The sequence below is a fragment of the Nocardioides sp. Soil774 genome, from assembly GCF_001428125.1.
Classification (GTDB): Bacteria; Actinomycetota; Actinomycetes; order Propionibacteriales; family Nocardioidaceae; genus Nocardioides.
In genome coordinates, this window is the sequence record NZ_LMSM01000006.1 from 671,239 (window position 1) to 726,987 (window position 55,749).

Below are 55,749 nucleotides of genomic sequence, written 5' to 3' on the forward strand. Positions count from 1 at the left end.
CGGGAGCCCCGACCTGCTCGTGCTCGACGAGCCGACGGTCGGGCTCGACCCGGTGCTGCGCCGCGACCTGTGGGCGCTGTTCCACCGGATCGCCGACGGGGGTGCCGCGGTGCTCGTCTCCAGCCACGTCATGGACGAGGCCGAGCGCTGCGACCGGCTGCTGCTGATGCGCGAGGGCCGGATCATCGCCGACGGGGCGCCCGAGGAGATCCGGCGCAGCACCGGGGCGCGCGACGTCGAGGAGGCGTTCCTGCGCCTCGTCGAGGGGCCGGGTGACGCGGCATGAGCGCCCGAATGAGCGCCCGGGTGACCCTCGCCGTCGCGGGACGGGTCCTGCGCCAGGTGCGGCGCGACCACCGCACGCTCGCGATGCTGCTGGTCGTGCCGTGCGTGCTGATGAGCCTGCTCTGGTGGATGTTCGACGGTCTGCCCGGAGCGATGTTCGACCGCTTCGGCCCTGCCCTGCTGGCGATGTTCCCCTTCATCGTGATGTTCCTCGTCACCAGCGTCACGACCCTGCGCGAGCGGTCGTCGGGCACCCTGGAGCGGCTGCTCGCGATGCCGATGGGCAAGCTCGACTTCCTCCTCGGCTACGCGCTCGCCTTCGGCCTGCTCGCGGCGCTCCAGTCGGCGCTGGCGGTGGCGGTGAGCGTCGGCCTGCTCGGCCTCGACGTCAACGGCCCGGTCTGGCTGCTCGGGGTGGTCGCGGTCGTCGACGCCGTCCTCGGCACCGCGCTCGGGCTGCTGGTGAGCGCCTTCGCGACGACCGAGTTCCAGGCGGTGCAGTTCATGCCGGCCTTCGTCCTGCCGCAGATCCTGCTGTGCGGGCTCTTCGTGCCCCGCGACGCGATGCCCGACGTGCTGGGCGCCGTCAGCGACCTGCTGCCCCTGTCCTACGCGGTCGACGCGATGCAGGAGCTGGTGGGTCGCGCCGATCAGGGCGAGGTGTGGCGCTCGGTCGGCGTCGTCGCCGGGTTCGCGGTGGTCTCGCTGGCGTTGGGCGCGGCCACCCTGAGGCGTCGTACGCCCTGAGCGGGCGTAGCCTTCGGGCCATGTCGTTGCTCCGCCAGCCGATCCTCCTGCTCGCCCGCAGCCAGGGGGTCAAGAAGCTCGTCTCGACGATGCCCGTCTCGAGCGGCATCGTCACCAGCTACGTCCCCGGTGAGGCGACCTCCGACGCCGTGCGGGCCACCGCGGAGCTGGTCGGCGACGGCCTCCGGGTCACCCTGGACTACCTCGGCGAGGACACCACCGACGCGGCCCGGGCCCACGCCACGGTCGTGGCCTACAAGGAGCTGCTCGCCGACCTCACCGTGAAGGGTCTCGCGCCGCACGCCGAGGTGTCGGTCAAGCTCAGCGCCATCGGGCAGTTCCTGCCCGGCGACGGCCACACGGTCGCGCTGGAGAACGCCCGCGACATCTGCCGTGCCGCCCGCAACGCCGGCACCACGGTGACCCTCGACATGGAGGACCACACCACCACCGACTCGACGCTGTCGGTCCTGCGCGAGCTGCGCAAGGACTTCCCCGAGACCGGCGCCGTGCTCCAGGCGATGCTGCACCGCACCGAGGCCGACTGCCGCGCGCTGGCCTATGAGGGCTCGCGCGTGCGGCTGTGCAAGGGCGCCTACATGGAGCCCGCCGACGTGGCCTTCCAGGACAAGGTCGAGATCGACAAGTCCTACGTGCGCTGCCTCAAGGTGCTGCTCGCCGGCCAGGGCTACCCGATGGTCGCCACCCACGACCCGCGGATGGTGCAGATCGCCTCCTCGCTCGCCAGCCGCTTCGGCCGGCGCCCGGGGACCTACGAGTTCCAGATGCTCTACGGCATCCGCCCCGAGGAGCAGAAGCGCCTCGCCGCCGCCGGCGAGACCGTGCGCGTCTACATCCCCTACGGCACCGAGTGGTACGGCTACCTCATGCGCCGCCTCGCCGAGAAGCCGCAGAACCTCGCCTTCTTCGCGCGCTCGCTGATCTCCAAGAAGTAGGTTTCCCCCATGAGCACAGCGATCATCGGCGCCGGCGTGATGGGGGAGACCCTGCTGTCCGGTCTCGTGCGCGCGGGGCGCCGCGTCGACCAGCTGATGGTCGGCGAGAAGCGCGCCGAGCGGGCCCGCGAGCTCGAGGAGCGCTACGGCGTGGCGGTGGTCTCCAACCGCGAGGCGGCCGCCCGCGCCGACACCGTGGCGCTCGTGGTCAAGCCGCAGGACATGGGCGACGTGCTCGACGAGATCTCCCCCGAGCTGCGCGCCGGGCAGCTGGTCGTCTCGCTCGCCGCCGGCATCACCACCGCCTTCATCGAGGCCCGGGTGCCCGAGGGCGTCGCCGTGGTGCGGGTCATGCCCAACACGCCCGCGCTGGTCGACGAGGGCATGGCCGCCATCTCGCCCGGCTCCCACTGCGACGAGGCGCACCTCGCCGAGGTCGAGTCGCTGATGGCGTCCACCGGCAAGGTGCTGCGCATCCCCGAGAAGCAGATGGACGCGGTCACCGCGATCTCCGGCTCCGGCCCGGCCTACATCTTCTTCGTGGTCGAGTCGATGATCGAGGCGGGCGTGCACCTCGGCCTGCCGCGGGCCACCTCGACCGAGCTGGTCGTGCAGACGCTTGTCGGGTCGGCCGCGATGCTGCGCGAGACCGGCACCCACCCCGTCGTCCTGCGCGAGCAGGTCACCTCGCCGAGCGGCACCACGGCCTCGGCGCTGCGCGAGCTGGAGATCCACCGCGTCCGGGCGGCCTTCCTCGCCGCCATGGAGGCCGCCCGCGACCGCTCGCGCGAGCTGGCCGAGGAGGCCTGAGGCTCCTCAGGAGGAGCCGCGCAGGGAGCGCACCAGGCCGAGGCCGTCGTCGACCAGGCCGCGCACCAACGGCAACCGGGTGAGGCGGACCGACCGGTCGACCAGCGGCACGAGGCCAGCCACCAGCGCGCGCGTACGTCGCTGCCCCGGGCTGTCGTCGTGCACCCAGAAGAGCACGACCCCCATGTGCAGCAGCCACAGCAGCTCGGGGAGCTCCTCGCGCAGGGCCGGCGCCACCTTGAGGTCGGAGTCGGCCACGGCGCGGCGGAAGAGGTCGGTGCTGGCCTCGCGGGCCGGTGCCGACTGGGCCGAGAACGGCGACAGGGGCGAGCGCGGGTCGGCGGCGTTGCGGAAGAACTGCCCGCCGAAGTCGTGGAACGGCTCCGCCACGTCGAGGAAGGACTCCATCACCCGGCGCAGGCGGTCGGCGAAGACGGGGGAGTCGTACGCCGCCTCCGCAGCGGCCGCGTGCTCGACCTGGACCTGGTCGTAGAACGCCTGGATCAGCTCCTCCTTGCCGGAGAAGTAGTAGTAGGCGCTTCCGAGGGAGACTCCGGCCTCGTCGGCGATGGCTCGCATCGTCGCCGCGTCGTAACCGCCGGAGCGGAAGAGCCGCATCGCGGCGTCGACGATGCCTGCTCGGGTCCGCTCGGCGCGGGGTGTTCGCTGCGACGGCACGGTCGCCACCCTAGGAGACCGGCGGTCGGGGCGGCTGCCACCCGGCGAGCCACCGGGCCAGCGGGCCCCCGGACAGCGAGCCCGAGGCGAGGAGCAGGAGCGTGCCGACGTCCGGGCCGTCGAACGAGACGTCGCCGCCGCTCCACACGACGACCGCCACCACCATCGTCACCGGCGGCAGCACGAAGCCCCAGCGGTACGCCCGCCGGCGTGCGACCTCACGAGGCAGGTGGGCCCCGACGAGGAACATCAGCTCGACACCCACGAAGAGCCCGACGACCAGACCGGCGATCCCGCCGAACCAGACACCGATGACGACCAGCGCCGCGATCGCGCCCACCAGGGCCAGGACCGGCCCGTCACGGTCGGTGGCGCTCACGTCGTCCGCGAGCGGCGCCACCACCATCAGCACGGCGCCTGTGGCTGCACCGGCCATCGCGCCCAGCAGCCCGCCCATCGGGAGCCAGAGCACCTGGGGACGCCAGTGGGTGGTCGTGTTCATCAGCAGCTCCTCGACGGGTCGGGACACCAGCATCGCAGCAGAATTGAACATGTTCAACTATGGGCGTGCGCGGGACGCCGCACGACGCGGGAGTAACGTCCGCCACATGGAGTGCTCCGGGCCCACGTCTGTCGTCTTCGACCCGACGCTGACCGACTACAACTTCGGCCCCACGCACCCGATGTCGCCGGTCCGTGTCGACCTGACGATGCGCCTGGCCGAGGAGCTCGGCGTGCTGGAGGGCGTCAAGCTGGTCGACGCCCCGGTCGCGACCGACGAGCAGATCGCGACCGTCCACGACGTCGGTCTCATCGAGGCGGTCACCCGTGCCGGCACGACGCCAGGCTGGGAGGACGCGTCCCGCGGGCTGGGCACCGAGGATGACCCGGTCTTCGCCGACATGCACCTGGCCAGCGCCCACGTCGTCGGCGCCACCCTCGAGGCCGTGCGCCAGGTCTGGAGCGGGGAGTCGCTGCACTCGGTCAACATCGCCGGCGGCCTGCACCACGCGATGCCCGACCGCGCCAGCGGCTTCTGCATCTACAACGACGTCGCGGTCGGCATCAAGCAGCTCCTCGCCGACGGCGCCGAGCGCGTGGCCTACGTCGACATCGACGTGCACCACGGCGACGGTGTCGAGAAGATCTTCTGGGACGACCCCCGGGTGCTGACCATCTCCTTGCACGAGACCGGGCAGATGCTCTTCCCCGGCACCGGCTTCCCCACCGACACCGGTGGCCCGGGTGCCGAGGGCTCGGCGGTCAACGTGGCGCTGCCCCCCGGCACCTCCGACGCGGGCTGGCTGCGGGCCTTCCATGCCGTGGTGCCCCCGCTGCTGCGCGAGTTCGCGCCCGACGTGCTGGTCACGCAGCACGGCTGTGACTCCCACATGGACGATCCCCTGGCCCACATGATGCTCAGCGTCGACGGGCAGCGCGCGGCGTACCTCGCGCTCCACGACCTGGCCCACGAGGTCGCGGGCGGGCGCTGGGTCGTCACCGGCGGCGGTGGCTACTCCGTCGTCGACGTGGTGCCCCGCGCGTGGACGCACCTCCTCGCGATCGCCTCCGGCCGCCCGCTCGAGCCCACCCTGGCCACGCCGCCGGGCTGGCGGGCCCATGTCGAGCAGGTGCTGGGGGCCACCGCGCCGCACCGCATGGGCGACGGGCGTACGCCTGCCTACCGGGACTGGTCGGCCGGGTACGACCCCGAGGCGTGGCTGGACCGCGCGATCCACGCCACGCGCATGGAGGTCTTCCCGCTCCACGGGCTCGACCCGCTGCCGTAGCGACGTCAACTGCGGGACCGCGCGGGGTAAAGATTCAACCCGACACGCCGCGAGTCCCATATGTTTCTCTGGCATTCCTCTTCCCCACGCGTCACGCGAGCCCTATCCTCACCAACAGCGGCACGCCTGTGACGCCGGCGCGGAAGCCGGCGCCGTCGCCGCGCAGAAGGATCGGTGGACACCATGGCTGAGAACACCCCTGGCGACATGTCCGAGGCGCAGTTCCTCACCATCGCCGAGGTCGCGGCCAAGATGCGCGTCTCGAAGATGACGGTCTACCGGCTCGTCCACGGGGGCGAGCTTCCCGCGGTGCGCGTCGGCCGGTCGTTCCGGGTCACCGAGGACGACGTCAACGACTACCTGCGCAAGAGCTTCTACAACGCCGGCTGACCCTCGTCGGACGCGATTCCTCCCTCCGCGCACCGTGCAAGTAGGGTGTGCGGGTCCGGCCGACGAACGTCGGCCGAGAGGAAAGGTCTGATCAACGTGGGTTCTGTCATCAAGAAGCGGCGCAAGCGCATGGCCAAGAAGAAGCACCGCAAGCTGCTCAAGAAGACGCGCGTGCAGCGCCGCAAGCTCGGCAAGTAACACCCTCGACCATGGGGCGGGTCGTGCTGGTCACCGGGATCTCCCGGGACATCGGTCGACGATTCGCGCGCGCCGCGGCCGGCGACCCGTCCATCGAGCGAGTGATCGGCGTGGACGTGGTCCCGCCGCGGGGCGACATCGGTGACGTCTCGTTCGTCCGCGCCGACATCCGCAACCCGGTCATCGCGAAGGTCATCGCGAAGGAGGACGTCGACACCGTCGTCCACATGAGCGTGATCGCCACGCCCGGCTCCGCCGGTGGTCGCGGGACGATGAAGGAGCTCAACGTCATCGGCTCCATGCAGCTGCTCGCTGCGTGCCAGAAGTCGCGGACCGTCGAGCGCATCGTGGTGAAGTCGACGACCACGGTCTACGGCTCGGGTCCGCGCGACCCCGCGATGTTCACCGAGGACATGGGCCCCAAGCGCATGCCCTCGGCCGGCTACGCCAAGGACGTCTACGAGATCGAGGGCTACGTCCGCGGCTTCGCCCGCCGGCGGCCCGACGTCGACGTGACGATGATCCGCGCCGCCAACGTCATCGGCCCCCATGTCTCGAGCCCGCTGACCAACTACTTCCGCCTGCCGGTCATCCCGCGGGTGCTGGGCTTCGACCCGCGCCTGCAGTTCCTCCACGAGGACGACCTGATGGGCGTGCTGCGCCACGCCGCGACCAACGGCGTGCCCGGCACGTTCAACGTCGCGGGCGACGGGTTGCTGACCCTGAGCCAGGCCGTACGCCGCCTCGGCACCCCGTCCGTGGCGATGCCGCGCTTCGCGGTCGGTCGTCTCGGGGCGACCATGCGGCAGGCCCGCCTGTCGGACTTCTCGCCCGAGCAGCTGGGGTTCCTGACCTACGGTCGAGGCGTGGACACGACCCGGATGCGCACCGTCCTCGGCTTCGAGCCGACCTACAGCACCGCCGAGGCGTACGCCGACTTCTGCCGCTCCCTGACCGCCGCGCCGCTGCAGGGGGCCGGTCGTGGCTGACGACGCACGCACCGAGCCCGCGCGCGACGCCGTGGTGATCCCCATCGGCACCGGTGGCCGACCCGGCCGCGGCACCGGCCGGGCCCGTCCGTCGTCGGCCGCGCGCGACCTCGCGCCGTCGTCCGCCCGTCCGCCGGCGGCGAAGAAGCCGGCCGCACGCAAGCCGGCCGCACGCAAGCCGGCCGCGAAGAAGGCGGCCGCGAAGAAGGCGACCGCACGGAAGCCGCCCGCCGAGGAGGCGTCCGCGTCGCAGCAGCCCGTCGAGCAGCCGGTCGCTGCCGACAGGGAGGCGACCACCACCCAGCCGCGGGCCGACTCCGGCATCCCGATCGGCGACTGGATCGCAGCCTGCCAGGGCGCCGCCCGTGAGGTCTTCGGCGACGACTGGGAGCGCCGCCTCGCCGAGCTGCTCGCCTTCGTGCGCCGCCGGCTCGAGGGCGGCTACGAGGTCGACGACTACGGCTTCGACCGCGAGCTGACCGAGCGCTTCTTCATGACCGCGCTGCGCCCCATCGCCGAGAAGTGGTTCCGTCTCGAGGTGCGTGGGCTGGAGAACATCCCCGCCGACGGTGGCGCGCTGGTGGTCTCCAACCACTCCGGCACGGTCCCGCTCGACGGGCTGATGACCATGCTGGCCGTGCACGACCACGCGCACCGCTTCCTGCGCCCGCTGGGCGCCGACCTGGTCTTCAAGCTCCCGATCGTCAGCTCACTGGCCCGCAAGGGCGGCGCCACGCTGGCCTGCGTCGAGGACGCCGAGCGGATGCTGTCGGGCGGCGAGCTGGTGGGGGTCTGGCCCGAGGGGTTCAAGGGCATCGGCAAGCCGTTCAGCGAGCGCTACAAGCTGCAGCGCTTCGGCCGCGGCGGCTTCGTGTCGGCAGCGCTGCGGACCGGTGTGCCGATCATCCCGCTCTCCGTGGTCGGCGCCGAGGAGATCTACCCCCTCGTCGGCAACGTGCCGTCGCTGGCGCGGCTGCTGGGCGTGCCCTACATCCCGATCACGCCGTTCTTCCCGTGGCTCGGCCCGCTGGGCATGGTGCCGCTGCCGTCGAAGTGGATCCTGGAGTTCGGCGAGCCGATCCGCACCGACGCCTACGACGCCGCGGAGGCCGAGGACCCCATGCTGGTCTTCAACGTGACCGACCAGGTGCGCGAGACGATCCAGCACACGCTCTTCGACCTGCTGCGCGACCGCAACGGGGTCTTCGGCTAGGAGCCGGGCTCAGGGCAGCAGGCCGCCGGTCGCGTCGTCGAGGGTGCCGCCGCTGAGGTCGTCGAGGGTCCCGGTGACCTCGCTGATCAGGCCGCCCGTGGCGTCGTCGACCCCGCTCGTGAGGCCGCCCAGCGCGCCACCGGTGGCACCGTCGAGCTGACCGGCGAGGTCACCCGTGGTGTCGGTGACCGTGTCGGTGAGGTCCTTGGCCGGCTTGCCGGGGTCGGCCTTGGTGGGACCGGCCTTCGTCGGGTCGGGCACGGCCGTGGTGGTCGTGGGGAGCCCGGAGGTCGGCGTCGCGAGCGGCTGCTGGAGCTCCTCGGGCACCGTGATGCCGGTGAGGTCCTGGCCCGAGACCGGCGCGGCCTCGAGGGTCTGCTCGTCGGTATCGAGCCCCTCGACCAGGTCGAGCGGCGCGCTGGTGAGGAGGAAGTCAGGGGTCGTGGTGACCGCGCCGGAGCAGACCGGGCAGGCGCTGCTGACCTCGAGGCCGAGGTCGGTCAGCGTGCGACCGGCGGCGACCAGCTCGTCGCGCGCGCTGGGCGGCAGCTGCTCCGCGAGCGCGTCGAGGCGCTCGAGGCTCGACGCCGTGAAGTCGCGGGCGCGCTGGGCGTCGCCCTCCACACCGCTGTCGTAGGACGACAGCAGGCTGCGCACGCCGTCGCCGGACTGGTCGGTGAAGGTGTCGAGCGTGTCGGGGATGAGCTCCTCGCGCCCGCCGTCGCCCGCGGCCAGCTGCTCGAGCTCGGTGAGGCGCGTGTCGGCCTGCGCGAGCAGGGTGCGCCCACGCTGCGACTCGTCGTCGGCCAGGCGCATCTGGGCGGACTCGATGCCGCGCTTGACGCCGTAGAGCGACTCCCCCGGCAGCGCGGTCTGGGCGGCGACGGCCATCGTGGCGGTGGCGCCGACGAGCGCCGCGCTCCCGAGCGCCGCGGCGAGCCGGCGCTGGCGCGGACGGGTCGTGGTCGGCATGGCCAGGCGCGGCGGGGCGGCAGGACGGCGTACGAGCACGGTGTCGGCCTCGGCCATCAGGCGCTCGCGCAGCGCCGCCGAGAACTCCGGGCGCGGCTCCGCCTCGGGCAGCGCCCGCAGGTCGCCGACCACGTCGAGGAGGTGGGCGAACTGCGCCGCCTCGCGCTCGCTGAGGGGCGTGCCGGGGCCTCGGGAGAGGAGTGCCTCGAACTCGTCGGCACGTCGTCGTGCCGGGAAGGCTGTCATCGCGCGGGTCCTGTCTGGCTGCTCGTCGGTGCTCCCACCCAGTCGAACGAGCGTGAGGAGGCTGGGGTTACGGGTCGGCTCACGAGTCCCTCAACCCCTCCGGCAACAGCTTGGCCAGGTTGCGCACCCCGCGCAGCTGGAGCTGCTTCACCGCGCCGTCCGAGCGGCCGAGCGCGAGTGCGGTCTCCGCGATCGACAGGCCCTGCAGGAAGCGCATGATCAGGCACTCGCGCTGCTCGGTGGGCAGCTCGGTGAGCGCCTTGAGCAGGGCCTCGTTGGTGAGGCCGGCGATGACGGCGTTCTCCGGGCCCTCGGTGGCGTCGTCGTGCGGCGTCATGTCCTCGGTGGTCATCTCCAGGCGGGTGCGGCCCGACTTGAAGTGATCGGTGGTGAGGTTGCGCGCGATCGTCATCAGCCAGGCGCCGAAGTCCTTGCCCTGCCAGCGGAAGCTGTCCATGCTGCGCAGCGCGCGGAAGAAGGTCTCCGAGGTCAGGTCCTCGGCGAGGGTCTGCGAGCGCGTGCGGTAGAAGAGGAAGCGGTGGACCGAGGCGTGGTAGTGGTCGTAGAGCAGGCCGAAGGCCTCCTTGTCGCCGGCCCGGGCCAGCTCGACGAGGGCGATCAGCCGCTCGCGCTCGGCGCCGTCGACCTCCGAGGACGCGGCCTGGTCCTCGTCGCCGACCGGGCTCGAGCCGGGGGCGCCGCCGTCGCGGCCGACCGGGCGGGCGGGGGAGCCGGGCGCAGCGGTCTCGGCGAGCAGGACGCCGCCGACCAGCTGGGGGGCGAGCTGCGGGGACAGGACAGCCCAGACCGCGCGCCGGAGCGCGTCCATGCCCTCATCGAAGGCATGCCCAAGGTCGTCTGGTGACCGCATGCGGTGTCCCTCCCGGTTGCAGCCCCCCCACAATAGGTGGCGCGCCGGGAGTTGTGAACCGTTCGTAACTATCAGTTACACATCACGCGGGACGGCCGCGACCGCGCACGCTGACCCCCGCGGCCACGGCTCCCGACACGGCGCCCGCGACGGCGGCGGCCGCGAGCCCGGCGCGGGCCGCCTTGCGCCCGGTGCGGTAGTCGTGGACGCGCCAGCCGTGGGCGCGCGCGTGGGCGCGCAGGCGGGCGTCAGGGTTGATGGCGCACGGGTCGCCGACCAGCGAGAGCATCGGCAGGTCGTTGCTGGAGTCGGAGTAGGCCGAGCAGCGCGCCAGGTCGAGGCCCTCGCGCGCGGCGAGGGCCTTGATCGCCTCCGCCTTGGCCGGTCCGTGGAGCAGGTCGCCGACGAGCTGGCCGGTGTAGACCCCGTCGACGTGCTCGGCGACGGTGCCCATCGCACCGGTCAGCCCCAGGCGACGGGCGATGATGCTGGCGATCTCGATGGGGGCCGCGGTGACCAGCCAGACGCGCTGGCCCTCGTCGAGGTGGAGCTGGGCCAGGGCGCGGGTGCCGGGCCAGATCCGGTGGGCCATCGCCTCGTCGAAGATCTCCTCGCCGAGCTCCTCGAGCTCGGTGGTGGTGTGCCCGGCGATGAAGGACAGCGCCGAGTTGCGGGCGTCGGTGACGTGCTCGGGGTCCTCGACGCCCATGATGCGGAAGTAGGCCTGCTTCCACGCCGCCGAGGCGATCTCGCGGGTGGTGAAGAACTGGCGACGGTGCAGCCCGCGAGCGAAGTGGAAGATGCTCGCGCCCTGCATGACGGTGTTGTCGACGTCGAAGAAGGCCGCCGCGGTCGGGTCGTTGGGGGTGGTGAGCGCGCTCTCGACCTCTGCCGACGCCGCCGCGGCCTCGCCCGCCAGCGTCGAGCGCTGCTTGAGGTTGAGCCGACGGGGCCGCTCGGACGGGGTCACCCCCCGAGCCTAGCTGTGGAAGGATCGGCGCATGCCGCGCAACGACATCTCCGCGTTCGTGGCCGAGGCTGCCGATGACGTGCCCGGGCGACAGGCCCTCGTGGAGAGCGGCGGCAGGTCGCTGACCTGGGCGCAGCTCGAGGACGAGGTCGCCCGGATCGCGACCGGGCTGGGTGCCCACGGCATCCGCGCCGGTCAGCGCGTGATGGTCGTGGTGGGCAACCGCATCGAGTTCGTCACGACCTACCTCGGCGTGCTCCGGGCCCAGGTCGTGGCCGTCCCGGTCAACCCGCGCTCGGCCCCCGGCGAGGTCGCCCGGATGGTCGCCGACTCCGGGACGCGCCTGGTCGTGGTCGACGAGACCGCGCTGGACGTCGTACGAGCCGGGTTGCGCGAGCTGCCGGACGACGTGGCCGCCCCGACCGTGGTGGTGACGGGTGCCGAGCCGGGGCCGGGCGAGCTGTCGTTCGCCGAGCTGCGCGCGGACGTCGTACGCCCCGTGCCGCCGCTTCCGGACCCCGAGAAGCTCGCCGCCCTGCTCTACACCAGCGGCACGTCCGGCCGACCGCGCGCCGCGATGCTGACCCACCGCGCGCTGCTGGCCAACATCGAGCAGGTCGCGGCCGTCGAGCCGCCGATGATGCACGGTGACGACGTCGTGCTGGGCGTGCTGCCGCTGTTCCACGTCTACGGCCTCAACGCCGTGCTCGGCGGCGTGCTGCGCCACCGCGCCCGGCTGCTCCTGGTGGAGCGCTTCGACCCGCAGGCGGTGCTCGACCTCATCGACGACGAGGCGTGCAGCGTGGTGCCGATCGCGCCCCCGGCCTTCGCGCACTGGCTGCCCGACGGGCACCTGCGCGAGCGCCTGGGCCCCGTGCGGCTGGTGCTGTCGGGGTCGGCGCCGCTCGAGCCGCGGGTCGTCGAGGAGTTCACCGCCATCACCGGCATCCCGGTGCACCAGGGCTACGGCCTCACCGAGGCCTCGCCCGTCGTCACCAGCACGCTGTGCAGCGCCGATCCCCAGCCCGGCTCGGTGGGCGCCGCCCTGCCCGGCATCGAGCTGCGCCTGGTCGACGAGACCTACGGCCAGGTCGAGGGGGAGGACCCCGGCCAGATCCAGGTGCGCGGCGACAACCTCTTCTCCGGCTACTGGCCCGACGGGGCCGACGGTCCGGACGCCGACGGCTGGTACGCCACGGGCGACGTCGGCTTCCTCGACGCCAGCGGCGACCTGTTCCTGGTCGACCGGGTCAAGGAGCTGGTCATCGTCAGCGGCTTCAACGTCTACCCGACCGAGGTCGAGGACGTGGTCCGCGAGGTCGACGGTGTCGTGGACGCTGCCGTCATCGGCGTGCCCGACGAGCTCACCGGTGAGGCGGTCGTGGCCTACGCCGTCGCGGCTGACGCCGACGCGGACGCGCCCGCGCTCGCCGACGCCGTACGAGCCCACTGCGCGGAGCGGCTGGCCCGCTTCAAGCAGCCCAGCCGCGTCGAGGTGGTCGACGAGCTGCCGCTCACGGTCACCGGCAAGGTGCAGAAGGGCCTGCTGCGCGGGATCGAGCGGCGCCGGGCGATGGAGCTCCTGGAGTGAGCACTCCCCGCGTCACCCTCTACTCCCGTGCCGGGTGCCACCTGTGCGACGACGCCCGGCTGGTCGTCGCGCGCGTGTGCGACGAGCTGGGGGAGAGCTTCGCGGAGGTCGACATCGATGCCGACACCGACCTGCAGGACCGCTTCGGCGACGAGGTGCCGGTGACCTTCGTCGACGGCCGCCAGCACGACTTCTGGCGCGTGGACGAGGGACGGCTGCGGGCGGCGCTGGGCGGGTGAGCGACGGGGGCGTCTTCATCTCGGGGTCGTTCCTGCGCTACTGGCGTGCGACCGCGGTCTCGGGGCTGGGCACGTACGTCACCGTCTTCGCGCTGCAGGCCCTGGTCGTGCTGACCCTCGACGGGACGGCCGCGGACGTGGGGTGGCTCAACGCGGCGCGCTGGCTGCCCTACCTCACCTTCGGCCTGGTCGTGGGCGCGCTGGTCGACGGCCGGCGCCGACTGCCCCTGATGGTGCGCACCGACCTCGTGCAGGGTGCGCTGCTCCTCCTCGTCCCGCTGCTGTGGTGGCTCGACGCGCTGTCGCTGCCTGCGCTCCTGGCCGTGGTCTTCGCCTACGGCACCGCCGCGGTGGTCAACATGGCGGCGACGATGTCGTTCCTCCCGCGGCTGGTGCAGCGCGACCAGCTCCAGCCCGCGCACGCCCGGGTGGACGGCGCCGACGCGGTGTCGTCGACCGCCGGTCCCGCCCTCGGCGGCGTGCTGGTCAGCCTGATGGGTGCACCCCTCGCCGTGGTCCTGGACTCGGCGACGTACGTCTACTCGGCGCTCACCCTGCGCAGGATCGAGATCGACGAGCCGCCCCCGCGCACGGGCGTCACCGCGCGAGGGTTGATCGGCGAGGTGGTGGAGGGCGTTCGCTGGGCCTACGGTGCCTCGGGCCTGAGGACGCTTGCGATCGCCACCCATGGCTGGTTCGTGGGCAACGCCGTCGTCGGCGTCGTGCTGGCGCCGTACGCCTTCCTCGTGCTCGACCTGAGCGCCGCGGAGTTCGGCCTCGTCGGTGCTGCCGGCGGGGTGGGCGCGGTGCTGGGGGCGGGCGTGACGACCCGGGTGGGACGGCGCCTCGGCGCCGGCCGGACGATCATCCTGTGCCACCTGCTCACCACGACGGCCGTCGCGACGATGGCGCTGGCCGGGCAGTCGCCGTACGCCGCCGGGGTGCTGGCGCTGGGCCAGGCCGGCATGGGCATGGCGATGGGGATGAGCAACTCGCACGAGATGAGCTATCGCCAGCTGGTCACGCCAGACGAGCTCCAGGCGCGCACCAACACGACGCTGCGCTCGCTCAACCGGGCCGTGGTGGTCGTCGTCGCGCCCGTCGCCGGCCTGCTGGCCGACGCGGTCGGCATGCAGACGATGCTGGTCGTGGCCGCGGTGATCTTCGGCGCCGTGGCGCTGGGGCTGGCGTCGACGACGTTCAGGACGGCGCGGGCGCCTGTCTGAGCGGGGGTCAGTGGGTCCGGCGGCGCGGCTCGGGAGGGCGTGGACCGTTGCTGTCGGTGTGCGCCCATCGCGGCATGTGCAGACGTCTGAGAAACGCTACGCGGCGTCGTCCGAGGGAGCGCGCCGCTGCTGGAACTCAGCGCGGAGCCCACGCGCGAGATGCCACGATCCGATGACGAGGAAGGCCACCGCCACGAAGCTCGCCGCGGGGTCGACGTCCCACGGGACCCCGCCGAGCGCGAAGGCCAGGAGGAGCAGCGCCAGCCCGGTCAGGATCGAGTACCAGCCCTTGCTCAGCAGTCCCGTCTGCATGAGACGCGAGCCGGCGGCACGTAGAGGCTTCACGCTCCGCAGGCTAGTCGTGGGGGCACGGCCGCAACAGCCGTCGCCTCCGGCACCGGACGCGCCTGTGGCCCCGCCGGCTGATGGCTGGCGGGGTGCGGGGCGGGGTCATGGTCGGCGCTGGCGCGGGATGCGCGGCGGATCCGGTTCGGGTGGGTCGAGTGCGGTGGTGCCGTGCCGGTCGCGGCGGTAGCGGTGGCCGTGGGGACTGGTCCACTCGAAGATGCCTGGTGCTGTCGTCTCGTAGTGCCAGGCGGAATGGGTCTTGAGGCGGTGGTGGGTGCGGCAGAGCGCGACGAGGTTGGAGGTCGCCGTCGGGCCGGGCTGTTCGCGCCCCTCTGCGTCGGCCTGGTGGTCGAACTCGACCACGTGGTCGACGTCGCAGGCCCGCGCGTTGCGGCCGCACCACGGGAACACGCACGTGCGATCGCGGAGGATGATCTGCTCGCGGATCCGGTCGGGGACTTCGTACGCCGGCGTCGAGAGGCGGGTGTTGAGGTCGATGACCGGCTTGATCGTCACCTTCGTGCGGGAGTCGCCGCACCAGGAGCTGAGCTGGTCGAGCAGGAGGAGACGCTGGCGCTCCTCGAGACGACCGGTGGGACCGAACACGGTCTGCCCGTCCCGGACGCTCGCGTCGAAGTGGGCGTGGAGCACGACCTCCCGCGCGGCGGGAAGTCCGTCCCCGTCGCTGCTCGGGTCGGCGGTGCCCTGGCTGAACAGGTCGAGCGCGGTCTGGGTCCGCGCAAGGTCACCGAGGGCGGCAGCCCGGCGTGCATCCAGCGAGGCCTGCGATCCGAGGGCCTTCTGCGTCGCGGCGCCGTGCGCGAGCGCGTTCTCGAGGTCGAGGGCGTCGGCGAGGCCGAGCTCAGCCTCGAGGCGGACGGTGCCGGCGAAGTGCACGTCCTCGTCGTGGATGGTCACGTGCCGCGGGTCAACGGACAGGTAGCCGTCCTCCGGGTCCTTCGCGGGATCCGCCTCGGCGAGGTCGAACCGCTTGATCGTCTCCGCGACGAGGCGGTCGAGCTGCGCGGTGCCGATCTTCCCGGCCACGGCGGCGACCTGCGCGTCGACGAAGCGAGCGGCATCCCAAGGCAATGCCGGGGACGAGTGGATGGTGGTCTCGGCGACCAGCCGGGCCCGCCAGGCCGGCACTCGCCCCGACTGGACCTGCGCCCACAACCGCGGCAGGCGGTGCCGCAGTTCGAGCGCGTGCCCGATGAGCTTCTTCGCCGAGGTGGTCGAGATGCCGAGCACGGTGCCGAGCTCCGCGATGCAGAACTCCGCCACCAGCGGGCACCCCTCGCCCGCGATCGGCTCCTCCTGCTCCGACCCAGCCACGGTGAACGCGGCCGCGGAGTGGATCGACTCGGGCGGGTGCAGATCGGCCCATTGGGCGGCGATCTCCAGGAGGTCGGCCGCGGCTCGGTCCTCGGCGGCCTTGCGGGACCGCGCGAGCGCTAGCAGGTCGGCGGGGCTGAGGACGTCTGCCTCAGCCTCTCCGGATCCTACCAGCGTGTCGATCATGCTATCGATTCTAGTTGCCGGCCCCGACAATGGCCATGCCGCGAGCGGAGGTGTGGAAACGCCCGAAGCCGCCACCGCATGGTGTCGCCGCGCTCGCGCCCGGCCCCACGCGGTACGCCCTGATGCCCCTCGGACGCAAGTCGGAGTGACCCCGCGTCAGGTGGGTCTTCTCACATGTGCTAGCCGACCCTGTTGCCGTTTTGTTCTCCCGTTCACAAACTCCTACAGTGGCCGGGTCCTCGCGAGGTTCGCGGGACTAGGAAGAAGCGCGCTGTGACCGCACGGACACCCGACTCCGCCCGGGACATCCCCGAGGCGACCGTCGCCAGGCTTCCCGTGTACCTGCGTGCCCTGACCTCCCTCGCCGAGGACGGCACCACCACCTGCTCCAGCGAGGAGCTCGCCGCTTCTGCCGGCGTCAACAGCGCCAAGCTGCGCAAGGACCTCTCCTACCTCGGCAGCTACGGCACCCGCGGCGTCGGCTACGACGTGGAGTACCTCCGCTACCAGATCGCCCGCGAGATCGGCGTGACGCAGGACTGGCCCGTGGTCATCGTCGGCATCGGCAACCTCGGCCACGCGCTCGCCAACTACTCCGGCTTCCGCAGCCGTGGCTTCCGTGTCGTCGCGCTGCTCGACGCCGACCCGCGCCGCCACGAGGAGGTCGTGGCCGGTCTCGACGTCCGCTCCTTCGACGACCTCGAGTCGATCGTGGCCGAGCACGACGTCTCGATCGGCGTGATCGCCACGCCCGCCGTCGCGGCGCAGGACGTGGCCGACCGGATGGTCGCCACCGGCATCACCAGCATCCTCAACTTCGCCCCGACCGTGCTGTCGGTGCCCGACGGCGTCGACGTGCGCAAGGTCGACCTCTCCATCGAGCTGCAGATCCTCGCCTACCACGAGCAGCGCAAGTCGGGTCTTCCCACTGCGGAGGTGCTGTCGTGAGCGTCCTGGTCGTGGGGATCTCCCACAAGTCCGCCCCCGTCGAGGTGCTCGAGAAGCTCGCGCTCGACAGCGACGGCGCGATCAAGCTCATCAGTGACGTGATGGGCGGCGAGCACGTCTCCGAGGCGACCGCGATCGTCACCTGCAACCGCCTCGAGGTCTACGCCGAGGTCGACCGCTTCCACGGCAGCGTCGAGGACCTCTCCGGCCTCCTCGTGGCGCGCGCCGGGCAGTCCACCGAGGCACTGCTCCCGCACCTCTACGTCCACTACGACGAGGGCGCCGTCTCCCACCTCTTCCAGGTCGCCGCCGGCCTCGACTCCATGGTCGTCGGCGAGGGCCAGATCCTGGGCCAGACCCGGGCCGCACTGCGGATCGGCCAGGAGCACGGCACCGTCGGCCCTGCGCTCAACACGCTCTTCCAGCAGGCGCTGCGCGTCGGCAAGCGCGCGCACGCCGAGACCGACATCGACCGTGCCGCCCCGTCGCTGGTCAGCGTCGCGCTCGAGCGCAGCGCAGTGCCCGTCGAGGGTGCCCGCGCGGTCGTGCTGGGTGCCGGTGCGATGGCGTCGCTGGCGGTGGCCCACCTGGCTCGCGGTGGTGCCGCGAGCATCGCCGTGCTCAACCGCACCGCTGCCAACGCCGAGCGCCTCGCCGCGGAGTACGCCGCCACGTCGGTGCCGCTGTCCGAGCTCTCCGACCAGCTCGCCACGGCGGACATCGTCGTCTCGTGCACCGGCTCGCCCGAGCCGCTGGTCCGCCTCGCCGACGTGGTCACCGCCCGCGGCAGCAGCGACCGCCCGCTGACCGTGGTCGACCTCGCGCTGCCCCACGACGTCGACCCGTCCGTGGCCGACCTCCCGGGCGTCGAGCTGATCAGCCTCGCCGGCCTCGCCGAGGAGCTGCGGGGCCTCGAGGCGAGCGTCGGCGTCGACGACGTACGCACCATCGTGGGGCAGGAGATCGCCGCCTTCCTCGCCGTACGCCGTCAGGCGAGCGTCACGCCCACCGTCGTCGCGCTTCGCTCGATGGCCACCTCGGTGGTCGACGCCGAGATGGCGCGCCTGGCCACCCGGCTGCCCGACCTCGACGAGACGACCCGCGCCGAGGTGCTGCACACGGTGCGGCGCGTCGCCGACAAGCTGCTCCACGAGCCGACCGTGCGGGTCAAGGAGCTGGCCGACGCCGAGCCGGCCGTGTCCTACACCGCCGCGCTCGCCGAGCTGTTCCGCCTCGACCCCGAGGCCGTGGACCGGATGACCCGGGCGGAGGGCAAGTCATGAACAGTCGCCCGATCCGCCTCGGCACCCGAGCCTCCGCGCTGGCCACGACCCAGTCCGGCCACGTCGCCGACCTCGTCCGCGAGCGCCTGGGACGCGAGGTCGAGCTCGTCGAGGTCTCGACCGAGGGCGACGTCAACCGGGCGCCGCTGGCGCAGATGGGCGGCACCGGCGTCTTCGTCAGCGCGCTGCGCGACGCGCTGATCGACGGCCGCGTCGACATGGCCGTCCACTCGCTCAAGGACCTCCCCACGACCCCCGCCGAGGGCATCGCGCTCGCCGCGATCCCGCTGCGCGAGGACCCCCGCGACGTCGTCGTCGCCCGCGACGGGCTCACGCTCGGCGAGCTGCCGGTGGGCAGCCGTCTGGGCACCGGCTCGCCGCGCCGCGTCAGCCAGCTCGCCGCGCTCGGCCTCGGCCTCGACCTCCAGGGCATCCGCGGCAACGTCGACACCCGCATCCGCAAGGTGCGCGACGGCGAGGTCGACGCGGTCGTCCTGGCCCGCGCCGGCCTGGCCCGCCTGGGCCGCCTCGACGAGGTGACCGAGGTCCTCGACCCGCTGCAGATGCTGCCCGCACCCGGACAGGGGGCGCTCGCGGTCGAGTGCCGCTCCGCCGACACCGACCTGGTCGCCGCGCTCGCCGCGCTGGACGACCCCGCCACCCGTGCCGCGGTCACCGCCGAGCGCGCCGTCCTGTCCACCCTCGAGGCCGGCTGCTCCGCCCCGCTGGGCGCGCTGGCCGACGTCGTCGAGGGCGAGGACGGCGAGGAGCTGTGGCTGCGCGCCGTGGCGCTGTCGGAGGACGGCGGCCTCACCGTGCGGATGAGCGCCACCGGCCCCGTCGCGGAGGCCGCAGAGCTGGGAACACGCCTCGCGAGCGAGATGCTCGCCGAGGGAGCAGCAGACCTGATGACGGCAACACTTTCGCAGGGACCACCAGTGAGGAACAAGCACGCATGACGCGAAACCAGACCCCGCAGGCCAGCAGCCCGGACAAGGGGGCGAACCCCGGGTGGGTGTCGTTCGTCGGCAGTGGACCCGGTGACCCGGGCCTGCTGACGGTGCGTGCCGTGGAGCTCATCCGGAGCGCCGAGGTCGTCGTGACCGAGGCCCCCGAGCACCTCGACATGGTCCGCCAGGTGCTCGGCCTGGTCGAGGGCGCCGAGGGCGGCCCGGAGATCGTCGACGGCGGCTTCGGCGAGGACGGCCAGCCCCTGACCCACGCGGCCCGCGCCAAGGTCGTCGTACGCCACGGCAAGAAGCAGCGCGTGGTGCGCCTGATGACCGGCGACCCGTTCCTCTACGCCTCCGGGCCCGAGGAGGCGCAGGCGTGCGTCAAGGCCGGCGTCGGCTTCGACGTCGTCCCCGGCGTCTCGTCGGTGAGCGCGGTCCCGGCCTACGCCGGCATCCCGCTGACCACCAAGCGCCACAAGGAGATGTGCGTCGTCACCTGCGGCGACAAGGTCGACTGGAGCGCGTACGCCGACGACCGCACGCTCGTGCTGCTCTCGGGCGTGGGCAGCATCGGCGAGACCGCCGCCGCGCTCGTCGAGGCCGGTCGCTCGCCGCAGACGCCGGTCGCGATGACCCGCGTCGGCACCACGACCGAGCAGCAGACGCTGATCAGCACCCTCGCCGACATCGCCGCCGACGTCCGCGCGGCGCGCATCGCGCCGCCGGCCATCACGGTCATCGGCGAGGTCGTCGACCTGCGCCAGACCCTGTCGTGGTTCGAGACCAAGCCGCTCTTCGGCTGGCGTGCGCTGGTGCCCCGCACCAAGGAGCAGGCCGGCTCGCTCTCGCGCCGCCTGCGCGACTACGGCGCGGTGCCCGAGGAGGTGCCGACCATCTCGGTCGAGCCCCCGCGCAACCCGCTCCAGATGGACAAGGCCGTGCGCGGCCTGGTCGAGGGCCGCTACGAGTGGATCGCCTTCACCTCGGTCAACGCCGTGAAGGCGGTGCGTGAGAAGTTCGAGGAGTACGGCCTCGACGCCCGCGCCTTCTCCGGCCTCAAGATCGCCGCCGTCGGTGACAAGACCGCCGAGGCCATCGCTGCCTGGGGCCTGCGCGCCGACCTGGTGCCGGCGGGCGAGCAGTCGGCTGCCGGCCTGCTGGCCGAGTGGCCGCCCTACGACGAGCTGCTCGACCCGATCAACCGGGTCTTCCTGCCCCGCGCCGACATCGCCACGGAGAACCTCGTCGCCGGCCTGGTCGACCTCGGCTGGGAGTGCGACGACGTCACCGCCTACCGCACGGTGCGCGCCACCCCGCCGCCGGCGCCGGTGCGCGACGCGATCAAGACCGGCAAGTTCGACGCCGTCGTCTTCACCTCGTCGTCGACCGTGCGCAACCTCGTCGGCATCGCCGGCAAGCCGCACCCCTCGACGATCATCGCGGTCATCGGCCCGCAGACGGCCAAGACCGCCGAGGAGCACGGCCTGCGGGTCGACGTGCTGGCCCCGACGCCCGACGTCGAGGTCCTCGTCGACGCCCTCGCCGACTTCGGCGCCGCGCGTCGCCTGTCGATGCTGGAGAACGGCGAGCCGGTCACCCGACCGAGCGAGCGCACCGCCTCGGGTCGCCGGAAGGCCCGGGCCAAGTGAGCGAGGAGCACCGCGAGCTGGAGACGCCGCTCGTGCGACCGCGTCGCCTGCGACGTACGCCGGCACTGCGCCGGATGGTCGCCGAGACCCACGTCGTGCCCAGCTCGCTGGTGCTCCCCGTCTTCGTCCGTGAGGGGCTCGACGAGCCCCGGCCGATCTCCTCGATGCCGGGCGTCGTGCAGCACTCGCGCGACTCGCTCAAGCGGGCGGCCGCCGAGGCCGCCGAGCTCGGCCTGGGCGGCGTGATGCTCTTCGGCGTCCCCGAGCACAAGGACGCCACCGGCTCCGGCGCGATCGACCCCGGCGGCGTGCTCAACCTCGCGATCACCGACGTCGTGGCCGAGGTGGGCGACCAGCTCACCGTCATGTCCGACCTGTGCCTCGACGAGTTCACCGACCACGGCCACTGCGGCCTGCTGACGCCCGACGGCGAGGTCGACAACGACCAGACCCTGGCGGCGTACGCCGACATGGCGCTCGCGCAGGCCGCGGCCGGCGTCGACATGGTCGGCCCCAGCGGCATGATGGACGGCCAGGTCGCCGTCGTGCGGCAGGCGCTCGACGCCGCCGAGCACACCGCCGTCTCGATCATCGCCTACTCCGCGAAGTACGCCTCGGCCTTCTTCGGCCCCTTCCGCGAGGCCGTCGACTCCTCCCTCGTCGGCGACCGCCGCACCTACCAGCAGGACCCCGCCAACGCCGTCGAGGGCGTGCGCGAGGCGCTCCTCGACGTGGAGCAGGGCGCCGACATCGTGATGGTGAAGCCCGCGCTTGCCTACCTCGACGTCGTACGCCGTGTGCGTGACGCCGTCGACGTGCCGGTCGCGGCCTACAACATCTCCGGCGAGTACTCCATGGTCGAGGCCGCCGCCGCCCACGGGTGGATCGACCGCGAGGCCGCGATCCTGGAGACCCTCACCTCGATCCGCCGCGCCGGCGCGGACGTCATCCTCACCTACTGGGCATCCGAGGCAGCGCGCCTGCTCCGCTCCTGAGGCCCCGCCCTACCACCGCCCGCGGAGGTCGCGCGCCATCGCTGGTCGAGGAGGTCGCGCAGCGACCGTCACGAGACCCCGCCCTCATCGCGCCCGTGCCGCTGACGCAGTGACGCCCAGCTCCGACTCGACAGCTCCGGCAGCAGGTCCGTGCGCCCGTCGATGAGGGCCTGACGCTTCGCCCGTGACCACCCTTGGATGCGCTTCTCCATCGCGTAGGCCTCGTCGATGCGTTCGTAGTCGGCATTCCAGACGAGCTCGACCGGGCGGCGTCGCCGGGTGTACGCCGCTCCGAGGCCGAGGTTGTGCTCGCTGACCCGTCGCTCGAGCTCCCACGTGCTGCCCACGTAGAAGCTGTCATCGGAGCAGCGGAGGATGTAGACCGAAGGCATGGGACCCAGCGTGGCGGCCGTCGGGGCTGTTCGGCAGCTCCCGACGTCGGCCTGTGGATGAGCGGGGTCTCGTGACAGGCGCCGGGGCGCCTTCCTCGACCAGCAGGGGGCGCCGGGGCGCCTTCCTCGACCAGCAGGGGGCGCCGGGGCGCCTTCCTCGACCAGCAGGGGGCTACGGGTTCAGCAGCGCGTTGGCGCAGTCCAGCAGCTCGTTGGTGCCCGTGAGCGGGTTGTCGATCACGCCGCTCTGCGTGCACTGCGCGATCGCCTGGGTCAGCGTCAGTGTCTGGGGGATCGGGTCGGTCGGCAGCGGCAGCGTCGGGGTCGCCGTCGGGACGAGCGTGGGCAGCGACGTCGGGTCGAGCGTCGGCAGCTTGGTCGGGTCCTTGGTGGGCGTCTGCGTCGGCGTGGGGGTGGGCGTCGGGGTGGGAGTCGGGGTGGGCTTGGTCGTGGTGCTGGTCGGCGACGGCTTCCCGGTCGGGGTCGTGCCCTTGCCGCCCTTGCCACCCTTCGTGCCCTTGCCACCCTTGGCACCCTTGCCGCCCTTCGTTCCCGAGGGGCTGGCGGTCGTGTCGGGCATGATCACGCCGGAGGTGAGCGTCGAGGTCGGCACGGCGCTGAAGTCGCCGTCCATGTAGGCCCGCATGATCTGCAGGACCAGGTCGACGTAGGCGTTGGAGTGGTTGTAGCGGTAGACCGAGGCGCGCTGGCCCTTCTCCGCGGACAGGTCGTCGTCGCCGGAGCAGAGGTAGACGGCCGTCGCGAGCGCGGCGTCGTCGACGTCCTGCGGGTTGCGGGTGCCGTCGCTGTCGCCGTCGACCCCCACGACCGACCAGGTCGAGGGGATGAACTGCATCGGGCCGACCGCGCGGTCCCAGCGGGCGTCGTCGTCGTACTGGCCGCCGTCGGTGTCGGCGATGGCCTGGGTGGCGTTCTTGCCGTTGAGCGCGACGCCGTAGATGCCCGGGCGCGCCACGCCCTGGGCGTCGAGGGAGTTGCCGCCCGCGCGGCCGTGGTCGGACTCGACGCGACCGATCGCGGCGATCAGCTCCCACGGCAGGCTGCAGCCGGGGTCGGCCTTGTTGATGACGGCCTCGGCGCGCTGGTAGGCCGAGAGGGCCGCCTGCGGGATGTCGCTCGCGGAGCCGGGCGTCAGGTTGGCCGCACGGGTGACCGGGTCACCCACGCTCGCGGGGGCCTCGATGGCCGCGGCCGGCAGCACGGTGCCGTCGGGGAGCGTCTGCGACCCCTCGGGGTCGGCGCTCGCGGACCCGACGCCCACGCCTGCGAGGCTGGCCGTCCACGCTGCAGAGAGCACGGCCAGCGGCACGATGGTGATCGCTCGGTGGATCCGGCCGAAGCGCGCCATGTGTTCATCTCCCCTAGGTCGTCCGGGTGTCATGATGCCCCCTCCGGGCCCACCCACACCTGGTCAACGACGAATTCCTGCTCCACGTTACGCACGAGTCACGTGTGGGCCAAGGCACACGGGCACACCGCTGCCCAGCGCCGGTTGGGTGTCGCTTGTCCACCTGCGTGACAATGACCCGGTGACCTCCGCGACCACCCCCTCCTCGACCGCGGCCAGCGAGGCCCTCTTCGAGCGTGCTCGAGCCGTGACGCCCGGCGGCGTGAACTCGCCGGTGCGCGCGTTCACCGCGGTGGGCGGCACGCCCCGTTTCATCACGTCCGCGTCGGGGGCCTGGCTCACCGACGCCGACGGCAACGACTACGTCGACCTGATCTGCTCGTGGGGCCCGATGCTGCTCGGCCACGCGCACCCCGACGTGCAGGCGGCCGTGGCCGGCGCGGTGGCCCGCGGCACGTCGTACGGCACTCCCACCGAGCCCGAGGTCGAGCTGGCCGAGGAGATCGTGGGCCGTGCGCCCGTCGAGCGGGTGCGCTTCGTGTCCTCGGGCACCGAGGCGACCATGTCGGCGATCCGGCTCGCGCGTGGGGCGACCGGCCGCGACCTCGTGGTGAAGTTCGCCGGCTGCTACCACGGTCACGTCGACGCGCTGCTGGCCGAGGCCGGCTCGGGGATCGCGACCCTGGCGGTGCCCGGCACCAGCGGCGTGCCCGCGAGCTCGGCGGCCGAGACGCTCGTGCTGCCCTACAACGACCGCGACGCCGTGCTCGCCGCCTTCGAGGCCCACGGCCCGCGCATCGCCTGCCTCATCACGGAGGCCTCGCCCGGCAACATGGGCGTCGTCCCGCCCGCGCCGGGCTTCAACGCCTTCCTCGCCGAGACGTGCCGCGCCCACGGAGCGCTCTTCATCAGCGACGAGGTGATGACCGGCTTCCGCGCGACCCACCAGGGCGGGTGGGGCCTCGACGGCGCGATCGAGGGCTGGGTCCCCGACCTGATGACGTTCGGCAAGGTGATGGGCGGCGGCTTCCCGGCCGCTGCCTTCGGTGGTCGCGCGGACCTGATGGCGCACCTCGCGCCCGAGGGGTCGGTCTACCAGGCCGGCACCCTGTCGGGGAACCCGGTGGCGACCACGGCCGGCCTCGCCACGCTGCGCCTCGCGACCCCGGAGGTCTACACACAGCTCGACGCCACCGCCCAGACGATCCGCGCCGCGGTCTCCGAGCACCTCACCGCGGCCGGGGTGCCGCACGTCGTGCAGAGCGCCGGCACCATGTTCTCGGTCTTCTTCCGCGACGCCGCGGTGCGCGACTTCGCCGAGGCGAGCACGCAGGACACCGCCGCCTACGCCGCCTTCTTCCACTCGATGCTCGACCAGGGCGTCTACCTGCCCCCGTCGGCCTACGAGGCGTGGTTCGTCTCCGCGGCCCACGACGACCGGGCGATCTCGACGATCGTCGACGCCCTGCCCGCCGCGGCCCTCGCGGCCGCCACCACGGGAGGTCACTGAGATGGCTGAGCAGACCACCGTCCACCTGCTGCGCCACGGCGAGGTCCACAACCCCCGGGGCGTGCTCTACGGCCGCCGCGACGGGTTCCACCTCTCCGACCTCGGCAACAAGATGGCCGAGCGCATCGCCGAGACCATCGGTGACCGCGACATCGTGCACATGCGTACGTCGCCGCTCGAGCGCGCGCGGGAGACCGGAGCGCCGCTCGCCGCCGTGCGCGGCCTGACGCCGGTCATCGACCCGCGGGTGATCGAGTCCAGCAACAAGTTCGAGGGCGTCAACTTCAGCGACGGCGCGATGACGTTCGTCAAGCGACCCTCCCTGCTGCGCCACATGTACAACCCCCTCAAGCCGTCGTGGGGCGAGCCCTACGACGAGATCGCCGGGCGGATGGTCGCCGCGATCCACGACGCGCGCGACGCCGCCCGCGGCCACGAGGCCGTCGTCGTGTCGCACCAGCTGCCGATCTGGACCACCCGGCTGTTCCTGGAGAAGCGCAGCTACCTCCACCACCCCAAGACCCGTCAGTGCACGCTGTGCTCGCTGACGAGCGTGGTCTTCGACGGCGACCGGATGGTGCAGGTGCTCTACTCCGAGCCTGCCGGCGACCTCATCCCGGTCGGCGACCGGTCCGCGCCGTTCTCCGCCGGGGGCGCCCCGCAGGAGGAGCGGCCCTGACACCCGTACGCCGCCCCCGCGCCGTCCTGGTCGCGCTCGCCTGCCTGCTCGCGCTGGCGGGCTGCTCGAGCCTGTCCGGCACCGGCGACAAGGGCTACATCTCGGGTGAGGGCGTCCCGGTCGAGGTCAAGGCCGTCGACCGTGGCGAGCCGGTCGAGCTCGCCGGCAGCGACCTGGAGGGCGACCCCGTGGACCTCGCCGACCTCCGCGGCAGGCCGGTCGTGGTCAACGTCTGGGCCTCGTGGTGCCCGCCGTGCCGCGTGGAGCAGCCCGACCTCAACGAGGCGCAGGCCGAGCTGGGCGACAAGGTCGACTTCGTCGGCCTCAACATCCGCGACGCCTCGCGCGACAACGCCCTGGCCTACGTCCGCAACTACGACGTGCCCTACCCCTCGCTCTACTCCGCCGACGGCTCCGCGCTGCTGCCCTTCTCCGGCACCCTGACCCCGAAGTCGATCCCGAGCACCGTCATCCTCGACGCCGACGGTCGCATCGCTGCCTCGGTCAACGGCCGGGTGCCCACCACCCAGACGCTCATCTCGCTGGTGGAGAAGGTGCTCGATGAGTGAGTGGTTCCAGGAGACGGCCCTGTCCGGGTCGCTCGTCCTCGCGCTGCCGGTCGCTCTCGTCGCCGGGCTGATCTCCTTCTTCAGCCCGTGCGTGATCCCGCTGCTGCCGGGCTACCTCTCCTACGCCACGGGTCTCTCCGGCGCCGACCTCGAGGACGCCCGTCGCAGCCGCCTCGTCACCGGCGCGGTGCTCTTCGTGCTCGGCTTCTCGGTGGTCTTCGTGCTGCTGGGCAGCCTGACCGGTGCGGCCGGCGCGTGGCTGTTCACCCACACGCGCCAGCTCAACGTCGTGCTGGGGATCATCACCATCATCCTGGGCATCGCCTTCATGGGCGGCATCGGCTTCCTCCAGCGCGACTGGCGCATCCACAAGGTGCCGGCCGTCGGGCTCGCCGCCGCGCCGCTGCTCGGCTTCCTCTTCGGAGTCGGCTGGACCCCCTGCGTGGGACCGACGCTCGCGGCGATCAACGTGCTGTCGGTCAACGAGGCCACCGCCGGGCGCGGAGCGGTGCTCTCCGGCGTCTTCGCGCTGGGCCTCGGGCTGCCCTTCATCGCCGCGGCTGTCGCCTACCGCCGCATGACGCGCGCCTTCAAGGTCGTACGCCGCCACCAGGTGCTGGTGATGCGGATCGGCGGCGCGCTGATGGTCGTCGTCGGGATCCTGCTCGTGACCGGGTGGTGGGACCGGATCGTGCAGTGGCTCCAGCTGCAGGTCGTCCAGGGATTCACGGTGCCGCTGTGACCGACCTCCAGCCCGACCTGCGCCAGCGGCCGTCCGACGACCGCCAGGCCACCCCGCTGCCAATGGACCTCACGGCGCGAGAGCTCGCCCGGTGGTCGTGGCGCCAGCTCACCTCCATGCGCACCGCCCTGGTGCTGCTGCTCCTGCTCGCGCTGGCGGCGATCCCGGGCTCGGTCATCCCGCAGGAGGACATCGACTCGCTCAAGGTCTCGCAGTGGCGCGACGACCACCCGCGACTCGCGCCGATCTGGGACCGGCTCGACCTGTTCTCGGTCTACGGCTCGGTGTGGTTCTCCGCGATCTACATCCTGCTGATGATCTCGCTGGTCGGGTGCATCGTGCCCCGGCTCCTCGTCTACGCCCGCGCCCTGCGCGCCAAGCCGCCGAAGGCGCCCCGGAACCTCTCGCGCCTGCCCGAGTCGACGTCGTACGAGACCGACGAGGCGCCCGAGGTCGTGCTGGCCCGCGCCGCCGCAGTGATCCGCAAGCGGCGCTTCCGCGTCGACTGGACGGCCGGGGCCTCGGACTCCGTCGCCGCCGAGCGCGGCCACCTGCGCGAGGCCGGCAACCTGCTCTTCCACCTGGCCGTGATCGTGGTGCTGGTCGGCGTGGCCGTCGGCAGCCTGTTCGGCTACAAGGGCGGCGTCATCATGTTCGTCGGCAAGGACTACGGCTTCTCCAACAACCTCACCCAGTACGACGACTTCGCGCCGGGCAGCCTGTTCGACGAGTCGGTCATGGAGCCGTTCTCCTTCACGATCGACAGCTTCGACGTCGACTGGATCACCGACCCCGACAGCCGTCGTGTCGGCATGGCTCGCAAGTTCGTCTCCCACCTCGACTACCGCACCGAGCCCGGCGCAGCGGACCAGCAGTACGACCTCAAGGTCAACCACCCGCTGTCGATCGGCGGCACCGACGTCTTCCTCATCGGCCACGGCTACGCCCCGGTCATCACGATCCGCGACGGCGACGGCAACGTCGCGCAGTCGGGCCCAACCGTCTTCCTGCCGACCAACGCCCAGACCTTCGAGTCCTTCGGCGTGGTCAAGGCGCCCGACGCCCAGCCGACCCAGATCGGCCTCGAGGGCACGTTCTACCCGACGTTCGCCATGGGCCGTGACGCCGACGGCAGGCTTACGATGCCGAGCTCGGCCTTCGGCAACGCCCTCGACCCGCTCGTGTCGCTGTTCGCCTACACCGGCGACGTCGGCCTCGACGACGGCAGCAGCGCCTCGGTCTACGTCCTCGACAAGGCCAAGACGACCCAGGTGATGAAGTCCGACGGGCAGCCGTTCCGGATGGACCTGCGCCCCGGCGACACCGTCACGCTGCCCGACGGCCTGGGCAGCGTGACGTTCGAGGGCCTGCAGCGGTGGAACAAGATCCAGATCAGCCGCACCCCCGGCAAGCTCGTCGCGCTCGCCGGCGTGGTGCTCGCGCTGCTCGGCCTGCTGGGCTCGCTGTTCGTGCGCCCCCGCCGGGTGTGGGTGCGTGCACGGCGTCAGGACGATGGCAGCACACTGGTGGAGGTGGCGCGGCTCGACCGCTCGTCGGGGGGCGACCCGGAGACCGGGCGTGACGAGCTGGCCGACATCGTGGCAGCACTCCAGCAGCACCCGCGAGAGGACCGAGAGGCAAGAGCGTGAACGACGCACAGTGGGAGACCCTGAGCAACCAGGGCGTGGCGGCCGCGGGCGTGGTCTACTTCCTCGCCCTGCTGGCCTACGCCGTGCAGTGGGCGGCGCTCCGCGACGCCCCGGTCCGGCAGGCGGTGCCCGTCGGTGCCGGCGTCGGCGCGGGCGCCGGGGCACCCGCGGAGGCGCCCGCGGAGGACGTCTCGCACCGCACGGAGATGGCCGGGCGCCTCGGCGTGCTGCTGACCGCTGTCGGCGCGCTCGCGCACTTCGTCGCGCTCCTGGGCCGTGGCATGGCGGCCGACCCCAACCGGGTGCCGTGGGGCAACATGTACGAGTTCACCCTCAGCGGCACGTTCGTCGTGGTGGCCCTCTTCCTGGCCACCACCCGGCGCTGGAGGCTGTCGTGGCTCGGCCCGATCGTCGTCGGCTTCGTGCTCTGCGTGCTGCTCGCCGACGTGCTGTGGCTCTACGAGCCCGTCGCCCCGCTGACGGAGGCACTGGAGTCCTACTGGCTGGTGATCCACGTGGTCGCCGCGATCATCGCCACCGGCGCGTTCACCCTCGGTGCGATCACCTCGGTGCTCTACCTGCTCAAGGCGCGTTCCTCGAAGGACACCGGCTACCTCGCCCGCCTGCCCGAGCCCGCCGTGCTCGACCGCGTCTCCTACCGCATGCACGCCTTCGGTTTCCCGATCTGGACGTTCGGGGTGCTGATCACCGGGCCCATCTGGGCCCACCAGGCGTGGTCGTCCTACTGGAACTGGGACCCCAAGGAGGTGTGGGCCTTCATCACGTGGGTGGTCTACGCCGCCTACCTCCACGCCCGCGCCACCGCAGGCTGGCGCGGACGCAACGCGGCCTACCTCGCGCTGGTCGGAGCTGCTGCGCTGTGGTTCAACTTCATCGGCATCAACTTCTTCAGCACCACCAGCCAGCACTCGTACGCCAACGGGGCCGAGGTGGAGCGCTCAGTCGTCCTCCGGGTCGCGCCGACGGCGGTCGAGCCCGCGCAGGAAGTCCGGGTCGTCGTCGGGGCCGACCACCCGCGGCGGTGACCCCCCGCCGCCGTCGAGGCGGCGCAGCGCCAGCCTGACCACGAACCACACCACGACCGCGATCACGGCCACGATGAGCAGGACCTTCAGCATTCCTCCAATGTAGACGCCCCCGCCTAGGCTGGATCCCGTGAAGGAGTTCGTGGTCTACACCGCCCTGCGGATCGTGCTGTTCCTGGCCTCGTTCGGGGTCGTCGTGGGGGTGATGGCGCTCGTCCTCGACGGTCGCTACCACCTGTTCTGGGCCGTCGTGCTGGCCTTCCTGATCTCCGGTGTCGGGTCCTACTTCATCCTCGACCGCCAGCGCGAGGCCTTCGCCCGCCGCGTGGAGGAGCGCGCGGCCCGGGCCGCCGCGGCCTTCGAGGAGCGCAAGGCGCGCGAGGACAGCGAGTAGGTCCCTGGTGGCGCCGGTGCGGGTGACCCGGCAGCAGGCGCTGTCGTGGCGCCTGCGACGCCAGCACCTGCTCAGCGGTGCGGCGAGCGCTCCGGAGGTCGTGCGGACCCTGGCCGCCGTCTCGATGAACGGCAGCGACCCCGACCTCGCCGTACGCCGGCGACTGGCTGCCTCGGGCGCACCGGGGGAGGTGCGGCGCTGCCTGGCCGCCGGGCGCCTCCTGCGCACCTTCTCCTTCCGCGGGTCGGTGCAGCTGATGGCGCCGGAGACCGCCGGCCACTACCTCGCGCTCCGCGCGGCGGGACGTCAGTGGGAGCTGCGGAGCTGGGTGGAGCACTACCGCCTGCCCGCGGAGGCGTGGCCCGAGCTGCGCGCGATCGTGCGCGAGGTGGTGCAGGCCGGGCCCGTGCCTCCCCAGGCGGTGGCCGACGCCCTCTCGGGGAACCGGCGGCTGGGGCACCTGGCACCCGAGCTCGCCCAGCCCAACATCACGCTGATCAAGCCGCTGGCGTGGCAGGGCGACATCGTGCTCGGTCCCGACCTCGACGGTCCCCTGACCATCCAGAGCCCCGCGCAGGCGCCTTCCTGGGCCGGCATCCCCGAGCTCGACGAGGCCGGTCACCTGGCGGTGCTCGACCACGCGGGCGCCTACGGGCCGACGACGCCCGCCCACGTGCACTACTGGCTCGGGGAGGGGCTCAGCGCCGGCCGGGCCCGCATCGACCGCTGGCTCGCGGAGGTGGCCGACCGGCTCGTCGAGGTGGACGTGGAGGGGGAGCCTCGCTGGGTCCTGGCCGACGACCTCGACGAGCTGGCCGCCACCCGTCCCGAGTCCTCGGTCGTGCTGCTGCCGGCCAAGGACGCCTGGGTCATGGGTCCGGGCACCAAGGACACGTGGGTCGTGCCTGTCGAGCACCGCACGTCGATGACCCGAGGTGCCCATCCCGTCGTGGTCGACGGGGTCGTGCGCGGCACCTGGCGCCTGCGGGACGGGGGCGTGCAGCTCGACTGCGCCGACGCCCCCGCCGCCGAGGCAGCCGCCGAGGCGGAGCGACTGGAGGGACTGCTCAGAAGCCCGTCAGGCAGTACGGCGGGTCGCTGAGGTCGGCCATCGCCGCCCAACGGCGTACGACGTCGTCGGTGCCGGCCAGGCGCCCGGCGCGGTGCAGCTGCTGCACCCCGACGCCGCCGAGGTAGAGCGAGCCCAGCGTCTCGGCGGTGAGGGTGACGTCGGGCGCGGCCTCGGTGCGTGCCACGCGTGCGACCCCGCCGTCGGTGACGATCTCGAAGCGCCCGGCCGCGTGCCCCTGCGCGTCGTCGACCTCGAGCACGAGCCTGTCGTCGGCGGCCCACGGCCGGGCGGCGAGCGCGCGCGGCACGTCCAGGACGCGGAGCCACAGGAACTCCTCGACCGTCGTGACCTTGACCCGGTTGAGGTCGGTCAACGCCCACTGGAGGGGGTCGTGGGGGTGGGCCAGCGCGTGGGTGAGCTTGACGACCTTGTCCATCTCCGCGAGGAAGGACCACAGGCCGAGCTGTGCGGCCGGGTCGAGGGCGACCATCTCGGAGACGTCGACGGAGTAGTCGCTGCCGGGCTTGTAGAGGCAGAAGCCGTCGACTGCGCCGGTGGCGTCGAGGTGCAACGCGCAGCGCACCTTGCGGTCCGGGCCGCCGCTGTTGAAGTCGTAGCGACCGGTGTGGATGGCGGTGTAGGTGGCGGGCCACTCCACCGAGCCGCGCTGTCGGGCGTGGAAGCGGTCGAAGACGCCGCGCACGTGCGGCCACGCCTCCGCAGGCTCGAGCAGCTCCACCCGCCCGGGGTCGGTGAACGACCGCATCCGGAAGCCGGGGCGGACGTCCACCTCGATGCCCTGGCGGAAGGTGGCCGGACCGAAGCCCCACCGTCCGTAGATGGTCGCCTCCGAGGCCGTCAGCGCAGCCAGCGGCACGCCGCGCGAGACGGCGTCGGTCAGGTCGTCCTCGATGAGGCGCCGCAGCAGGCCGCGACGCCGGTGGGCGGGGCTGGTCGTCACGTCGATGACCATGCGCAGCGCGAGCAGCTCGCGGCCGGCGTTGATGGTCTTGTCGAAGCTGCCGTAGGTCGCGACCGGCATCGGCCCCGCCCCGAGCACACCCTCGGGGAGCCACGCGCCGCGGAGGGTCGTGCGGTCGGTGCGGGCGACCTCCAGCCACTGCTCGACCAGGTCGTCGTCGGGACGGTCGTCGCGGAACCCGCGGCGGACGGCGCCGAGCCAGCCGGTCCGACGGGCGACGGACTCCTCGGAGTCGTCGGTGAGGTCGAGGATCGCGAAGTCGTAGTCCACGTCCAGCACGGTAGTCAGGCGCCGCGGGCAGCGGCCACCGGTTATCCGAGCAGGAGCAGCGGCGCGGCCACGAGCACCGACCAGAGCAGCTCGGAGGCTCCGGTGCCCGCCAGGACCGGGACGAGGGCGGGGCCGGTGGCGCCGCCGAGCACGACGCGGGTGGGGGGCAGCGCCCGCGCGAGGAAGCCGAGGCCGACCAGCACCCACCAGGTGGTCGCCGCCGCCACGGCCACCACCGCGGCGGCGGCGACGAGGACGAGGAAGGCGTAGAGGTAGCGGGTGCGCTCGTCACCGAGCCGTACGGCGAGCGTGCGCTTGCCCGCGGGGATGTCGGTGGGGATGTCGCGCAGGTTGTTGGCGACGAGGATCGCGCACGCGAGCGCGCCGATGCCGACACCGGCGTAGAGCGCCGGCCACTCCCACTGCTGCGTCTGCACGAACGTCGTGCCGACGACGGCCACGAGGCCGAAGAACACGAAGACCATCACCTCGCCGAGGCCGAGGTAGCCGTAGGGCTTGTCGCCGCCGGTGTAGGTCCAGGCCGCGACGACGCACACGGCGCCGACGGCCACCAACCACCACGCCGTGGTCGCCGCGAGGACCAGGCCCGCCACGGCAGCGACGCCGAACGCGGCGAACGCGGCCGACTTCACCGCCCGTGGCGTGGCGGCGCCCGAGCCGACGAGCCGCATCGGGCCGACCCGGTCGGCGTCGGTGCCGCGGATGCCGTCGGAGTAGTCGTTCGCGTAGTTGACGCCCACCTGCAGCGCCAGGCTCACGACCAGCGCGAGCAGGGCCTTCCACCACACCGCGTCGTCGACGTACGCCGCCACGCCGGTGCCGGCGAGCACGGGAGCGACGGCGGCGGGGAGGGTGCGCGGCCGGGCGCCGGCGATCCAGTCAGCGGAGGAGGTCACCGGTGGATTCTGGCAGGGCGTCGAGCGGGCTGGCGCCGCCGGGCTCGGCCGGCTGCTCGACCACCGGCGGGCCGACCGGTGCGTCCTCGACCTGGTGGGCCGCGGCGTCGGCCAGCACGTCGGCGGGGACGTGCTGCTCGAGGAACCGGCGCGCCATCGCGGTCGAGGGGTGCAGCGCCGCCGCGGCGGCGACCATGATGCCCGCGATCACGAGCCAGCCGCCCGAGCTCCACGACACCAGCAGGGTGAACCCGGCGGGCGCCATGACCCGGCCGAGGGTGCCGGCCAGCTCGGCGGCGCCCTGGTACTCCCCGCGCCGTCGCGGGTCCATCAGCTCGGCCTCGAAGGTCCAGCTCGCGGCCGAGAGGTAGAGCTCGGCCCCGGTCAGGGTGATGTGGCCGAGGAAGAACAGCAGGATCGTCCACAGGCCCACGGTGTGGTGCGTGGAGAGGGTGATGACGCAGGAGACGACGAAGAAGGTCGTCGACAGCCGGATCGCGCGCAGCGCGGTGGAGACGTCCTTGATGCCGCGCGAGGCGGCCATCGGCAGCACGATGCACATGACGGTGTTGGTGCCGAAGAGCAGCGAGAGCACGACCCAGGGCGCGTCGGTCTCGGTCGTCAGCCACAGCGGGATCACGACGTTGAGCACGACCTGGTTGGTCCAGAGCACGCCGTTGAGGAAGCTGGACAGCAGCCAGCCGGGGTTCTTCATCGGACCCGGACCGGCGATCTTGGCCTTGCGCTCCTCGTCGGTGCGCATGTCGTGCGGGGCTTCGGGCAGCCGGGTGATGTTGACCGCGTTGACCAGGAAGACGACCGCGGTGAACACCGGCACCGCCATCAGCAGCGTCAGCGACTCCGGGCCCAGCGCGACGACGCCGAGCAGCGAGCCGACGGTGAAGCCCACGTTGAGCGCGGAGTACATGTAGGCCCGAGAGTTCACCCGCTCCTGGGGCGGCAGCACGTCGATCGTGTAGGCGCCGTGCGCGACACCGCCGAGCGCTCCGATGACCTCCATGACCACCGCCATCGCGACGTAGCCGTGGAAGCTGTCGATGAAGGGCCACACGGCGAACATCGCCGCCTGCCCGGTCGAGCTGATCGCCCAGCAGCGCTTCGCGCCGAGGCGGTCGACCACGCGGCCCATCGGGTAGGCCGCGATGAACGACGCGATCCCGGCGATCGTCAGCCCGACCCCGACCTGCACCTTCGTCAGGCCGACGACCTGGGTGAAGAACACCGCCGACCCGGCCATGAACGTGCCCTCGCCGAGGGCGAAGAGCAGCGACTGGGTCGCGAGCCTGCCGGCCATCGGGGACGGAGGGGTGGCCTGCTGCTTCAGGGTCGACACGATGCTCATCGCCGGACATCCTCTCCCGCGGCACCGACACCCGTCCTCCGAATTACGGCACGGCCGGGCACGTCACACGCGGACCGACGGACCGGTCAGGCGCGGTTGGCCGCGACCGCGGCCCGCACGAGGGCGACGAACGCCTCGCGGTCGACCTCGTCGCCCTCGCGCACGTCGAGCGCCCGGCGGGTGCCGGCGTCGAGGCTGGCGTTGAAGACGCCGGACGGATCGGGGAGCGAGGCGCCGCGGGCGAAGGTGGCCTTCACCTTGTCCCGGTAGGTCTCGAGCGTCAGGAGCAGGCCGTCGAGCGAGAACGTCGGCACCCCGTCGGGGTTGGACGCCTTGCGCCACTTCGCCTCCTCGACCACGTCGGGCTCCGCCTCCAGCACGAGCGAGCGCAGCAGGTCGACGGTCTCGTGGCGCCAGTCGGTCATCGTCACGAGACAGACCCTATGACCGCTAGCGTGGGCCACGTGAGCTTCCTCCGGCCATCGGACGAGCCCTCGGTCGCGATCAGGCAGCTGTCGCGATGGCTCGAGGCCGACACCCCCGCCCCGCTGCTGATCGAGACCTCCGGCTCCACCGGCCGGCCCAAGGGCGTCGTGCTGCCGCGCCGGGCGGTGCTGGCGAGCGTCGAGGCGTCCGCCCGCCGGCTGGAGGCCTCGGGGCGCTGGCTGCTGGCGCTGCCGTCGTCGTACGTCGCCGGCGTGCAGGTGATCGTGCGTTCGCTCGTCGCCGGGCACGACCCGGTCGTGGTGGACGGCCTCGACATCGGTCGCGCGGCCGCGAGCGACCGCAGCGACACCCCCGTTTTCGCCTCGCTCGTGCCCACCCAGCTCCACCGCATCCTGGGCACCCCCGAGCAGCTGGCCGCCCTCGCCCGCTGCCACACCGTGCTGGTCGGCGGCGGCGGTCTCGACCGCGACCTGCGCAGGCGGGCCGAGGACGCCGGCGTGCACGTCGTGGTCACCTACGGGTCGTCGGAGACCGCGGGCGGGTGCGTCTACGACGGCGTCCCCCTCGACGGCGTGAAGGTCTCGCTGGGCGACGGGGGACGCGTGCAGGTCGCCGGACCGACGCTCTTCAGCCACTACGACGGCGATCCCGACCTCACTGCCGAGACCGTCGTCGACGGCTGGTTCCTCACCGCCGACACCGGACGTCTCGCCGACGACGGCCGGCTCGAGATCGTGGGACGCATCGACGACGTGGTCGTCAGCGGCGGGGTGAAGATCCCGGCCGCGACCGTCGCCGAGCGGCTGCGCCGTCACCTCCTCGTGCAGCAGGCCGAGGTCTTCGGCGTGCCCGACCCCGAGTGGGGGCAGCGGCTCGTGGCCGTGCTCGTCGGCACCGCCCACGACGCCGAGCTGCGCGACTGGATCAGCATGGAGCACCCGCGCTCGTGGGCGCCCCGCGAGTTCCGCTGGGTCGAGGAGCTGCCCCTCCTGCCCAACGGCAAGGTCGACCTCCAGGTCCTGCGGGCCTCCCTGTGACGCCTGTGATGCACGTCTTCTCCATCCCCCTGCGCACGCGCTTCCGCGGGATCACCGTGCGCGAGGGCGTGCTGCTGCGCGGCGACGCGGGCTGGGGGGAGTGGTCGCCCTTCCTGGAGTACGACGACGCCACCGCGCGCCCGTGGCTCGCGTGCGCGCGCGAGGCGGCCGACGAGGGGTGGCCCGCGCCGCTGCGTGACGAGGTGGCGGTCAACGTCACCGTGCCCGCCACCGACCCCGAGCGCGCGCACGCGATCGTGCGCGCCGGGGGGTGCCGCACCGCGAAGGTCAAGGTCGCCGAGCGCGGGCAGGTGCTGGCCGACGACCTCGCCCGTGTCGAGGCCGTCCGCGACGCGCTCGGGCCCGACGGGCTGGTCCGGGTCGACGCCAACGGCGCGTGGGACGTCGACGAGGCCGTGCGCGCCATCGCCGCGCTCGACCGCGCCGCAGGGGGCCTGGAGTACGTCGAGCAGCCCGTCATGGACGTCGAGGACCTCGCCGTCGTACGCCGCAGGGTGGGCGTGCCGGTCGCCGCAGACGAGTCGATCCGGCGTGCCGAGGACCCCTACCGAGTGCGCGACCTCGAGGCCGCCGACATCGCGGTGCTCAAGGTGCAGCCGCTCGGCGGGGTGCGCGCCTGCCTGCGGATCGCCGAGGACATCGGGCTGCCGGTGGTCGTCTCCAGCGCCATCGAGTCGAGCGTCGGCATCGCCGCCGGCGTCGCGCTCGCGGCCGCGCTGCCCGAGCTGCACCACGCCTGCGGCCTGGCGACCGTGCAGATGCTCACCGACGACGTCGCGGTCGTCCCGCTCCTGCCCGTCGACGGGATGCTGCAGGTCGCCCGTCCCGACGTGGACGACGACGCGCTGGTGCGGCTCGCGGCGCCCGCGGACCGAACCGCACACTGGCGTGAACGGCTGGCGTCGGTAGGGCAGGATCGCTCCTCGTGAACGACTCGACCACGCTCGCCCGCACCGTCGTCACGGCGCTCCGCGACGCCGCGGTGCGCGAGGTGGTCCTCGCGCCCGGCTCGCGCAACGCCCCGCTGTCCTTCGCGCTGTACGACGCCGCGCAGGCCGGCGGCCCGCGGCTGCATACCCGGATCGACGAGCGCACGGGCGCCTTCCTCGCCCTCGGCCTCGCGAAGACCAGCCGCCGCCCGGCCGCGGTCGTCTGCACCTCCGGCACCGCCGTGGCCAACCTCTTCCCGGCCGTGATGGAGGCGGCGCACGCGGGGGTGCCGCTCGTCGTCGTGACCGCCGACCGACCCGCACGGCTGCGCGGCACCGGCGCCAACCAGACCACCGACCAGGTCGGCATCTTCGGCGTCTTCGCACCGACCCTCGACGTGGCCACGGCGGACCTCGACGAGCTGCTCGGCTTCCTCCGTAGCCGCGACGGACAGATGCCGCTGCACCTCAACGTCCAGCTCGACGACCCCCTGCTGCCCGACGACGACGGGTGGGACGTGGGCGAGCCGCCCGCGTCGGCGGCCACCCTGCAGGCTCCGGCGCGCGAGGTGGTCCGGCTCGACCTCGGTCCTCGCACCGTCGTGGTGGCCGGCGACGACGCCGGCCCGCCGGCCCGCCAGCTCGCCGAGAAGGCCGGCTGGCCGCTGCTGGCCGAGCCCTCCAGCGGGTGCCGCACCGGCGACGCCGTGATCCGCACCTATCGCCTGCTGCTCGGGGGCGACCTCGGGCGACAGGTCGAGCGCGTGGTGGTCTTCGGCCACCCGACGCTGTCGCGCCCGGTCTCGCGCCTCCTCGCGCGCGACGACGTCGAGGTGGTCTCGGTCCGGCACCGCGGCATCTGGCCCGACCGGCCCTTCGCGGTCGCCGCCGAGGCCGACCACGTCGACGTACCGGGTCCGGACGAACCGGTGTGGGCCGACGCCTGGCGCGAGGCCGACCGCGCGACCTCGCGTGACCTCGACCGACTGCTCGCCGCCGTGCCCGACCTGACGCCGCACGAGGTCGCCGGTGCGGTCAGCCGCGCGCTGCCGCCGGGCGGCCTGCTGGTCGTGGGGGCCTCCAACCCGATCCGCGACCTCGACCTGATGGTCGCGCCCTACGACGTCGGGGGGCGGCGCAAGGTGATCGCGAACCGGGGGCTGGCCGGCATCGACGGCACGATCTCCTCGGCGATCGGCGCGACGCTCGGGCGACCGCGGTCATCGCGTGCCCTCGCGCTGATGGGCGACGTCACGTTCCTGCACGACACCACCGCGCTCTTCCTCGGTCCTCGTGAGGAGCGCCCCGACCTGACCCTCGTCGTGGTCAACGACGACGGCGGCTCGATCTTCCACACCCTCGAGCAGGGCGCGCCGGAGCACGGCGATCGCTTCGACACCCTCTTCGGCACCCCGCACGGGGTCGACCTGGCCTCCCTCTGCGCTGCCGCGCGGGTGCCGCACCTGCGCGCCGACAGCCTCCCGGAGCTCGAGCAGGCGCTGGCCATGCCCAACGGCGGGATCGAGGTCGTCGAGGCACGCGTACGCCGCGACAACCGCCGCGAGCTGGACGAAAAGATCCGCGCGCTGGTCCACCCCTGAGGTTCCAGGGAGCGGACCAGCGCGCGGATCGTGGTGGTGCGTGGCGCTCAGTCGATCAGGGCTGCGGGGTCTCCCACACGCGCACCCAGTCGACGTACATGTGCTGCGGCAGCTTCTTGTCCGGGAGCTCCAGCGCCTCGTAGTCGGAGGCGAGCAGGCTCAGGATGAGGTACTGGCGGGCCTTGGACACGCGGGCCGAGGTGCGCCAGGTCTCCTTGCCGTCGATGCGGAAGATGATCACGTTCGGGGTCCACTGGACCGAGAAGACGTGGTAGTTCTTCGACCAGCCGTCGCGCTTGTTCTTCAGGAACGACTTCGAGTCCTTGATCCACGAGCCGGTCTTGATCAGGCGCTGGCCCTTGTACCAGTGGATGAAGCTCGTCAGGCCACCCTGCGGGTGCTTGTCGCCGAAGTACTCGATGACGTCGATCTCGTGGCCGTCGCTGCCGGGGTGGTTCTCGCCGATCGGCTGGAGCCAGAAGCTGCCGTGCTGGCCCTGCATCTTCTGCATCTTGATGCGCGCGGCCGCGACGCCGTAGCGGAACGCGAACGCCTGCTGCGAGCCGATGTGGCCGTTGAGGCGGTAGGCGATCTTCTTGGTCTCCGTGCGCGAGACGGCCTTGCACGTGCCCTTGTGGGCCTTGTCCTTGATCACGCTCAGGCGCAGGGCGCCGCCGCCGACCTTGACGGCCTTCGGGTCACCCTTGGAGCACTTGCGCTTGCTGGTCGGCTCGTAGTCCTGGCCGCGCATGGCCCACGTGGGGCCGAGCGTGCTGCCGGAGAACTCGTCGGTGAAGGTCGAGGTCAGCCACCGCGACGTGTCGGCGCTGGTGCTGGTGACGGACGCGAGGCCCTTGTACTTCTCGGCGGTGACGCGGTAGGTCAGCGGCAGCCCGCTCTTGGAGACGAGCGCGGCGAACTCGGCGCGGCCGGCCTTGTCCTGCTTGGCCTTGCCCACCTTCTTCCACGACGTGCCCTGGAGCTGCTCGAGCACGACGGGGCGGCCGACCTTGACCGGCTTGATCGTCGCGGTGACCGCGGCCTTGGCCGAGGCCGAGCTGGCCACGCCCCGACCCTGCTGGACGATCTGGGGGAGCACCTCCAGCGAGATCTTCTGGCTGGCCTTCTTGGTCACCGACGTCGAGGCGGACCGGGCCGCCGAGTCGGTGGCCGACCCGGTCTCGGTCGTCAGGAGCAGGGACGCGGGCAGGAGCAGCGCGGCGACGCTGCCTGCGAGCACGCGGCGTGCAGACATGTAGGACTCTCTTCGTCTCGGGTGCGATTGGTGTTTCCCCCAGGGCACTCCACCCGTCGGAGGCAGTCCCACCATAACCTTGCGCCCCAGCCGTTCGACGATTCCGCGCGGGGCCGAGCCGCCTACTCTGGACACATGAGGATCACCAAGCTCGGTCACGCCTGCGTCAGGATCCAGGGCGACGGCGGCGTGGTCGTCATCGACCCCGGGGTGTTCACCGACGCATCCGCCCTGGTGGGCGCCGATGCCGTGCTCATCACCCACGAGCACGCCGACCACGTCCACGCCGACCACCTGCGCGGCACCGACGTGCCGATCTGGACCATCGCGGCGGTCGAGCGGATGCTGCGCGAGCAGGCGCCCGACGTCGCGGCCCGCGTGAGCGTCGTACGCCCCGGTGACTCACTCGAGGTGGCCGGCACGGCGGTCGAGGTGGTGGGCGAGAAGCACGCCGTCATCCACCCCGACTACGACCGCTTCGACAACTCCGGCTACGTCCTGGAGTCCGGCGGCACCACCGTCTACCACCCCGGCGACTCGCTCACCGCGCCCGACCGCGAGGTCGACGTGCTGCTGGCACCGGTGAGCGCGCCCTGGCTGAAGGTCAGCGAGGCGGTCGACTTCGTCCGCGAGGTCGCGGCACCGAGGTCGCTCGGCATCCACGACCGCGTCTACAGCGACATCGGCCTCGACATGGTGACCGCCCACATGGCCAACCTGCTGCCCGAGGGGCAGGTCTTCGAGCGACGCGAGCCCGGCCAGGACCTCTAGCGCTAGCTGGCCGCCAGTGCGTCGCGCACCGGGACGAACTTGGCCTGCGACTCCGCCAGCTCGGCCTCGGGGTCGGAGCTGGCGACGATGCCGCAGCCCGCGAAGAGGCGCACGCCGCCCTCGACCACCATCGCCGAGCGCAGGGCGATGCCCCACTCGCCGTCGCCCGAGGCGTCCATCCAGCCCACGGGGCCGGCGTAGCGCTCGCGCGCCATGCCCTCGATCTCGGAGATGAGCTGCGTCGCGGCGGGCGTCGGGGTGCCGCCGACCGCCGCCGAGGGGTGGAGCGACTCGGCCAGCTGGAGCGAGGTCGCCTCGTCGTGCACGACGCCGTTCACGTCGGTGGCGAGGTGCATCACGTTGGGCAGGTGGAGCACGAACGGCGCCTCAGGCACGTTCATCGAGGAGCAGTGGGGCTCGAGCGCGTCGGCCACCGAGCGCACGGCGTACTCGTGCTCCTCGAGGTCCTTCGACGAGCGGGCCAGGGTCGCGGCGAGGGCGAGGTCGCGCTCGTCGTCACCCGTACGCCGGATCGTGCCCGCGAGCACCCGCGAGGTCACCAGCCCTCGCTCGCGCCGCACCAGCATCTCCGGCGTGGCGCCGAACAGGCCGTCGACGTGGAAGGTCCAGCACATCTCGTAGCCCTCGGCGAGGCGGCGCAGCGGCCAGCGCACGTCGATCGGCTCGTCGGTGGTCGCGATCAGGTCGCGGGCCAGCACGACCTTCTCGAGGTCGCCGGCGGCGATGCGGCTCACGGCCTCGGCCACGACCGTCATCCACTCCTCGCCGTTGCGCGCGCCGTCGGAGAACACCAGGCCCACGGGCGGGTCGGGGGTCGCCTGCGGGGCGAGCGTCGGGGTCTCGACCGAGACCGTGGTCAGCCAGGCGCGGTCACCGCGACGACCGACGACGACCTGCGGGATCACCAGCACCGAGTCGCCCGGCTCGTCGGCGAAGGCGAAGGCGCCGAAGCACACCAGGCCGGTGCCGGGCTCGCCCACGTGGTCCTCGACGTCGGCGCGGGCGACGGTCTCCGACCACCACTTCACCGCGTCGCTGAAGCGGGTGTGCCCCGAGGTCTCCAGCCGGGCGGCGACGCCCCAGCCCACGAGGCCCTCGCCACGGCGCAGCCAGCTGACCGGCTCCTCGCGCGGCAGCAGGTCGAGCAGGGGGAGGTCCGCGAGGTCCACCGCGACGGTGCGCACCACGAGCGGGGCGGCTGGTCCGGAGGCGGACGCGGGGGTCGTCACGAGGGGGGAGCCTACGCCGGGGGTGCGAACCGTCGGCGCCCAGATGCGGCAAAGCGTGAACACGGACCGTGCCCCTGGCCTAGGTTGCGGCGGTACACCAGGTCGTGAAGGAGGCGCAAGTGCCTGTTCAGGAATCGCCGCTCGCCCGGCTGACGCGGCATGCCCGTGCCCGCGCACTCGAGGTCGCGGTGGCCGAGCAGGGCCCGACGGCCTGGTCGACGCTGACCTGGAACGAGCTCTACCGCCGGGTGATCGACGGTGCCGCGGGGATGATCGAGGCCGGCGTCAAGCCGGGGTCGGTCGTGGTCGTCCGCGTCGCCACCGGCATCCGCCTGCTCGAGCTCGAGCTCGCCACCCGGGTCGCCGGGGCCGTGCCGCTCCTGCTTCCCGAGCACCTCGATCCCCAGGAGGTGGCGCGCCTGCTCGACGAGATCGAGGTGCGCCTGGTGATCGTCGACGACGAGAGCCGGCTCGCGCTGCTGCAGCGTGCCGCGCTGGCCGACGCCCAGCTCTTCGAGTGCGACGACCGCTCCTGGGAGCGGCTGCGCGGCATGGGCCTCGAGCGTCGCAAGCGTCAGCCCGACGTGCTCGACTGGGTCGACCGCGTGCGCGCCGACGCCCCGAGCAGCGCCGTGCTCGGGCTGCCGCGCGAGAAGGCCCAGGCCTGGCTCTTCCGCCCCGAGTCCTCCGGCACGCTCTCCGACCTCGGCCCCGACGACGTCGTCGTGCTGACGGGCGAGGCGACCGACCGCTTCACCACCGTGGTGCGCGACGCCCACCTCGGTGCGGGCTGTGCCCTGGTGTGGGTGGAGACCCCGGCCGGGCTCGAGGAGGCCCTGGCGCGCTTCTCCCCGACCCACGTCCTGCTCGACCACGTCGCGGCCCGGGAGCTGGAGCAGCTCATCGAGGCCGGCACCGTCGACGGCGCACCTTGGCACCCCACGCCCCGCGAGGTCCTCGACGCGACCTCGGCACGAGTGGCGGAGGCCCGGCTCGGCTCGAAGGCCCGCAAGCTCGCCGACGAGGTCAGCGGCCTCGCCCCCTGGTGGGGTGGGCGGCTGCGCGTGCTCGTGCTCGACGCGCGGGTCAACCGCACCATCAGCAGCCTCGCCACCGTGCTGGGCGTGCGCCTCGGCCGCATCGCCCACCACCCGGCGACCCGGCTCGACCTGGCGCGGGAGCACGCGGTCGTGGACGTCCCCGCCCCGACTGTCGTGGACACGAGCACCGACTCCCTGCCCCGCCGGGGTGGCCGCGCCGGCGACCTCGACGCGGCGTTCTCGCTCGCGGGCACGTAGCCGGCGCGACCCGATCCGGGTGGGGGTCGGGTTGCGGGTCGAGATCGGGGTCAGGACCGGTAGACGATCACCTCGTCGCCGACGCGGACCTGGTCGAAGAGCCACTCCACTGCCACCCGGTCGCGCACGTTGACGCAGCCGTGCGACGCGCCGGCGTAGCCGTTGGCGGCGAAGTCGGGGGAGTAGTGCACGGCCTGGCCGCCGGAGAAGAACATGGCGAACGGCATCGAGGTGCCGTAGAGGTTGGACACGTGGTCGCGCGACTTGCGGTAGACGCTGAACGCGCCCTCGCGGGTGGGCAGCTCGTCGGAGCCGAAGCGCACCTCGACGGTCTTCAGCACCACGCCGTCCACCACCCAGCGCAGCGAGCGTAACGTCTTGTCGACGCACATCGCGCGGCCCGTGGTGCAGCGCGGGTCGAGGGCGGGGCCCTGCGGCACGATGTTGAACAGCTCGGCACGTGTGGGCTCGCGGGTCATCTCCTTCAGGCGCACCAGGGTGCGCCGGTCGACCTGCCCGGTGACCGGGATGCGGCGCTTGCCCTGGAAGCCGCGCACGGCCTCGACGGTGGAGGCGGCGTAGCGGCCGGTCACGCGGCCGTCGTACCAACGCACCTGCTTCAGCCGCGCCTGCACCTGGCGCACCCACATGCCGGTGTCGCCGCGCTGGAGCAGCGGACGACCGGGCGTGTAGACGTTGTGGAGCGCGTCGGCGGTGGGCTCGGTGGTGAGCGACACCAGCTTGAGCCAGGTGCGCTCGTCGACCACGCCGTCGGCGCTCCACCCGCGACGGCGCTGGAGCGTCGCGACGCCGGTGCGGGTCTCGGCGTCGAAGCGGTTGGTGACGACCTCGGAGTGCAGGTCGAGCTGGTGCAGCCGGCTCTGCAGCACCCGCACGCGCCACCCGGTGTCGCCGGGTCGCATCGGGGTGAAGTCGGCCCGCGCGGACGTCGGCGAGGCAGCCGCCGGCGTGGCGGTGGTGGTGATCGTGCCCAGCGCGGCGGTCGTGCACACGAGCGCGAGCAGGAGCGCGCTCGCGCGCGAGGTGGTGTGGCGTGGCATGTGGTTCCCCCGGAATCCATCGTGAGCCATCGGCTCGATGATTGTAGGGACGCCCCGGACCACCCCCAGGTTGCGTCCGCTCAGGAACGCCCGCCTACGCTCGGCGCGTGGCCCGCGCTGACCTGGACAAGCAACCGACCGACGTACGTCGCATGTTCGACACCGTGGCCAAGCGCTACGACCTCACCAACGACCTGATGACCGCAGGCATCCAGCGCAGCTGGCGCCGCGCGATGGTCGACGCCGTCGCGCCGCGACGCGGTGACCTGGTCCTCGACCTGGCGGCCGGCACCGGGTGCTCGAGCGAGCCGTTCTTCGACCGGGGCGCCACCGCCGTGCCGTGCGACTTCTCCGTCGGCATGCTCCAGCAGGGGCGCAAGGACCGACCGTCGCTGCCGTTCGTCGCCGGCGACGGCACCCGCCTGCCCTTCCTCGACGACACCTTCGACGCCGTGACGATCTCCTACGGCCTGCGCAACTTCGTCGACCCCGTCGCCGGGCTGAAGGAGATGCTGCGCGTCACCCGCCCCGGTGGACGTCTGGTGGTGTGCGAGTTCAGCACGCCGACCAACGGTGCGTTCCGCTCGCTCTACATGGACGGCTTCATGCGGGCGCTGCCCGCCATCGCCTCGCTCACCGCCAGCGCGTCCGACGCCTACGTCTACCTCGCCGAGTCGATCCGCGCGTGGCCCGACCAGGCCGGGCTGGCCGAGCTGGTCGCCGAGGCCGGCTGGCAGCGTCCCGAGTGGCGCGACCTCACCGGCGGGATCGTCGCCCTGCACCGCGCCACGGCCTGACCCTGCGGCGCTGCCCGTGGCCGTGATTTAGGGCCCCTCGGCATCACCAAAATGGGTGGTCCCACGCTCACGGAAGTGGTCGGCACCCCGACGTGACGCACGCCGCACGGCGGTCCTAGACTGTGGCCCGCGCCACTCGTGAAGCCGTTCACAAGGTCACATGTCCACCCGGTCATCGGCGCAGGTCCACCGGAAGGGAGAGCGATGGAGCTCTACACGCCGATCCTCGCGCTGGCACTGATCGCGACAGGCTTCGCGGTCTTCTCCGTGATCATGAGCGCCTTCATCGGGCCCAAGCGCTACAACCGAGCCAAGCTCGACTCCTACGAGTGCGGCATCGAGCCGACGCCGCAGCCCGTGGGCGGGGGCCGCTTCCCGGTGAAGTACTTCATCACCGCGATGCTCTTCATCGTCTTCGACATCGAGATCATCTTCCTCTACCCGTGGGCCGTGCACTTCGACGCGATGGCCATGTTCGGGCTCGTCGAGATGGTCCTCTTCATCGCGACTGTGTTCGTGGCGTACGCCTACGTGTGGCGCCGCGGCGGACTGGATTGGGACTGACATGGGACTCGAAGAGAAGCTGCCGTCCGGCGTCCTGCTGACCACGGTGGAGGGTGTCGCCGGCTACATGCGCAAGGCGTCGTTCTGGCCCGCCACCTTCGGCCTGGCCTGCTGCGCCATCGAGATGATGACGACCGGCGGCCCGAAGTACGACCTCGCCCGCTTCGGCATGGAGGTCTTCCGCGCCAGCCCGCGCCAGGCCGACCTGATGATCGTGGCCGGCCGGGTGAGCCAGAAGATGGCTCCGGTCCTGCGCCAGATCTACGACCAGATGCCCGAGCCCAAGTGGGTGCTCGCGATGGGCGTCTGCGCCTCGTCGGGCGGCATGTTCAACAACTACGCGATCGTGCAGGGCGTCGACCACGTCGTCCCCGTCGACATGTACCTCCCCGGCTGCCCGCCGCGCCCGGAGATGCTCATCGACGCGATCCTCAAGCTGCACGACCAGGTCCAGGCGACCAAGCTGGGCGCCAACCGTCGTGACGAGATCGCCGAGCTCGAGACGTCCGCGCTGCGCGCGCTGCCGACCTCGGAGATGAAGGGCCTGCTGCGGTGACCGACGACAAGAGCGACAAGAACGAGTCCGCGCGCCCCGCCGAGGAACGCAACCTCGAGGCGGCCAAGGACGCGACCGGCACCGGCAGCGGCGTCGGCCAGCCCGCCCCCGAGCAGTCCCCGGAGAACGTCCCGGCCCCGGTCGGCGAGGTGCGCGCGGTCGGCGTGCGCCACGGCATGTTCGGCACCTCGGGCACGGGTGACACGTCCGGCTACGGCGGCCTGGTGAAGGCCACGGTGTTCCCGGCCCCGAGCCAGAAGCCCTACGGCGGCTGGTTCGACGAGGTCGCAGGGGCGCTCGAGGCGCGCCTGGAGGCGACCGACCTCACCTCGGCCATCGAGAGCGTGGTCATCCACCGCGGCGAGATCACCTTCCACGTGCGCCGCGAGGACCTGCCGTTCGTCGCGCAGATGCTGCGCGACGACGAGGCACTGCGCTTCGAGCTCTGCTCCGGCGTCAGCGGCGTGCACTACCCCGACGACACCGGCCGCGAGCTGCACGCGGTCTACCACTTCACCTCGATGACCCACAACCGGCGCATCCGGGTCGAGGTGAGCGCGCCGGACAGCGACCCGCACGTGCCCAGCCTGGTGAGCATCTACCCCACCCTCGACTGGCACGAGCGCGAGACCTTCGACATGTTCGGGATGATCTTCGACGGTCACCCCGCTCTGACCCGGGTGCTCATGCCGGACGACTGGCCGGGCCACCCGCAGCGCAAGGACTACCCCCTTGGCGGCATCCCCGTCGAGTACAAGGGTGGCTCCATCCCTCCGCCGGACCAGCGCAGGAGCTACAACTGATGGCACCCCACGACGTTCTTCGTCTCCTCCGCTTCGCTCCCCCGTCGAACAACGCCGCGGGGACCCCGCCCCGTGGGAAGGGTCTGTCATGACAACAGATCAGGACTTCTACGCAGCGCCCGGCGACACCAGCCAGGGCAAGGTCTTCACCGTCACCGGCCAGGACTGGGACTCCATCACCCAGAGCATCGGCGAGTCCGCCGAGGAGCGGGTGGTGGTCAACATGGGCCCGCAGCACCCGTCGACGCACGGCGTGCTCCGGCTCATCCTCGAGCTCGAGGGGGAGACGGTCACCGAGGCCCGCTGCGGCATCGGCTACCTCCACACCGGCATCGAGAAGAACATGGAGTACCGCTCCTGGGTGCAGGGCGTCACCTTCTGCACCCGCATGGACTACCTCTCGCCGTTCTACAACGAGATGACCTACGTCCTGGGCGTCGAGCGGCTGCTCGACATCGAGGACGACATCCCGGAGAAGGCGCAGGTCATGCGCGTGCTCCTGATGGAGCTCAACCGCATGTCCTCCCACCTGGTCGCCATCGCCACCGGCGGCATGGAGATCGGCGCGCTGACGGTCATGACGATCGGCTTCCGCGAGCGCGAGCTGGTCCTCGACCTGTTCGAGCTGATCACCGGCCTCCGGATGAACCACGCCTTCATCCGCCCCGGCGGCGTCGCCCAGGACCTCCCGCCCGGCGCCCTCGACGAGATCCGCGACTTCATCGCGCTGATGAAGAAGCGGCTCCCCGAGTACGCCGCCCTCTGCAACGCCAACCCGATCTTCAAGGGGCGCCTCGAGGGCGTGGGCCACCTCGACCTCGCCGGCTGCCTGGCGCTCGGCCTCACCGGCCCGGTGCTCCGCTCGACCGGCTACGCCTGGGACCTGCGCAAGACCCAGCCGTACAGCGGCTACGAGGACTACGACTTCGAGGTCCAGACCTGGGACACCTGCGACTCCTACGGCCGCTTCCGCATCCGGCTCAACGAGATGTGGGAGTCGCTCAAGATCGTCGAGCAGTGCGCCGACCGCCTCGCCGGCCTCGAGGGAGCGCCGGTCATGGTGGGCGACAAGAAGATCGCCTGGCCCAGCCAGCTCGCCATCGGCAGCGACGGCATGGGCAACAGCCTCGACCACATCAAGCACATCATGGGCGAGTCCATGGAGGCCCTGATCCACCACTTCAAGCTGGTCACCGAGGGCTTCCGGGTCCCGGCAGGCCAGGCCTACGTGCCGATCGAGTCCCCGCGCGGCGAGCTGGGCGCCCACGTCGTCTCCGACGGCGGCACCCGCCCGTTCCGCGCCCACTTCCGGGACCCGTCGTTCACCAACCTGCAGGCGACGAGCGTGATGAGCGAGGGCGGCATGGTCGCCGACGTCATCGTCGCGATCGCCTCCATCGACCCCGTGATGGGAGGAGTCGACCGATGAACCACCCCACAAAGTTCTCGTCTTCCCCCGCTCCGCTCCTCCAGCCGACAACTCTGAGGGGACCCCGATGAGCACCGAGTCCAACGGGGCCCCCAGCCTCGAGCGCGCCGGCCTCGACGAGAAGACCTGGACCGAGCTGCGCGAGATCGCGGCCCGCTACCCCCAGGCGCGCTCGGGCCTGCTGCCGATGCTGCACCTCACGCAGTCGGTGCAGGGCCGCATCACCCCCGAGGCCATCGAGGCGTGCGCCGAGGTGCTCGGCATCAGCGCCGCCGAGGTCAACGGCGTGGCGACGTTCTACACGATGTACAAGCGCAAGCCGGTCGGCGACTACCACGTCGGGGTGTGCACCAACACGCTGTGCGCCGTCATGGGCGGCGACCTCATCTTCGAGCGGCTCAAGGAGCACCTCGACGTCGGCAACGACGAGACCACGGCCGACGGCAAGATCACCCTCGAGCACGTCGAGTGCAACGCGGCCTGCGACTACGCCCCGGTGATGATGGTCAACTGGGAGTTCATGGACAACCAGACGCCCGAGTCGGCCGTCCAGGTCGTCGACGACCTGCGCGCCGGCCACGAGGTGCACTCCACCCGCGGACCGCGGCTGTGCACGTGGCGCGAGGCCGAGCGCGTGCTGGCCGGCTTCCCCGACGACCGCGCCGACGAGGGCCCGGCCGCCGGCCCGGCCTCGCTGGCGGGGCTCAAGATCGCCCGTGAGAAGGGCTGGACGGCGGGCACCGACTCGAGCAAGGGGGAGAGCAAGTGACCGACACCCTGACCCCGGTCCTCACCGACAACTGGGACGCCGAGCGCGCCTGGACGCTGGCGTCCTACGAGGAGCGCGGTGGCTACGCCGCGCTCGACAAGGCGTTCGCCATGGCGCCCGACGACGTCATCAACGCCGTCAAGGAGTCCGGCCTGCGCGGCCGCGGCGGCGCGGGCTTCCCCACGGGCATGAAGTGGGGCTTCATCCCGCAGGACAACCCGAAGCCGAAGTACCTCGTGGTCAACGCCGACGAGTCCGAGCCGGGCACCTGCAAGGACATCCCGCTCATGATGGCGAGCCCCCACACGCTCGTCGAGGGCGTGATCGTCAGCTCCTACGCCATCCGCGCCAACACCGCGTTCATCTACGTCCGTGGCGAGGTCCTCCACGTCATCCGCCGCCTACAGCGCGCGGTGCAGGAGGCCTACCTCGCCGGACACCTCGGCAAGAACATCCACGGCTCGGGCTACGACCTCGACCTGATCGTGCACGCCGGCGCCGGCGCCTACATCTGTGGCGAGGAGACCGCGCTGCTCGAGGGCCTCGAGGGGCGCCGCGGCCAACCGCGCCTGCGCCCGCCGTTCCCCGCGGTCGCCGGCCTCTACGCCAGCCCGACGGTCATCAACAACGTCGAGTCGATCGCGTCCGTGCCGAGCATCATCGTCAACGGGCCCGGCTGGTTCGCCGGCATGGGCACCGAGAAGTCCAACGGCTTCGGCATCTTCAGCCTGTCGGGCCACGTGAAGAACCCCGGCCAGTACGAAGCCCCGCTGGGCATCACCCTGCGCGAGCTGATCGACCTGGCCGGCGGCATGCGCGAGGGCCACGAGCTGAAGTTCTGGACCCCCGGCGGCTCCAGCACCCCGCTGCTGACCCCCGAGCACCTCGACGTGCCGCTCGACTTCGAGTCGGTCGGCGCGGCCGGCTCCATGCTCGGCACGCGTGCGCTGCAGCTCTTCGACGAGACCACCTGCGTGGTGCGCGCGGTGCTGCGCTGGACCGAGTTCTACAAGCATGAGTCCTGCGGCAAGTGCACCCCGTGCCGCGAGGGCACCTGGTGGCTGACCCAGACCATGGCCAGGCTGGAGAAGGGGCAGGGGAGCGAGTCCGACCTCGACCTGCTGCTCGACCAGTGCGACAACATCCTGGGCCGCGCGTTCTGCGCGCTCGGCGACGGTGCGACGAGCCCGATCTCGAGCTCGATCCAGCACTTCCGCGAGGAGTACCTCGCGCACCTGACCCACGGCGGCTGCCCGTTCGACCCGGCCGCCTCGACCGCCTTCGCACCTGTGGGAGCAACTGCATGACGGCCACCGACAAGGCGCCGGAGAAGCTCGACACCGACCTGGTCACCCTGACGATCGACGGCGTCCAGGTCAGCGTCCCCAAGGACACGCTGGTCATCCGGGCCGCCGAGCAGGTCGGCGTACAGATCCCGCGCTTCTGCGACCACCCGCTGCTCGACCCTGTCGGCGCCTGCCGCCAGTGCCTGGTCGACATCCCCGACGCCGGCAACGGCCGCGGCTTCCCCAAGCCGCAGGCCTCCTGCACGCTGCCGGTCGCCGAGGGCATGGTCGTCAACACCCAGGCGACCAGCGAGGTGGCCGACAAGGCCCAGCAGGGGATCATGGAGTTCCTGCTGATCAACCACCCGCTCGACTGCCCGGTCTGCGACAAGGGCGGCGAGTGCCCCCTGCAGAACCAGGCCATGAGCAACGGCCGCGGCGAGAGCCGCTTCTCGGCGGGCGGGGGCGTCAAGCGCACCTTCCCCAAGCCGATCAACATCTCCGCGCAGGTCCTGCTCGACCGCGAGCGCTGCGTGCTGTGCGCGCGCTGCACCCGCTTCTCCGAGCAGGTCGCCGGCGACCCGTTCATCGCCCTTGCCGAGCGCGGTGCGCTGCAGCAGGTCGCGATCTACGAGCGCGAGCCCTTCGAGAGCTACTTCTCGGGCAACACCATCCAGATCTGCCCGGTCGGCGCGCTGACCTCGGCCGACTACCGCTTCCGCTCACGCCCCTTCGACCTGGTCTCCACCCCCGGCGTGGCCGAGCACGACGCCTGCGGTGCCGCGATCCGCGTCGACCACCGCCGCGGCAAGGTGATGCGCCGCCTCGCCGGCAACGAGCCCGAGGTCAACGAGGAGTGGATCAGCGACAAGGACCGCTTCGCCTTCCGCTACACCCAGGTCGAGGACCGCATCACCTACCCCCGCATCCGGGAGGGCGGTGAGCTCCGCCCGGCCTCGTGGCCGGAGGCCTTCGCGGTCGCCGCGCGCGGGCTGCGTGAGGCCGGCGCGTCCGCTGTCCTCACGGGCGGCCGACTGACCGCCGAGGACGCCTACGCCTACGCCAAGTTCGCCCGGGTCGCCCTCGACACCAACGACATCGACTTCCGCGCCCGCCCGCACAGCGCCGAGGAGGCCAGCTTCCTGGCCGCCCACGTCGCGCTGTCCGGTGGCATTACCTACGCCGACCTCGAGGCCGCGCCCGTCGTGGTCCTGCTCGGTCTGGAGCCCGAGGACGAGGCCGCGACGATCTTCCTGCGCCTGCGCAAGGCGTCCCGCAAGGGACGTACGCAGGTGGTGTCGGTCGCACCCTTCACCTCGCGCGGCCTGGAGAAGATGAACGGGCGCCTCGTCCCTGCCGCTCCCGGCGCCGAGGTCGAGGCGATCGGCTCGCTCAAGGACGCCGAGCACGGGGTCGGCAAGGACGCCGTCATCCTCGTCGGCGAGCGCCTCGCCGCCGCCCACGGCGCCCTCACCGCCGCCGTCGAGCTGGCCCGCACCACGGGAGCCCGCCTGGCGTGGGTGCCGCGGCGCGCCGGTGACCGCGGTGCGGTCGAGGCAGGCGCCCTGCCCACCCTGCTGCCCGGGGGCCGTCCCGTCACCGAGGCCTCGGCCCGCGTCGACGTGGCCGCCGCCTGGGGTGTGGACTCGCTGCCCGCGAAGGCCGGACGCGACGGCAACGCCATCGTCGCCGCGCTCGCCAAGGGCGACCTCGGCGGCCTGGTCGTCGCCGGCGTCGACCCCGACGACACCGCCGACCCCGCTGCCTTCCGGGCCGCGCTCGCCGCGGCTGGTTTCGTCGTCAGCCTCGAGCTGCGCGAGACCGACGTGACCCGCGCCGCCGACGTCGTGCTGCCGGTCGCCCCGGTGAGCGACAAGGCCGGCACGTTCGTCACCTGGGACGCCCGCACCCGCGCGTTCGACGCCGTCTTCGCCAACCCCTCGTCGCTGCCCGACCTGCGCGTGCTCGCCGGCATCGCCGAGGAGCTGGGCCGTCCGCTCGGCTTCCGCACGGTCGCCGAGGTGCGCGCCGAGATGCAGGCCCTCGGCCCGTGGGACGGCGCCCGCCCGGCGCTCGACGCCGGCAAGGCGCCACGCGCGCCCAAGGCCCGCGCCGGCGCGTTCGCGCTCGCCACGTGGAAGCAGCTGATCGACCTCGGGTCGATGCAGGACGGTGAGGCACACCTGCGCGCCACCGCCCGCACGCCCGTCGCGCGCCTCAGCCGGGCGTCGTACGAGTCGGTGTTCGGCATGCTCGACGCCGGCCAGGATCCGGTGGCGACGATCTCCGGCGACCGGGGCAGCGTGACGCTGCCCGTGGTGGTCGCCGACCTGCCCGACGACGTGGTCTGGGTCCCGGCCCGGTCCTTCGGTCGCGGCGTCCTCGCCGAGCTGGCCTCGCCCGGCAGCACGGTCACCGTGAAGGGAGCAGCACAGTGATGCACCTCCTGCCGCTCGCGGCGGACCTGCCCGAGACCGAGCTGGCGCAGTTCGGCCAGGACCCGTGGTGGGTGATCGCGCTCAAGGCGGTCTTCATCTTCTTGATCCTGGTCCTGCTGACGCTGTTCAACATCTGGTTCGAGCGTCGCGTCGTCGCCCGGATGCAGCACCGCGTGGGGCCCAACGTGCACGGCCCCTTCGGCCTGCTGCAGTCGCTGGCCGACGGCGTGAAGCTGGCTCTCAAGGAGGACATCATCCCGAAGGCCGCCGACAAGGTGGTCTTCCTCCTGGCGCCGGTCATCGCGACGGTCCCCGCCTTCGTCACCTGGTCGGTGATCCCGCTCGGCCCGACGGTCAACTTCTTCGGCCACCAGACGCCGCTGCAGCTCACCGACATGCCGGTGGCGGTGCTCTTCATGCTCGCGATCGCCTCCATCGGCATCTACGGCATCGTCCTCGGCGGCTGGTCGTCCGGCTCGACGTACTCCCTGCTGGGCGGCCTGCGCTCGAGCGCGCAGATGATCTCCTACGAGGTCGCGATGGGCCTGGCGCTCGTGGCGGTCTTCCTCTACGCCGGGTCGATGTCGACCTCCGAGATCGTCGCCGCGCAGGACAAGCTGTGGTTCGGCCTGATCCTCTTCCCGTCCTTCGTGATCTACATGATCGCCATGGTCGGTGAGACCAACCGTGCCCCCTTCGACCTCCCCGAGGCCGAGGGCGAGCTGGTGGGCGGCTTCCACACCGAGTACTCCAGCCTGAAGTTCGCGCTGTTCTTCCTGGCGGAATACATCAACCTCGCCACCGTCTCGGCGATCGCCACCACCCTGTTCCTCGGCGGCTGGGCCGCTCCGTGGGGCATCGAGAACGTGTGGGAGGGCGCCAACTCCGGCTACTGGCCGCTGCTGTGGTTCTTCGGCAAGGTCTTCTGCTTCGTCTTCCTGTTCGTCTGGCTGCGCGGCTCGCTGCCCCGCATGCGCTACGACCAGTTCATGGCGCTCGGCTGGAAGGTCCTGATCCCGGTGTCGCTGGCCTGGATCGTCGCGGTCGCGACCATCCGGGTGATCTCTCTCGAGGGCAACATCAACCGCACCTACCTCGTGGCCGCCATCGCCGTCCTGCTCGTGATCACCGTCGCGCTGCTGTTCGTCGGCGACAAGTCCGAGGAGGCGACCGACGAGCCCGCGACCGCGTCCGACGAGCCGCACGACGCCTTCGCCGGCGGCTTCCCCGTGCCCCCGATGCCGTCGGGCGGCGCCGTACGAGGTGGCGCTGCGCCGCTGTCGTTCGCCCGCTCGGGGAGCCGCACCACCGTCACCGCTGCAGCGGAGGAGAACAACGACCATGAGTGAGTCCACGCAGTCCGGGCAGGGCTCGAAGGGCATCAAGGAGAGCCTCTGGGACCCGATCGCCGGGTTCGGCGTCACCTTCCGCACCATGTTCAAGAAGGTCGTCACCGAGCAGTACCCCTTCGAGAAGCTCCCGACCGCCCCGCGCTTCCACGGCCGCCACCAGCTCAACCGCTGGCCCGACGGGCTGGAGAAGTGCATCGGCTGCGAGCTGTGCGCGTGGGCCTGCCCGGCCGACGCGATCTACGTCGAGGGCGCGTCCAACAGCGACGCCCCGGACGCCGACGGCAACAGCCAGCGCTTCAGTCCCGGCGAGCGCTACGGCCGCGTCTACCAGATCAACTACCTGCGCTGCATCCTGTGCGGGCTCTGCATCGAGGCGTGCCCGACGCGCGCGCTGACGATGACGAACGAGTACGAGCTGGCCGACAACAACCGTGCCGACCTGATCTACGAGAAGTCCGACCTGCTGGCCCCGCTCCTGCCCGGCATGGAGCAGCCGCCGCACCCGATGCGCCTCGGCGACGACGAGGGCGACTACTACAGGGGGACCACTCGATGACCTTCTGGATCCTCGCCCCGATCATGGTGGCCGCCGCGCTGGGCATCCTGTTCGTCCGCAAGGCCGTGCACGCCGCGCTGCTGCTCGCCGTGGTCATGATCAGCCTGGCGTTCCTCTACGCCGTGATGGACGCACCGTTCCTCTTCGCGGTGCAGATCATCGTCTACACCGGCGCCATCCTCATGCTGTTCCTGTTCGTGATGATGCTGATCGGCGTCGACGCCGCCGACTCGACCGTGGAGACCATCCGCGGCCAGCGCGTGATGGGCGTCGTCCTCGGCCTCGTCTTCGGCACCGTGCTGGTGATCGGGATCAGCCAGGTCACCCTCGGCACGGTGGTCGGCCTCGACGACGCCAACGAGGGCGGCAACGTCCCGGCGATCGCCAACATCCTGTTCTCGCGCTACGTCTTCGCCTTCGAGGCGACCAGCGCGCTGCTGATCACCGCCGCGCTGGGCGCGATGGTGCTCGCCCACCGCGAGCGCCTCACCCCCAAGGCCACGCAGGCCGACATGGCCGCGCAGCGCATGCGCGACTACGCCGAGCACGGCAAGCACCTCGGGCCGCTGCCCTCGCCCGGTGTCTACGCGCGCCACAACGCCGTCGACACCCCGGCGCTGCTGCCCGACGGCACGGCGGCCGAGTCGTCGGTCTCGCGCGTGCTCGCCGCCCGCGGCACGGTCCGGTCGGCTCCCGCGCTCGCCGAC

The 55,749-nt window shown here is 72.2% G+C and carries 58 protein-coding genes (2 of these 58 cut by a window edge); 41 read left to right on the forward strand and 17 right to left on the reverse strand.

Annotated features, from left to right (window positions below):
* The 4 genes in view from ASG76_RS08810 to proC are tightly spaced (at most 26 nt apart) and all read left to right on the forward strand, a layout consistent with a single transcriptional unit that may run on beyond the window.
* A protein-coding gene (locus ASG76_RS08810) for an ABC transporter ATP-binding protein (RefSeq protein WP_082587363.1) crosses the window boundary here: on the forward strand, positions 1–286 show its 3' portion. The gene continues 434 nt to the left of window position 1, outside the view; the window shows 286 of its 720 coding nt (coding positions 435–720); its start codon lies beyond the left edge, outside the window; it ends in the stop codon at positions 284–286.
* On the forward strand, positions 283–1,032 hold the full coding sequence (locus ASG76_RS08815) for an ABC transporter permease (RefSeq protein WP_235529454.1): 750 nt from the start codon (positions 283–285) through the stop codon (positions 1,030–1,032). Before ASG76_RS08810 ends, ASG76_RS08815 begins: the two co-directional genes overlap by 4 nt.
* A 26-nt stretch (positions 1,033–1,058) precedes the next feature.
* Positions 1,059–1,988 (forward strand): proline dehydrogenase family protein, encoded by a 930-nt coding sequence (locus ASG76_RS08820; RefSeq protein ID WP_056602308.1) that lies wholly within the window; start codon positions 1,059–1,061, stop codon positions 1,986–1,988.
* A gap of 9 nt (positions 1,989–1,997) precedes the next feature.
* Positions 1,998–2,798, forward strand: a complete 801-nt coding sequence (gene proC / locus ASG76_RS08825) for a pyrroline-5-carboxylate reductase (protein WP_056602087.1) — start codon at positions 1,998–2,000, stop codon at positions 2,796–2,798.
* 6 nt (positions 2,799–2,804) lie between these two features.
* Here the strand turns inward: proC and ASG76_RS08830 are convergent, their stop codons facing one another.
* Positions 2,805–3,476 (reverse strand): TetR/AcrR family transcriptional regulator, encoded by a 672-nt coding sequence (locus ASG76_RS08830; protein ID WP_235529456.1) that lies wholly within the window; start codon positions 3,474–3,476, stop codon positions 2,805–2,807.
* 10 nt (positions 3,477–3,486) lie between these two features.
* A complete protein-coding gene (locus ASG76_RS08835; protein WP_157559028.1) occupies positions 3,487–4,029 on the reverse strand; it encodes a hypothetical protein in 543 nt (180 codons plus the stop codon).
* A gap of 55 nt (positions 4,030–4,084) precedes the next feature.
* Here ASG76_RS08835 and ASG76_RS08840 point away from each other — a divergent pair, with 55 nt between their 5' ends.
* From ASG76_RS08840 to ASG76_RS08855, 5 genes are all read left to right on the forward strand, one after another.
* Positions 4,085–5,266, forward strand: a complete 1,182-nt coding sequence (locus ASG76_RS08840; RefSeq protein ID WP_056602089.1) for an acetoin utilization protein AcuC — start codon at positions 4,085–4,087, stop codon at positions 5,264–5,266.
* Between the two features lie 183 nt (positions 5,267–5,449).
* The gene (locus ASG76_RS08845; RefSeq protein WP_056602310.1) at positions 5,450–5,656 is read left to right on the forward strand and encodes a helix-turn-helix domain-containing protein; all 207 of its coding nucleotides are present in this window, start codon (positions 5,450–5,452) and stop codon (positions 5,654–5,656) included.
* A gap of 96 nt (positions 5,657–5,752) precedes the next feature.
* Positions 5,753–5,854 (forward strand): 30S ribosomal protein bS22, encoded by a 102-nt coding sequence (locus ASG76_RS18765; protein ID WP_008356322.1) that lies wholly within the window; start codon positions 5,753–5,755, stop codon positions 5,852–5,854.
* Positions 5,855–5,865: 11 nt separating this feature from the next.
* The gene (locus ASG76_RS08850; RefSeq protein WP_082587364.1) at positions 5,866–6,843 is read left to right on the forward strand and encodes an NAD-dependent epimerase/dehydratase family protein; all 978 of its coding nucleotides are present in this window, start codon (positions 5,866–5,868) and stop codon (positions 6,841–6,843) included.
* Positions 6,836–8,056, forward strand: coding sequence for a lysophospholipid acyltransferase family protein (locus tag ASG76_RS08855; protein WP_056602090.1), 1,221 nt, complete (start codon positions 6,836–6,838; stop codon positions 8,054–8,056). The genes ASG76_RS08850 and ASG76_RS08855 overlap by 8 nt, the downstream gene beginning before the upstream one ends.
* Positions 8,057–8,065: 9 nt before the next feature.
* Here the strand turns inward: ASG76_RS08855 and ASG76_RS08860 are convergent, their stop codons facing one another.
* The 3 genes from ASG76_RS08860 to ASG76_RS08870 form a co-directional block, all read right to left on the reverse strand.
* Positions 8,066–9,274 (reverse strand): DUF5667 domain-containing protein, encoded by a 1,209-nt coding sequence (locus tag ASG76_RS08860; RefSeq protein ID WP_056602091.1) that lies wholly within the window; start codon positions 9,272–9,274, stop codon positions 8,066–8,068.
* 79 nt (positions 9,275–9,353) lie between these two features.
* Positions 9,354–10,103 carry a sigma-70 family RNA polymerase sigma factor gene (locus ASG76_RS08865; RefSeq protein ID WP_056602092.1) on the reverse strand — a complete coding sequence of 250 codons (750 nt, stop codon included), beginning with the start codon at positions 10,101–10,103 and terminating at the stop codon, positions 9,354–9,356.
* A 124-nt stretch (positions 10,104–10,227) separates the two neighbouring features.
* The gene (locus ASG76_RS08870) at positions 10,228–11,115 is read right to left on the reverse strand and encodes an HAD family hydrolase (RefSeq protein ID WP_056602093.1); all 888 of its coding nucleotides are present in this window, start codon (positions 11,113–11,115) and stop codon (positions 10,228–10,230) included.
* A gap of 31 nt (positions 11,116–11,146) precedes the next feature.
* Between ASG76_RS08870 and ASG76_RS08875 the strand changes: the two genes are divergently transcribed.
* Genes ASG76_RS08875 through ASG76_RS08885 form a run of 3 tightly spaced genes read left to right on the forward strand, consistent with a single transcriptional unit; the run spans position 11,147 to position 14,171 of the window.
* On the forward strand, positions 11,147–12,706 hold the full coding sequence (locus ASG76_RS08875; protein WP_056602094.1) for a class I adenylate-forming enzyme family protein: 1,560 nt from the start codon (positions 11,147–11,149) through the stop codon (positions 12,704–12,706).
* Complete coding sequence (locus tag ASG76_RS08880) at positions 12,703–12,945, forward strand: glutaredoxin family protein (protein WP_056602095.1); 243 nt, start codon at positions 12,703–12,705, stop codon at positions 12,943–12,945. The genes ASG76_RS08875 and ASG76_RS08880 overlap by 4 nt, the downstream gene beginning before the upstream one ends.
* The gene (locus tag ASG76_RS08885; protein WP_056602096.1) at positions 12,942–14,171 is read left to right on the forward strand and encodes an MFS transporter; all 1,230 of its coding nucleotides are present in this window, start codon (positions 12,942–12,944) and stop codon (positions 14,169–14,171) included. Before ASG76_RS08880 ends, ASG76_RS08885 begins: the two co-directional genes overlap by 4 nt.
* A gap of 96 nt (positions 14,172–14,267) precedes the next feature.
* On the opposite strand, the gene ASG76_RS08890 is transcribed toward ASG76_RS08885, so the two are convergent.
* Positions 14,268–14,516, reverse strand: a complete 249-nt coding sequence (locus ASG76_RS08890) for a hypothetical protein (RefSeq protein WP_157559030.1) — start codon at positions 14,514–14,516, stop codon at positions 14,268–14,270.
* A gap of 105 nt (positions 14,517–14,621) precedes the next feature.
* A complete protein-coding gene (locus ASG76_RS08895; protein ID WP_056602098.1) occupies positions 14,622–16,040 on the reverse strand; it encodes an HNH endonuclease signature motif containing protein in 1,419 nt (472 codons plus the stop codon).
* 273 nt (positions 16,041–16,313) lie between these two features.
* On the opposite strand from ASG76_RS08895, the gene ASG76_RS08900 reads away from it, so the two are divergent.
* Genes ASG76_RS08900 through hemB form a run of 5 tightly spaced genes read left to right on the forward strand, consistent with a single transcriptional unit; the run spans position 16,314 to position 21,868 of the window.
* Positions 16,314–16,988, forward strand: a complete 675-nt coding sequence (locus ASG76_RS08900; RefSeq protein WP_056602099.1) for a redox-sensing transcriptional repressor Rex — start codon at positions 16,314–16,316, stop codon at positions 16,986–16,988.
* Entirely contained in the window at positions 16,985–18,271 is a 1,287-nt protein-coding gene (locus ASG76_RS08905) for a glutamyl-tRNA reductase (protein ID WP_056602100.1), read from the forward strand. Before ASG76_RS08900 ends, ASG76_RS08905 begins: the two co-directional genes overlap by 4 nt.
* Positions 18,268–19,230 (forward strand): hydroxymethylbilane synthase, encoded by a 963-nt coding sequence (gene hemC / locus ASG76_RS08910; RefSeq protein WP_056602101.1) that lies wholly within the window; start codon positions 18,268–18,270, stop codon positions 19,228–19,230. Before ASG76_RS08905 ends, hemC begins: the two co-directional genes overlap by 4 nt.
* Positions 19,227–20,873, forward strand: a complete 1,647-nt coding sequence (locus ASG76_RS08915; RefSeq protein WP_056602102.1) for a uroporphyrinogen-III synthase — start codon at positions 19,227–19,229, stop codon at positions 20,871–20,873. The genes hemC and ASG76_RS08915 overlap by 4 nt, the downstream gene beginning before the upstream one ends.
* Positions 20,870–21,868, forward strand: a complete 999-nt coding sequence (gene hemB, locus ASG76_RS08920; RefSeq protein ID WP_268788353.1) for a porphobilinogen synthase — start codon at positions 20,870–20,872, stop codon at positions 21,866–21,868. Before ASG76_RS08915 ends, hemB begins: the two co-directional genes overlap by 4 nt.
* 68 nt (positions 21,869–21,936) lie before the next feature.
* Here hemB and ASG76_RS08925 read toward each other — a convergent pair whose 3' ends face one another.
* Positions 21,937–22,260, reverse strand: coding sequence for a GIY-YIG nuclease family protein (locus ASG76_RS08925; RefSeq protein ID WP_056602103.1), 324 nt, complete (start codon positions 22,258–22,260; stop codon positions 21,937–21,939).
* A 172-nt stretch (positions 22,261–22,432) separates the two neighbouring features.
* The gene (locus ASG76_RS08930) at positions 22,433–23,629 is read right to left on the reverse strand and encodes a lytic transglycosylase domain-containing protein (RefSeq protein ID WP_056602104.1); all 1,197 of its coding nucleotides are present in this window, start codon (positions 23,627–23,629) and stop codon (positions 22,433–22,435) included.
* Between the two features lie 181 nt (positions 23,630–23,810).
* On the opposite strand from ASG76_RS08930, the gene hemL reads away from it, so the two are divergent.
* The 6 genes from hemL (at position 23,811) to ccsB (ending at position 29,824) form a co-directional block, all read left to right on the forward strand.
* Positions 23,811–25,139 (forward strand): glutamate-1-semialdehyde 2,1-aminomutase, encoded by a 1,329-nt coding sequence (hemL, locus tag ASG76_RS08935; RefSeq protein ID WP_056602105.1) that lies wholly within the window; start codon positions 23,811–23,813, stop codon positions 25,137–25,139.
* Position 25,140: 1 nt separating this feature from the next.
* Positions 25,141–25,818 carry a histidine phosphatase family protein gene (locus ASG76_RS08940; protein ID WP_056602106.1) on the forward strand — a complete coding sequence of 226 codons (678 nt, stop codon included), beginning with the start codon at positions 25,141–25,143 and terminating at the stop codon, positions 25,816–25,818.
* Between the two features lie 98 nt (positions 25,819–25,916).
* Complete coding sequence (locus tag ASG76_RS08945) at positions 25,917–26,387, forward strand: TlpA family protein disulfide reductase (RefSeq protein WP_268788357.1); 471 nt, start codon at positions 25,917–25,919, stop codon at positions 26,385–26,387.
* Positions 26,380–27,129, forward strand: coding sequence for a cytochrome c biogenesis CcdA family protein (locus ASG76_RS08950; protein WP_056602107.1), 750 nt, complete (start codon positions 26,380–26,382; stop codon positions 27,127–27,129). The genes ASG76_RS08945 and ASG76_RS08950 overlap by 8 nt, the downstream gene beginning before the upstream one ends.
* The gene (locus ASG76_RS08955; RefSeq protein ID WP_056602108.1) at positions 27,126–28,778 is read left to right on the forward strand and encodes a cytochrome c biogenesis protein ResB; all 1,653 of its coding nucleotides are present in this window, start codon (positions 27,126–27,128) and stop codon (positions 28,776–28,778) included. The genes ASG76_RS08950 and ASG76_RS08955 overlap by 4 nt, the downstream gene beginning before the upstream one ends.
* Positions 28,775–29,824, forward strand: a complete 1,050-nt coding sequence (gene ccsB, locus ASG76_RS08960) for a c-type cytochrome biogenesis protein CcsB (protein ID WP_082587365.1) — start codon at positions 28,775–28,777, stop codon at positions 29,822–29,824. Before ASG76_RS08955 ends, ccsB begins: the two co-directional genes overlap by 4 nt.
* Here the strand turns inward: ccsB and ASG76_RS08965 are convergent.
* Positions 29,738–29,917 carry a hypothetical protein gene (locus ASG76_RS08965; protein ID WP_056602109.1) on the reverse strand — a complete coding sequence of 60 codons (180 nt, stop codon included), beginning with the start codon at positions 29,915–29,917 and terminating at the stop codon, positions 29,738–29,740. The two genes, ccsB and ASG76_RS08965, sit on opposite strands and share 87 nt — an antisense overlap.
* A gap of 37 nt (positions 29,918–29,954) precedes the next feature.
* On the opposite strand from ASG76_RS08965, the gene ASG76_RS08970 reads away from it, so the two are divergent.
* Both ASG76_RS08970 and ASG76_RS08975 read left to right on the forward strand, forming a co-directional pair.
* A complete protein-coding gene (locus tag ASG76_RS08970) occupies positions 29,955–30,218 on the forward strand; it encodes a DUF4229 domain-containing protein (RefSeq protein WP_056602110.1) in 264 nt (87 codons plus the stop codon).
* Positions 30,219–30,225: 7 nt separating this feature from the next.
* A complete protein-coding gene (locus ASG76_RS08975) occupies positions 30,226–31,320 on the forward strand; it encodes a DNA glycosylase AlkZ-like family protein (RefSeq protein ID WP_056602111.1) in 1,095 nt (364 codons plus the stop codon).
* Here ASG76_RS08975 and ASG76_RS08980 read toward each other — a convergent pair.
* The 4 genes from ASG76_RS08980 to ASG76_RS08995 form a co-directional block, all read right to left on the reverse strand.
* The gene (locus ASG76_RS08980) at positions 31,286–32,542 is read right to left on the reverse strand and encodes a GNAT family N-acetyltransferase (RefSeq protein WP_157559032.1); all 1,257 of its coding nucleotides are present in this window, start codon (positions 32,540–32,542) and stop codon (positions 31,286–31,288) included. The two genes, ASG76_RS08975 and ASG76_RS08980, sit on opposite strands and share 35 nt — an antisense overlap.
* Positions 32,543–32,583: 41 nt before the next feature.
* Complete coding sequence (locus ASG76_RS08985) at positions 32,584–33,459, reverse strand: 1,4-dihydroxy-2-naphthoate polyprenyltransferase (RefSeq protein ID WP_056602113.1); 876 nt, start codon at positions 33,457–33,459, stop codon at positions 32,584–32,586.
* Complete coding sequence (locus ASG76_RS08990; RefSeq protein ID WP_082587366.1) at positions 33,443–34,822, reverse strand: MFS transporter; 1,380 nt, start codon at positions 34,820–34,822, stop codon at positions 33,443–33,445. The genes ASG76_RS08985 and ASG76_RS08990 overlap by 17 nt, the downstream gene beginning before the upstream one ends.
* Before the next feature lie 86 nt (positions 34,823–34,908).
* A complete protein-coding gene (locus ASG76_RS08995; RefSeq protein WP_056602313.1) occupies positions 34,909–35,247 on the reverse strand; it encodes a DUF1801 domain-containing protein in 339 nt (112 codons plus the stop codon).
* A gap of 39 nt (positions 35,248–35,286) precedes the next feature.
* Between ASG76_RS08995 and ASG76_RS09000 the strand changes: the two genes are divergently transcribed.
* The 3 genes from ASG76_RS09000 to menD are packed head-to-tail and all read left to right on the forward strand — an operon-like array spanning position 35,287 to position 38,857.
* Positions 35,287–36,306, forward strand: a complete 1,020-nt coding sequence (locus ASG76_RS09000; protein ID WP_235529458.1) for an AMP-binding protein — start codon at positions 35,287–35,289, stop codon at positions 36,304–36,306.
* 8 nt (positions 36,307–36,314) lie between these two features.
* Positions 36,315–37,256, forward strand: coding sequence for an o-succinylbenzoate synthase (locus tag ASG76_RS09005; RefSeq protein ID WP_056602315.1), 942 nt, complete (start codon positions 36,315–36,317; stop codon positions 37,254–37,256).
* Positions 37,253–38,857, forward strand: a complete 1,605-nt coding sequence (gene menD / locus ASG76_RS09010) for a 2-succinyl-5-enolpyruvyl-6-hydroxy-3-cyclohexene-1-carboxylic-acid synthase (protein WP_056602114.1) — start codon at positions 37,253–37,255, stop codon at positions 38,855–38,857. Before ASG76_RS09005 ends, menD begins: the two co-directional genes overlap by 4 nt.
* A gap of 55 nt (positions 38,858–38,912) precedes the next feature.
* On the opposite strand, the gene ASG76_RS09015 is transcribed toward menD, so the two are convergent.
* Positions 38,913–40,112 carry a glycoside hydrolase family 16 protein gene (locus ASG76_RS09015; RefSeq protein ID WP_162254100.1) on the reverse strand — a complete coding sequence of 400 codons (1,200 nt, stop codon included), beginning with the start codon at positions 40,110–40,112 and terminating at the stop codon, positions 38,913–38,915.
* 135 nt (positions 40,113–40,247) lie between these two features.
* On the opposite strand from ASG76_RS09015, the gene ASG76_RS09020 reads away from it, so the two are divergent.
* On the forward strand, positions 40,248–40,883 hold the full coding sequence (locus ASG76_RS09020; protein WP_056602116.1) for an MBL fold metallo-hydrolase: 636 nt from the start codon (positions 40,248–40,250) through the stop codon (positions 40,881–40,883).
* Positions 40,884–40,885: 2 nt separating this feature from the next.
* On the opposite strand, the gene ASG76_RS09025 is transcribed toward ASG76_RS09020, so the two are convergent.
* The gene (locus ASG76_RS09025) at positions 40,886–42,133 is read right to left on the reverse strand and encodes an isochorismate synthase MenF (protein ID WP_056602117.1); all 1,248 of its coding nucleotides are present in this window, start codon (positions 42,131–42,133) and stop codon (positions 40,886–40,888) included.
* A gap of 119 nt (positions 42,134–42,252) precedes the next feature.
* Here ASG76_RS09025 and ASG76_RS09030 point away from each other — a divergent pair, with 119 nt between their 5' ends.
* Entirely contained in the window at positions 42,253–43,431 is a 1,179-nt protein-coding gene (locus ASG76_RS09030; RefSeq protein WP_162254101.1) for an AMP-binding protein, read from the forward strand.
* A 50-nt stretch (positions 43,432–43,481) separates the two neighbouring features.
* Here ASG76_RS09030 and ASG76_RS09035 read toward each other — a convergent pair whose 3' ends face one another.
* Positions 43,482–44,492 (reverse strand): L,D-transpeptidase family protein, encoded by a 1,011-nt coding sequence (locus ASG76_RS09035; RefSeq protein ID WP_056602119.1) that lies wholly within the window; start codon positions 44,490–44,492, stop codon positions 43,482–43,484.
* Positions 44,493–44,599: 107 nt separating this feature from the next.
* Here ASG76_RS09035 and ASG76_RS09040 point away from each other — a divergent pair, with 107 nt between their 5' ends.
* From ASG76_RS09040 to ASG76_RS09090, 11 genes are all read left to right on the forward strand, one after another.
* Positions 44,600–45,289: a demethylmenaquinone methyltransferase gene (locus ASG76_RS09040; RefSeq protein ID WP_056602120.1), complete on the forward strand. Its 690-nt coding sequence runs from the start codon at positions 44,600–44,602 to the stop codon at positions 45,287–45,289.
* Between the two features lie 204 nt (positions 45,290–45,493).
* Positions 45,494–45,853, forward strand: coding sequence for an NADH-quinone oxidoreductase subunit A (locus ASG76_RS09045; protein ID WP_056602121.1), 360 nt, complete (start codon positions 45,494–45,496; stop codon positions 45,851–45,853).
* Between the two features lies 1 nt (position 45,854).
* Entirely contained in the window at positions 45,855–46,409 is a 555-nt protein-coding gene (locus ASG76_RS09050; protein ID WP_056602122.1) for a NuoB/complex I 20 kDa subunit family protein, read from the forward strand.
* Positions 46,410–46,558: 149 nt separating this feature from the next.
* Positions 46,559–47,212 (forward strand): NADH-quinone oxidoreductase subunit C, encoded by a 654-nt coding sequence (locus ASG76_RS09055; protein ID WP_056602316.1) that lies wholly within the window; start codon positions 46,559–46,561, stop codon positions 47,210–47,212.
* 88 nt (positions 47,213–47,300) lie between these two features.
* Positions 47,301–48,641: an NADH-quinone oxidoreductase subunit D gene (locus tag ASG76_RS09060; protein ID WP_056602123.1), complete on the forward strand. Its 1,341-nt coding sequence runs from the start codon at positions 47,301–47,303 to the stop codon at positions 48,639–48,641.
* 67 nt (positions 48,642–48,708) lie between these two features.
* Positions 48,709–49,410, forward strand: coding sequence for an NADH-quinone oxidoreductase subunit NuoE (nuoE, locus tag ASG76_RS09065; protein WP_056602124.1), 702 nt, complete (start codon positions 48,709–48,711; stop codon positions 49,408–49,410).
* Complete coding sequence (nuoF, locus tag ASG76_RS09070; RefSeq protein WP_056602125.1) at positions 49,407–50,717, forward strand: NADH-quinone oxidoreductase subunit NuoF; 1,311 nt, start codon at positions 49,407–49,409, stop codon at positions 50,715–50,717. The genes nuoE and nuoF overlap by 4 nt, the downstream gene beginning before the upstream one ends.
* Positions 50,714–53,134 carry an NADH-quinone oxidoreductase subunit G gene (locus ASG76_RS09075; RefSeq protein ID WP_056602126.1) on the forward strand — a complete coding sequence of 807 codons (2,421 nt, stop codon included), beginning with the start codon at positions 50,714–50,716 and terminating at the stop codon, positions 53,132–53,134. Before nuoF ends, ASG76_RS09075 begins: the two co-directional genes overlap by 4 nt.
* A complete protein-coding gene (gene nuoH, locus ASG76_RS09080) occupies positions 53,134–54,483 on the forward strand; it encodes an NADH-quinone oxidoreductase subunit NuoH (protein ID WP_056602317.1) in 1,350 nt (449 codons plus the stop codon). The genes ASG76_RS09075 and nuoH overlap by 1 nt, the downstream gene beginning before the upstream one ends.
* The gene (gene nuoI, locus ASG76_RS09085; RefSeq protein ID WP_056602127.1) at positions 54,476–55,042 is read left to right on the forward strand and encodes an NADH-quinone oxidoreductase subunit NuoI; all 567 of its coding nucleotides are present in this window, start codon (positions 54,476–54,478) and stop codon (positions 55,040–55,042) included. The genes nuoH and nuoI overlap by 8 nt, the downstream gene beginning before the upstream one ends.
* Positions 55,039–55,749: the 5' portion of an NADH-quinone oxidoreductase subunit J gene (locus ASG76_RS09090; RefSeq protein ID WP_056602128.1), read on the forward strand. 120 nt of this gene lie beyond the right edge of the window; the window shows 711 of its 831 coding nt (coding positions 1–711); it begins with the start codon at positions 55,039–55,041; its stop codon lies off the right edge, out of view. The genes nuoI and ASG76_RS09090 overlap by 4 nt, the downstream gene beginning before the upstream one ends.

What these genes read in the sequence shown, in the direction of transcription:
- ASG76_RS08815 (WP_235529454.1), top strand. Translation starts at nt 283, where the DNA reads ATGAGCGCCCGAATGAGCGCCCGGGTGACCCTCGCCGTCGCGGGACGG.
- proC (WP_056602087.1), top strand. Translation starts at nt 1,998, where the DNA reads ATGAGCACAGCGATCATCGGCGCCGGCGTGATGGGGGAGACCCTGCTG.
- ASG76_RS08835 (WP_157559028.1), bottom strand. Translation starts at nt 4,029, where the DNA reads ATGTTCAATTCTGCTGCGATGCTGGTGTCCCGACCCGTCGAGGAGCTG.
- ASG76_RS08840 (WP_056602089.1), top strand. Translation starts at nt 4,085, where the DNA reads ATGGAGTGCTCCGGGCCCACGTCTGTCGTCTTCGACCCGACGCTGACC.
- ASG76_RS08845 (WP_056602310.1), top strand. Translation starts at nt 5,450, where the DNA reads ATGGCTGAGAACACCCCTGGCGACATGTCCGAGGCGCAGTTCCTCACC.
- ASG76_RS08850 (WP_082587364.1), top strand. Translation starts at nt 5,866, where the DNA reads ATGGGGCGGGTCGTGCTGGTCACCGGGATCTCCCGGGACATCGGTCGA.
- ASG76_RS08860 (WP_056602091.1), bottom strand. Translation starts at nt 9,274, where the DNA reads ATGACAGCCTTCCCGGCACGACGACGTGCCGACGAGTTCGAGGCACTC.
- ASG76_RS08865 (WP_056602092.1), bottom strand. Translation starts at nt 10,103, where the DNA reads ATGGACGCGCTCCGGCGCGCGGTCTGGGCTGTCCTGTCCCCGCAGCTC.
- ASG76_RS08875 (WP_056602094.1), top strand. Translation starts at nt 11,147, where the DNA reads ATGCCGCGCAACGACATCTCCGCGTTCGTGGCCGAGGCTGCCGATGAC.
- ASG76_RS08895 (WP_056602098.1), bottom strand. Translation starts at nt 16,040, where the DNA reads ATGATCGACACGCTGGTAGGATCCGGAGAGGCTGAGGCAGACGTCCTC.
- hemC (WP_056602101.1), top strand. Translation starts at nt 18,268, where the DNA reads ATGAACAGTCGCCCGATCCGCCTCGGCACCCGAGCCTCCGCGCTGGCC.
- ASG76_RS08915 (WP_056602102.1), top strand. Translation starts at nt 19,227, where the DNA reads ATGACGCGAAACCAGACCCCGCAGGCCAGCAGCCCGGACAAGGGGGCG.
- ASG76_RS08925 (WP_056602103.1), bottom strand. Translation starts at nt 22,260, where the DNA reads ATGCCTTCGGTCTACATCCTCCGCTGCTCCGATGACAGCTTCTACGTG.
- ASG76_RS08930 (WP_056602104.1), bottom strand. Translation starts at nt 23,629, where the DNA reads ATGGCGCGCTTCGGCCGGATCCACCGAGCGATCACCATCGTGCCGCTG.
- ASG76_RS08940 (WP_056602106.1), top strand. Translation starts at nt 25,141, where the DNA reads ATGGCTGAGCAGACCACCGTCCACCTGCTGCGCCACGGCGAGGTCCAC.
- ASG76_RS08950 (WP_056602107.1), top strand. Translation starts at nt 26,380, where the DNA reads ATGAGTGAGTGGTTCCAGGAGACGGCCCTGTCCGGGTCGCTCGTCCTC.
- ASG76_RS08965 (WP_056602109.1), bottom strand. Translation starts at nt 29,917, where the DNA reads ATGCTGAAGGTCCTGCTCATCGTGGCCGTGATCGCGGTCGTGGTGTGG.
- ASG76_RS08990 (WP_082587366.1), bottom strand. Translation starts at nt 34,822, where the DNA reads ATGAGCATCGTGTCGACCCTGAAGCAGCAGGCCACCCCTCCGTCCCCG.
- ASG76_RS08995 (WP_056602313.1), bottom strand. Translation starts at nt 35,247, where the DNA reads ATGACCGACTGGCGCCACGAGACCGTCGACCTGCTGCGCTCGCTCGTG.
- ASG76_RS09005 (WP_056602315.1), top strand. Translation starts at nt 36,315, where the DNA reads ATGCACGTCTTCTCCATCCCCCTGCGCACGCGCTTCCGCGGGATCACC.
- ASG76_RS09015 (WP_162254100.1), bottom strand. Translation starts at nt 40,112, where the DNA reads ATGTCTGCACGCCGCGTGCTCGCAGGCAGCGTCGCCGCGCTGCTCCTG.
- ASG76_RS09020 (WP_056602116.1), top strand. Translation starts at nt 40,248, where the DNA reads ATGAGGATCACCAAGCTCGGTCACGCCTGCGTCAGGATCCAGGGCGAC.
- ASG76_RS09035 (WP_056602119.1), bottom strand. Translation starts at nt 44,492, where the DNA reads ATGCCACGCCACACCACCTCGCGCGCGAGCGCGCTCCTGCTCGCGCTC.
- ASG76_RS09045 (WP_056602121.1), top strand. Translation starts at nt 45,494, where the DNA reads ATGGAGCTCTACACGCCGATCCTCGCGCTGGCACTGATCGCGACAGGC.
- ASG76_RS09050 (WP_056602122.1), top strand. Translation starts at nt 45,855, where the DNA reads ATGGGACTCGAAGAGAAGCTGCCGTCCGGCGTCCTGCTGACCACGGTG.
- ASG76_RS09060 (WP_056602123.1), top strand. Translation starts at nt 47,301, where the DNA reads ATGACAACAGATCAGGACTTCTACGCAGCGCCCGGCGACACCAGCCAG.
- nuoE (WP_056602124.1), top strand. Translation starts at nt 48,709, where the DNA reads ATGAGCACCGAGTCCAACGGGGCCCCCAGCCTCGAGCGCGCCGGCCTC.
- ASG76_RS09075 (WP_056602126.1), top strand. Translation starts at nt 50,714, where the DNA reads ATGACGGCCACCGACAAGGCGCCGGAGAAGCTCGACACCGACCTGGTC.
- nuoH (WP_056602317.1), top strand. Translation starts at nt 53,134, where the DNA reads ATGCACCTCCTGCCGCTCGCGGCGGACCTGCCCGAGACCGAGCTGGCG.
- nuoI (WP_056602127.1), top strand. Translation starts at nt 54,476, where the DNA reads ATGAGTGAGTCCACGCAGTCCGGGCAGGGCTCGAAGGGCATCAAGGAG.